Here is a 57,671-nt window from a genome sequence, read left to right as displayed (position 1 = left end):
CGCCTGTGGATCCGACGACAAGAGCGGCGGGGGTTCCGGGGAGGTCACCATCACGCACTCGATGGGCCAGACCGCGGTGAGCGGCACCCCGAAACGCATTGTCACGCTGGGTAACCAGTGGCTCGACGCCACGCTCGCCCTCGGCGTGACACCGGTCGCCTATGCCGACAACGTCTCGCAGGGCGGAAAGTCTCAGGTGCCGTGGGTGCCGGACTCGCTGAGCGAGGCCAAGGTGCTGAAGATGGGATCCGACGTGGTGGAGCAGATCGCCGCGCTGGAGCCCGATCTGATCCTGGTGCCCGGCTTCATGGTGGACAAGGCCATGTACGACAAGCTGTCCAAGCTGGCGCCGACGATCGGCCCGGTGACCCCGAACGCGCAGATCGACCAGTGGTCGGATCAGCTCGCGACGCTCGGCAAGGTGCTGCACAAGGAAGCCGACGCGGACAAGGTGGTCGCGACCGTCAACGGGCGCATCGACGAGGTGGCGCACCGCTATCCGGGCCTGCGCGGCAAGACCTTCCTCACCTGCATGCTGACCGGTCCGGCGCAGTTGATGGTGCTGGCCGATCCGAAGGACGGCTCGGCCGCGCTGTTCAACCGGCTCGGCATGTCCATCCCGGAGCGGATCGCGAAGGAGGCTCCGACCGGTGGCCGGCTGGCGCTGTCCCCGGAACGGTTGGGCGACTTGACCTCCGACATGCTGGTCTGCGGCGCGCTGCCCGCCTTCGCGGAGAAGTTCAAGCGCCTGCCCGGCTACGACGAGTTGCCGTCGGTGAAGAACAACGGCATCGCCTTCGTCGACGTGACGACGATCAGTGCCATCAATACGCCGACGCCGCTGTCGGTGCCCTATGTCCTGGACAAGCTCGATCCGACCTTGGCCGCTGTGAGCAAGTAGGCACATCTGGTCCGTTGGTCCGATCTGTTTTAGGATAGGCTAACTTTAATTCGGGGGTGGGTAGCTACGTGCTACCCACCCCCGACTGTTTGATCAGTACCCAGTGGCCGCAGCGGTTTTCCCGGTGTTGCTGCGGTGCTCGGAAGGATCGAAGATGTCGGATTCGTTGGTGCGACGTGCGCCCAGGGCCACCACCGCTGGGGATCGCGGCACGCCGCTGTCCCTCGCGCAGCAGGCCGTGCTGCTGCCGGAACGACTGCGGCGCACCGCGGCCGCGAATCTGTTCGTCGCGCTGGAGGTCGCCGGCGACCTCGACGACGAGGCGTTCGAGCAGGCGGCCATCGCGGTGCTGATCGAGCACGAGATTCTGCGGACCGTCTTCCCCGACGATCGCCGCGTCCCGTACCAGCGGGTCGTACCGGCGCCGGACAGCCTGGTCGAGACCGTCCGGATCGACGCTGCCGCACTGGAGCCCGCGCTGCGTTCCGACGCCGTGCACCGCTTCGACCTGGTGCGCGACCTCCCGATCCGGATTCGGCGCTATGCCCTCCCGGACCGCGCCGTCGTCTCGATCACGGTGCATCCGGTCGCGGCCGACGACCGTAGCCTCGATCTGCTGGCCACCGGACTGTTCGCGGCCTACGAGCACGGCCAGGCCGAGCCCGCCGCGGCGCAGTACCGCAGTCTGGTCGTCGCCCAGCTGAAGGAGCTGGGCGCCGGCGACGACCCGGGCCTGGAGTACTGGACAGCGCGGCTGGCGGACCTGCCCGAACGCGCGGTCCCGGTCGTCGAGGACGAGCTCGGCGCGGAGGGACCCCGCCGGGCCTTCCGCCTCGATCGCGGCACCTTCGACACGCTGCTCGATGGCCGCGACGCGGATGCCACCTTCGCCGCGCTCATTGCGCGGGTACTGAGCGAGGCCGGAATCGGCGAGGACGTTGCGGTGGGCCTGGTCGAGCCGGCGCGGGCCGAATCGGGCGCCCTCCTCGGCAATGTCGCCAATCAGCTTGTCCTGCGGCTGGATTCGGTGCGTGCGGGCGCACCGCGCGACCTCATCGACGCCACCGTGGCCTGCGTGATCGAGGCTCGCGCGCACGCGCAGCCCCGGATCGAACGGCTCACCCATCAGCTGAAGGGCACCGCCGCGGTGGTGACCGGCGCGCTGTTCCAGGTGCTGGTCGGCGTGCGCGACGGTGGACCGCTCGCGCTCCGCACGCCCGAATACACCGTGCGCGAGCTGAACCGGCGGACCGCCCGCCCGCACGGGGTCGACCTGGTGGTCGATGTCGCGATCGATGCCGACGGCGCGATCGTCACCCTCGACTTCCCGGCGTTGTCCGGTCGGCGGGCCTTGGACGAACTCGCCACGCACCTCGAAAGCCGTTGCGCGGCCTGGGCCGCCGGGACGGACGAGCCCATCGCCGCGACGCTGTTCACCCAGGCCGGCTCGGCCGACGGCCTGCTGGGCGGCCCCGGACTCGGCGGCGAGCCGCAGACCGACGCGGAACGCGTTGTCGCCGCGGCGATCCGGAAGGTGCTCGAACTCGACGAGGACGACGAGGTCGGCCGCGCGGACACCTTCTTCTCCCTCGGCGGCGACTCGATCGCCGCGCTGCGCCTGGTCACCGACCTCGCCGAACAGGGGCACGTGCTGGACGTGCAGACGGTGTTCGCCTTCCCCACGATCCACGAACTCGCCACCCAGTTGAGTGAAGGCGACCCCGCCGCCGAGGTGCCCGCGCCGGCCGCCGCGGCGCCGATGAGCGCCTCGGGCCTGGATCCGGCGGCGCTGGCCGCGCTCGGCCAGAAGTTCGGCGTGCGGTGACCGTCGAGATCCTCGACGTCGTCGCGCTGTCGCCGTTGCAGCGCGGGCTCTACTCGGTCAGCACCATGTCCGGCGACGTCGACCCCTACCTGGTCACGTTCGCCGCGCGGATCGACAACCTGGTCGACCTCCCCGGCCTGCGCGCGGCGTTCGACGAAGTGCTGCACCGGTATCCGCACCTGGGCGCGGCGGTATCGACCGATGGCCTGCCGCATCCGGTGCTGGTCATCACCTCGGCCGGCCGGATCGGTTGGCGCGAGGTCGATCTGCGCGCGGCCGACGACCCGGAGGCCGCGGCCCAGCAGCTCTATTGGGACGAGGGTCGCCGGCGCATCGACCTGGACAACGGCCCGCTGTTCCGGGTGACGGCGGCGCGGGTCGGCGAGCACGCCTACGAATTGATCTGCACCGCACATCACATCGTGGTCGACGGCTGGTCCATCCCGCTGATCTTCGCCGACCTGATCGCGCTGCACGGCGGCGCGGGCTCGGCGCTGCCCCCGGCGCCGCCGCTGCGCGAGCACGCGGCCTGGCTGGCCACCCGCGACACCGCCGCCTCGATCGCCGCCTGGACCGCGGCGCTGGCCGTCCTGACGCCGATGCCGATGCTCGCGCCACCCGCGCCGGGCGATCTCCCGGTGCTCGGTACGGCCGAATTCGACCGTGCGGAAACCGAACTCGTCTCGAACTGGGCCCGTTCCCGCGGCATCACCTTGAACACCGTCTGCCAAATGGCCTGGGCCCGGGTACTTTCCGGGCTGACCGGCCGCGACGACGTGGTCTTCGGACAGACCACATCCGGGCGCGACGCTTCGTTGCCGCACGCCGATCGGCTGGTCGGCGCGCTGGTCACGACCATCCCGGTCCGGGTGCGGATGGACGAGCGCTCGCCCGCGGTGATCGGCGCCGAGCTGCAACGCGCCGTGGCGCAACTGCGGGCCCACGAATACCTGGGCATCGCCGAGATCACCAAGCACGCGGACGCCGGACAGCTCTTCGACACCCTGCTGGTCTTCGAGAACACCCCGCTCGGGGAGATCACCGCGTCAATGCCGCTGGCCGGCGGAGCCACCATGACGCCGCGCCGGATCGACTCGCCGAGCCACTATCCGATCGCGGTGGTGCCGGTGGTGGAGGACCAGCGGCTCATCACCCGGGTGGAGATCCGCCCGGATCTGGTGGACCGATTCGATCCGGATCGGTTGGCGCGCAGGGTACTCGAGGTCATGCGCCGGATGATCGACGCGCAGCGTGGGTGCGATATCGACCTGCTGCTCGAGGACGAACCCGCCGCGCTGACCGTCGAGACGCGGCCGCCGGTTGCTTACGCGTCAGTACCCGAGGCATTGCTTGCCGCAGCTGAGCGGGCCGCCGAGCGGGTCGCTGTCGTCGACCCGGTGGGAGAGCAGTCCTTCGCCGAGTTCGGCACGGCCGTAACGGCATTGGCCGCGAATTTGCGCACCGCGGGTGTCGGCCACGGCGATGCGGTGGCGGTCGTGCTGCCCCGCGATCGCCGAGTGCTGCACGCGCCGTTCGCGATCGGCCTGGCGGGCGCGCTGTGCGTGCATGTGGATCCGGCGACGCCCGCCGATCGGCTGGCCTACATGTTCGAGGTCGCGAACGTCGGTGTCGTGCTCGGCGACGAGTCGCTCGCCGACGCCTTGAGCCTGGTCCGCGAACAGGGCCGCGAGGTCGTGCACGCGGTGCCGGACCACGACGGCGGGTTACGCGTGCTCGGTGAGCCCGGCTCGCCGGCCGCGAATGGCCCGGTCTCGCAACCGAATCGGCAGACGCCGTGCTACGTCGTGTTCACCTCCGGCACCACGGGCCGCCCGAAGGGCGTCGTGGTGCCGCACGGCGCGTTGCTGAATCACTGGTCGAACCACGAGCGCCGGATCTTCGCGCCGCTCAGCGCGCAGACCGGGCGGCAACTGCGGATCGGCCACGGCTGGTCGACCGGATTCGACGCCGCCTGGCAGCCGACGATCGCCCTGCTCAGCGGACACGCCGTCGTCCTGCTCGGGGACAACGTGCGCACCGATGCCGAGCAGATCGTCGCGGCGATCGAGCAGCAGCGGATCGATATCTTCGATACCTCGCCGTCCATGCTGAGCCGGTTGATCGCCGCCGGACTGTTCGCCGAATCCGTCCAGCACGCAGGGGAATACTGCCCGTTGCTGGTGCTCGCGCTCGGTGGCGAGGCGATCAGCCAGGACACCTGGACGCGCCTGCGGCGATTGCCGACCACCCGGGTGATCAACTTCTACGGACCGACCGAAACCACAGTCGAGGCGCTGATGGCCGACGTGCACGAGCACGCGGCGCCCACGATCGGGCGCACCTTCGACGGGCTGGCCGCCGAGGTGCTCGATCACCGGCTGCGTCCGGTGCCGCCGGGCGGCCACGGCGAGCTGTACCTGTCCGGCGCGCAACTCGCGCTCGGCTATCTCGGCCGGGCGGGCGCCACCGCGGCCGCGTTCGTCGCGGGGGGCGGCGGAAGGCGTTACCGCACCGGCGATCTGGTCCGCCGGACCACCGCGGGCACGGTGGTCTACGAGGGCCGCATCGACAGCCAGGTCAAGATCAACGGCTATCGGGTCGAGCCGGACGAGGCGACGGTAGTGCTGCGTGAACTGGATGGCGTAACGCACGCCGCCGCACTGGCTTTCGTGGAGAACGGCCGAACCAGGCTGGGCGCCTTGGTCGTCACCGAGCGCTCGGTCGCCGATATCCGGGCGGCGCTGGCGCTGCGGCTGCCGCGGTTCCTGGTGCCGACCAGGATCGCGCACGTCGAGCAGATTCCGTTGAACCGCAACGACAAGCTCGATGTGCACGCCGCGACCGCGCTGTTGCACGCACCGGTCACCGACGCGGTCGCGGCCGAGCCGGCCACGGAGACCGAGCGGGCCCTGCTCGGGCTGATCGCCGCGATGGGCGAGGGCCGCACCGCCGCGGTGGGCGTGCTGGACAGCCTGGTCGATCTGGGCATCGACAGCATCGGCATCATCGATCTGGTGTCCCGGCTGCGCGGCGCCGGCTACCGGGTGACCGCGAAAGACGTTGTCGCCGCGGCGGATCTGCGTGAGCTCGCGGGCAGACTCGACGCCGCGGACGCGGCGGATCCGGTCGAGGCGGCGCACACGGCCGCGGGCACCGTCCTCCCGCTCACCCCGCTCGCGCACGAGATCATCGCCAACGGCGACTACCGCTATCTGGCGCAGAGCCAGGTGATCACGCTCCCGGACGACGCGTCGGCCGAGCAGATCGCCGAGCGGCTCGACGCCTTGGCGGCCGCCCACCCGACGCTGCGTTCCCGGCTCGACCTCGACTCACCCGGCACAGCCGTGCTGGTCGTCGAGGAATCCGCCCACGCGGCAGCATGTTTGACCGTGGTCGCCGACTCGTCCGACGCCGCCGCCCGGCTGTCCGAAACCGTCGACCGGCTGAATCCGGCGGCAGGGCAGATGATCGCCGCGACACTGCTCGACGGCGGACCTGGTCGGCGCCGGCTGCTCCTGTCGATCCACCACCTCGCCGTCGACGTCGTCTCCTGGTTGATCCTCGTCGACGACCTGCGCAGGCTCGACCAGGGCCAACTCCCGTTGAACGAGGCCGCCCGGCACACCACCGCGGACCCGGCGCCGGCCACGCGGTCACCGATCCTCGGCGTCCCGCTCGGCGGCAGGCTCACCGACCCCGCCACCGACCGAGCGGCCAAGGTGATCCAGCGCGTGCTCGAACTCGGCCCCGAACGCACCGAGCGGCTGCTCGCCCGATGCGCGGAGACCGGAATCTCGGTGGAGGACATACTGATTCTCGCCGGGGCGCGCACGTTCGCTGACAGTGCCGACGCCACCGGCCGGGTCGCGCTGACCAGGGAATCGCACGGCCGGCCCGCCGACGACGACACCCGGCAGGTCGGCTGGTTCACCGTGGAGGAGACCGTGCTGGTTCCGCTCGCGGAGATCGACGGCTGGACACCGGGTTCGGGTCCGCCGCCACTCGGCGACCGCACACTCGCGGCGCGCGGTCAGCTCAGGCTCAATCATCTCGGCCGGTTCGACGTGTTGAGCTTCGGCGCCGGCGCGTGGTCGCCGGCCCCGCTGGCGGAATTCACCGCCGAGTTCGGTGTCGCGGGTCATCCCGATCTGCCGGTGCGGTTCACCGTCGATGTGACGACGGCGGTCGTTCCCCAGGACGACGGGGCGTCGCTGGTCGCCCAATTCGACGTCAACTCGGCGGTTCTGGGCGAGGCGGACACCGACGTCCGGGTCGACCGCTGGGCGGCGATCCTGACCGAATTCGCCGAACGGTGAGCCGGTAACCGGCGGTACGCCGATGACGAGTCATCAAAAATGGGTTAGGCAAACCACACTCTGTCTCTGACCCCACTTCTTGGGTTACGATGCCTTGAGATTAGGCAAGGCTTGCCTATGTAGCCCGATGGGCTGCTTCTCGGCTGGTGAGGAGTCCGATGCTCGGCAAGGCTGAACTGCGCGACCTGGTGGCGGCGGATCTCGGCGTAGCACCCGAAACGGTGGGTTACGACGACGATCTGGTGAGTCTGGGCATGCATTCGATGAAGCTCATGCATCTGGCCGCCAAGTGGCGCAAGCAGGGCTATGACGTGCGCAGTTCCACGCTCGCACTGTCCCCGACGATCGCCGCGTGGGCAGAGTTGCTGGGTATAAGCCACATCGCCGAAGAGCCCGCGCCGACGCCGGTCGTCGAGACCGGCGCCGCCACCGACGAATTCGCGCTGGCGACGATGCAGCACGCCTACTGGGTCGGCCGCAGGCAGGATCAGCGACTCGGCGGCGTGGCGGCCCACCTCTACGTCGAATTCGACGGCCGCGGCCTGCGGGCGGATCGCATGCTCCGCGCGGCCGACCGGCTGGTGCGCCACCACGCGATGCTGCGCGCCCAATTCCTGGACAGCGGTACGCAACGCATCCTGCCGGAGCCGCTGGTTCCGGTATGCCGCACGCTCGACCTGAGCGCACGGCCCGAGGCCGACGTCGAGGCCGAGCTGAGCCGGATCCGGCAGGACAAGAGCCATCAGCGCATGGATGTGGCCGCCGGACAGGTGGTGGACATCGCCGTCACGGTGCTGCCCGACGGCGCGCACCGCCTGCATCTCGACGTCGACATGGCCGCCGCCGACGCGCAGAGTTACCGCCGCATCCTTGATGACCTGGCCACACTGTACGAAGCCGACGACGACATCCTCCCGCCGCTCGGCTTCACCTTCCGCGACTACCTCGCCGCCAAAGCACTTACCGCGCCGGACAATTCGGCCGACGAGCAGTGGTGGGCGCAGAAGGCGCCGACCCTGCCCGACATCCCGTCGCTGCCGGTCGTTCCGGAGAACGAGCGACCGGATCCGGCGCGCAGCATCCGGTTGCACCACTGGTTCGACCCCGCCGACAAGGCCCGATTGCAGCAGTACGCGCACGGCAACGGCGTAACCCCGGCCGTAGCGCTGGCCACCGTGTTCAGCGAGGCCATCGCGCGCTGGTCGGCGCAGCAGCGTTTCCTGCTGAACCTGCCGCTGTTCGCCCGTGAGCCGCTGCACGACGACATCGACCGGGTGGTCGGCGATTTCACCAATTCCGTGCTGGTCGATGTGGACGCGCGCACGACGGAGTCGATGGTGGACAGAGCGAAGCGGTTGCAGCGAGAGCTGCACACCGCGGCCGCGCACTCCGGCTACGAGGGCCTGGACGTGCTGCGCGAGCTCGGCAGACTGCGCGGCGCGCCGGTCACGCCGTCGGTGGTCTTCACCTCGGGGCTCGATCTGGGGGAGTTGTTCTCCGAGCGGGTCACTCGGGTCTTCGGCGAGCCGGTCTGGATCCTCTCGCAGGGACCGCAGGTCGACCTGGACGCGCAGGTCGTGGAGCTGGCCGGTGGATTGCTGGTGAACTGGGACATCCGCCGCGACGCGCTGCCCGCGGGCGTCACCGAGGCGATGTTCGCCGAATTCCGGGCTGTCCTGGCCGCACTCGTGCGCCCGGACGCGGACTGGTCCGCGGAACTGGCCATCGCGCTGCCGGAACCGCAGCGCGCGGTCCGTGATTCGGCCAACGACAGCGCCGTCGACCTGGGCGAGCGCACCCTGCACGACGTGTTCTTCGCACTGGCCCGGCAACATCCGGAGCGCGTGGCGTTGCGCTGGCGGGACGGCGGGTCGTCTGGTTACGGCGAGCTCTCCGCGCAGGCACTGGCGGTCGCCCGCGCGCTGGTCGATGCGGGTGTCGAGCCCGGCGACACCGTCGCGGTCGTGATCCCCAAGGGGCACCGGCAGATTCCCGCCGTGCTCGGCGTGCTCGCCGCGGGCGCGGCCTACCTGCCGATCGGCACCGACCAGCCGAACGCGCGGCGGGATCGGATCCTCGCGCGCGGTGGCGTGCGGGTCGCGCTGGTCGACGACGCGGACGCGCTACCCGACGCGGTGACCGGTGTCGTCCTCCGAACCGCTTTGGCTGCAACACCTTTGGACAACCCGGTGGCCACGAAGCCGGATGCCCTGGCCTACGTGCTCTTCACCTCGGGATCCACCGGCGAGCCCAAGGGCGTGGAGGTCAGTCACCGCGCCGCCGCCAACACCATCGACGCGATCGGTACCCGCTTCGGCCTCGGTGCAGACGACCGCCTGATCGGCTTGTCCGCGTTGGGATTCGACCTGTCGGTCTACGACATCTTCGCGCCGCTGTCGCTCGGCGGCGCGCTCGCCTGCGTCGACGCGGAATCCGAGCGGGACGCCGCCGCGTGGGCCGCGCTCATCGCCGACGCCGGTGTCACCGTGCTCAACTGCGCGCCCGGCCTGATCGGCATGCTGCTCGATCTCGCCGCACCCGAGCAACTGCGCTCGCTGCGGCTCGTGCTCACCGGTGGCGACAAGGTGAAAACCCAACTCGCGCAACGCACCCGCGCGCTGGTGCCCGGCCTGCGCTTCGTCGGCCTCGGCGGCACCACCGAGACCGCGATCCACTCCACCGTCTGCGAGGTCACCGACGACTTCCCCGCCGAATGGGCCGACGTGCCCTATGGCACGCCGCTGGCGAACGTGCGGCTGCGCGTGGTCAACGAGCGCGGCGAGGACTGCCCCGACTGGGTGCTGGGTGAACTCTGGATCGGCGGCGCGAGCGTCGCCGACGGCTACCGCGGCGACGCCGAACGAACGGCGGACCGGTTCGTCCTGGTCGACGGCGTGCGCTGGTACCGGACCGGTGATCTGGCGCGCTATCTGCCGGACGGCACCGTCGATTTTCTCGGGCGGGCCGACCATCAGGTGAAGATTCGTGGCTACCGGGTCGAGCTCGGCGAGATCGAGTCGGCGCTGACCACGCTCGCGCCGGTGCGCTCGGCCGTCGTGGTGATCACCGCGGCGGGCCGGCTCGCCGCCGCGGTCACCGCGGACGGCCCGGCCGAGGTCGACGGCGTCGTCGAGCAGCTGCGGGAGCTGTTGCCCGCCTACATGATTCCCGAAGTCGTCGAGGTGCTCGACGCGCTTCCGCTCACCGCCAACGGCAAGCTCGACCGGGCCGCGATCGGCGCGTTGTTCGCCGAGGACGCCGAGACCCGCTCCGGCTACGTGCCCCCGGCGAACGAGGTGGAGGCCGCGGTGGAATACATCACCGCCCAGGTGCTCGGGCTCGACCGGCTCGGCGTCGACACAGACTTCTTCGACGTCGGCGGCAACTCGATCCTGGCGACCACGCTGACCGGGCAGATCCGCGGTCTGCTCGCGGTGGACGGCTTCGGCGTGACCGGTGTGCTCGAGGGCCGCACCGTGCGCCGGATCAGCGCGGGCCTGCTGGCCGCCGAGCCGTCGCCGGACCGGCTCGTGCACGTCGCCCGGATCCTGCTCGAGCTGGCCGAGCTCAGCCTGCCCCCGTCGGCGGCCCTGGTGTAGCGCGGAATGCGTTGCCGCACCGGATAGTTCGAGAAAGATTGGTTTGACGTAATGCGATCGCTGGAAGACCTACAGGAAGCGATGCGGGCCAGGCTCGCCGCGGCCGGGCTGGCAGGCACGCCCACCGTGCCGCAACGCCGGGATCCGACCCGGGCCGCCATGTCGTTCGGGCAACGCTATGTGTGGGCGCACCAGCAGATCTCGCCGGACAGCACCGCGTACAACCTGTGCCTGGCGCTGACCTTCGACGGCGAGGTCGTCGACGACGCGCTGCGGCAAGCCTTTCTGGCGCTGGTGCGGCGACACGAGGTGCTGCGCACCACCTATCACAACGACGAGCACGGAAATCCGTACCAGCACATCCATCCGGAGCTGGCGCCCCGGGTGCGCGAGCTCGATCTGACCGGATTCGCGGCGGGCGAGGCGGAGCGCAGGCTGACCGCGCAGGTGGCGGCGGCCGCGCACGAAACCTTCGACCTGTCGAACGAATCGTCCCTGCGGCTCGATTTCGTCCGGATCGACCCGCGCCGCCTGGTCGTCATCGTCGTGATCCAGCACATCGCCTGGGACGGTATGACTTTGCCCGCGCTGTCGAAGGACGTCGAGCGGTACTACCGCCAGGCGCTGACCGGTTCGATCACCGTCGAGCCGTTGCGCCGCCAGGTCGCCGACTTCGCGGAGTGGGAGCAGGATCGCTTCGCGACCGCCGATCACGCTGCGGACAGCGACTTCTGGGCCGGTCGATTCGACGGCGAGGTGCCGGAACTGCCGCTGCCGTACAACCGGCGGCCCCTGCTCGTCACCGAAACCGGCAGCCGGCTGGACCGACTGCTCGGCACGACCGCGGACGCCAACCTACGCAGCCTCAGCGTGGCACTGCGCACCACCCCGTTCTCGGTGTTCCTGGCCGCCTATTACGTTGCGCTGCGCCAGATCACGGGGCAGGCCGACGTGGTGATCGGCACCACGGTCGCCAACCGCGAAGAGTCCGGGATGGAGCTGCTGATCGGCAATTTCAGCAACATGCTCCCGTTGCGGTTGAACCCGTCGGCCGATCGCGCGGGCGGCGGCACCTTCGCCGAGCTGGTCGAGTACGTGCGCACGGTGACGACAGAGGCGTTCCGGCACAAGAACTTCCCGCAGGAGGGCGTGGTGCGCGCGGTCAACCGCGCCACCGGCAACGTCGGCTCCGCCCTGTTCGACACCATGGTGCTGTTCCTGGACCAGAAGATCGACGGACCGCAGCTGCCCGGCGCGGTCACCAGCTGGCGGCTCGCCGACCACGGCGCCTCGCTGCTGCCGATCGCAGTCGAGGCGTTCCTGCACAGCGACCGGGTCGACGTGCAGATCACCTATCGGACAGACCTTTTCGACGAGTCGACGATCGAACGGCTGCACGACTACATCGACCAGACGCTGGCCGCCGCCGCGGCGGACCGTTCGGTGGAGGCGTTGCTCGTGCTCTCGCCCGCGGATCGCGCGGCAGTGCAGACCTGGTCGCGCGGCGACCGGGTGCCGATCGAGCCGGCCACCGTCGACGCGATGATCCGTGATTCGGCGCGTGAGCACCCCGATCACATCGCCGTGGTCTTCGGTGAAACCGAGTTGGCCTACGCCGAATTCGACGCGCGGGTCAACCGGCTCGCCCGTCGTTTCCTCGAGCGTGGCGTGCGGGCCGGCGACCGGGTCGGTGTGTTCGCCGAGCGCAGCGAATGGCTGCCGGTGGTGTTCGCGGCCGTACTGCGCGCGGGTGCCGTGTATGTGCCGATCGACCCGAGCTACCCCGCCGACCGCATCGAATTCATGCTCCGCGATGCGCAACCCACCTTGCTGGTGCGTTCGGCCGGGCCCGACCGCGTGCTCGATCCGGAACACAGTGCGGGCGTGCCGATTCTGGATCTCGCCGACCACGCCGAGCAGGCGGCATCGGCGCGGCTCGACGCCACCCCGATCCGGCCCGGCGAACTCACCCGCCCCATCCACCCGCTCGATGCCGCCTACCTGCTCTACACCTCGGGCACCACGGGCAGGCCGAAGGGTGTGGTGATCAACCATCGCGCGGTCGCCAGTCACGTCCAGTGGATGCGTGACTACCTGGGTTTCGGCGCCGAGCGGATCCTGCAGAAAGCGCCGATCGGCTTCGACGTCTCGGTCTTCGAACTGGTCAACGCGCTGTGCACCGGTTCGACAACCGTTCTGCCGCCGCCGGATTGGTGGCAGGCCGATGTCGAAGCCTTGGCCGACATCATCGATCGGCACCAGATCACCCAGTTGTCCCTGGTGCCGAGCGTGACTCGGGCGTTCCTCGACGCAGATCCCGATCCCGCCCGCCTGCGCTCGATGCGGTTCGTCTACCTCGGCGGCGAGGCGGTGCCGCCGCCGCTGGTCGAGGAGGCCGGCCGAGTATTCGGCGGCACGGTGCTCGGTCTCTATGGGCCGACCGAGGCGGCGATGGACCTCATGCACGAGAACTTCGCGGGCGCGCTGGCCGCACCGGACGATTTCCGCGCCGCGCTGATCGGCCTGCCCGAATCGAATTCGGACGTCTATGTGCTCGATGATCGATTGCGGCCGGCGCCGCCCGGGGTGACCGGTGAATTGTATTTGGGCGGAATCCAACTCGCGCAGGGCTACCATCATCGGTCCGGCCCGAGCTCGGCGACCTTCGTCGCCTGCCCCTTCACCGACGAACCCGGCGCACGGATGTATCGCACCGGCGATGTCGTGCGCTGGCATCCCGGCGGCAGCATGGAATACCTCGGCCGGATCGACGATCAGGTCAAGGTTCGCGGTCACCGGATCGAACTCGGCGAGGTCGGCTCGGTGCTGCGCCAGGTCCCCGGCATCGCGTCCGCCGCGGCGATCGCGATCAATCGGGAGACCGACGCGGCCCTGGTCGCGTACTACGTGCCCGAGCCCGGTTCGGCGTACGAGTCCGGCACCGAGGCCGAGAACTCCGGCGCCATCCGGGCTCACCTCGCCGACCGGCTGCCCGACTACATGATCCCGTCGGCGCTGGTGAAATTGGCCGAACTGCCGCTCACCGCGAACGGAAAGCTGGACCGCAAGGCCCTGCCGGTGCCGGATCTCGGCGGCGGCACCGGGCGCGGTCGTGCCCTGCGCGACCCGGCCGAGCAGGCGGTCGCCGCGGTGATCCGGCAGGTGCTCGGGCTCGCCGAGCAGGTCGAACTGGCCGCCGACGACGACTTCCTCGCGCTCGGCGGCGATTCCATCAGCGCGATCCGGATGGCGTCGGCGCTGAAGAAGCGCGGCCTGCTGATCACCACCAGCGCGCTGTTCGCGGCGCGCACCATCGCACTGATCGCCGCGGCCACCGCACCGATCGACCTGTCGACCGCCCCCGCGCTGGTCGAATCCGGTGACGGCACCGGATGGATCCCGCTCAACCCGATCGCCACCCTGCTGACCGAGCAGAGCGCCGACTACGCCGCCTACAGCCAGGCCACCGCCGTGGTGACCCCGGCGGACAGCTCGCGCGACCGGCTGACGACCGTCCTGCACGGTCTGGTCGACCGGCATCCGCTGCTGCGGGCCCGGCTCGCGACCGGACCGGACGGCCGCCCCGCCTATTACGTGCCGCGGGCCGAGGAGTCGTTCGCTCACCCCGAACTCATCGACGTCGAGATCGACTGCGCCGCATGGGCATCGACCGCGACCGAGGCGCTGAACGAGCAGTTGCGCGTCATCGCCGAATCGCTCGATCCGGCGGCAGGCCGGATGGTCGGCGCGGCCTGGGTGCACACCGACGACCGGTCCGCCGGACGGCTGCTGCTGGTGCTGCACCACCTGGTGGTCGATGGCGTGTCCTGGCGCGTCATCCACGAGGATCTGCGCAGGCTCTGGGCACACGAAGAGCTTTCGGCGGCCGACCTCGGCACGTCGGTGCAGGCGTGGAACACCAACCTGGTCCGGCTCGCGCAGGCCGAGTCGGTGACCGAGACCCTGCCGTCCTGGCAGGAGATCGCGGACAGGGCCGACCCGCTGCTCGGCCAGCGCGCGTTCGATGCCGCCGTCGATACGGTCGCGACGGTGCGCGAGGTCACCGCCGAGCTGGATATCGCCGACACCCGGTACCTGATGACCACCGCCGCGCAGGCCTTCGGTTGCGACTTCCTCGACATCCAGGTGGCGGCGCTCGCCGTGGCGACTCGGCGGTTCCGGCAGGCCCGCGACCGCGACGCCGACCCGGTCGCACTGACCATGGAGCGGCACGGCCGCGTCGAAAGCCTGTTCGCCGGAGTGGATCTCGCCAACGCGGTCGGCTGGTTCACCACCGCCTACCCGGTCGCGCTGGACATCGCGGCCGACGCCGAGATGGTCGGCGCGGTCAAGGCGGTCAAGGAGCAGCTGCGCGCGGTGCCCGATTCCGGCATCGGCTGGGGTCTGCTCCGGCAGCTCAATCCCGACACCGCGCCTCGGCTCGCCGGTAGCGCGCCGCCGCAGCTCAGCTTCAACTACATGGGCCGCTTCGCCGTCGCCGACACGGCGAAAGATTGGGACGCCGCACCGGAATTCGGCTATCTCGGCGGCCATGCGAACGCGGCCATGCCCGCGCCCGCGCTGCTCGACATCAACACGGTCGCGGTGCTGGACAACGATTCTCCGCGGCTCCGAGCGTCCTTCCGGTTCCCGTCCGGCCCGATCGCCGAGGCCGAGGTCCGCGAATTCGCCGACCTGTGGACCGGTGCGCTGCGCGAACTGGCGAAGACCGTGCGCGAGGATCCGGTCCGGCGGTTGACGCCGAGCGACGTGCTGGCCCGCGACGTGACCCAGCTCGATCTCGATCGCTGGCAGTCGCTCTACGGCCGCTGCGTCGATGTGTATCCGCTCGCGCCGCTACAGGCGGGGCTGTACTTCACCGCGATCAGCAACGCCGGGCGCGACGCCTACACCGTGCAGACCACGATCACCGTGCGCGGCGCGCTGGACGTGCCGCGGCTGACCCACTCGCTGAACAACGTGCTGAATCGGTATCCGAATCTGCGCGTTGCCATTTCGGTGTCGCACGCGGGACAGCCGCACGCGATCGTCGCCGACCGGATGGACTTCCCGGTCGAGGAGGTCGACCTCTCGACCGAGCCGGACGCGCAAGCGCGACTGCTGGAATTCCTCGACACCGATCAGGCGGGCGTGTTCGACCTGTCCCGCGGACCGCTGATGCGCGCGACCGTGGTGCACCTGCCGGATTCGGCGCACATGCTGGTGCTCGCCTCGCATCACATCCTGACCGACGGCTGGTCCGGACAGCTGCTGCCGCGCGAGATCTTCGCCGACTATGCCAGCGGCGGCACCGCCGAACCGCTCGGCAACCCGGGGACCTTCGCGGAGTTCCTGCGGCTCACCGAGGATCGCGAGCAAGCGACCGAGGACGTGTGGAACGAGTACCTCGCCGGGGTCCAGCCGTGTGTGGTCGCGCCGAATCGGGTGCCCGGTGGCTCGGGCGTCCCGGTGGCGCACCGGTTCCCGGTCGACGCCGCGGTCGCGGACGCGTTGACCGAGCTGGCCGCCGCGGCCGGCACCACGTTCAGCGCGGTCTGCCAGCTGGCCTGGGCCAACGTGCTGCGTTATGTAACCGGCGGGGACGCAGCGGTTTTCGGCGAGGTAGTGTCCGGCCGCCCGGCCGACCTCGACGAGGTGGACAACGCCATCGGCTGCTTCGTGAACACCGTCCCGGTCGCCATCGAGCTGTCCGCCGAGCAGACCTGGCGCGGCCGGCTCACCGACGTCCAGCGCCGGCGCGCCGACCTCATGGAATTCCAGCAGTACCCGCTGACCTCGGCGAACCGAGTCGCGGGCGCGCGCAGGCTGTTCGACAGCATGTTCGTCTTCCAGTCCTACCCGTCGGGCCGTGACGAACTGGTGCGGCTGCTCGGCGAAGAGCAACTGGACCTGGTGTCGTTCGAGGGCCGCGGCGCCACCGACAACGCGCTGCTGATCATGATCTTCCCCGCGGACCTGCTGTTCCCCGGTGAACCCCTACAGGTCGTCGTCTTCTACGCCGAGGACTCCTTCGACGACAACGACATTCAGATCATCGAGTCCGCGTTCACCAACACCCTGCGGGCCATCGCCGAGGACGCCGATCGCCGCATCGGCGACACCGCGGTCCTCGACGACGCGGACCTGGGGATGTTGGTCATGCGACGGATGTGGCAGTGAAGCACCGCGATCGCGGTGCCAGGCAGGAGATCAGGTAATGGCAAGCACACCGGGCTGGATCCGAAAGTTTCACAAACCGCGGTCCGCGGACAACCCACCATTGGTGATCTGTCCGCACGCGGGCGGCGGCGCCTCGACGTACCGGCCATTCTCCAAGGCGCTTAGCGCGCACTTCGACGTGATCCTGCTGCAATACCCGGGCCGGCAGGATCGGGCGCGGGAACCGGTGCGCGACACCATCGAGGAGACCGCCGCCGACGCGTTCGACGAGTTCGCCAGGTCGCCGTTCAATCGGGGCGTGCCGATCACCCTCTTCGGCCACAGCATGGGCACCATGGTGGCGTTCGAGTTCGCCAGGCTGGCCGATGCGGCGGGCGTGCCGGTGCGGCTGCTGGGGGTCTCCGGGGCCTGCGCGCCATGGCAGGTGGCCGATATGCCGCCGCACCCGACCGAGGACGACGAACTACTCGATCATGTCGGCGGGTTGCAGGGCACCGGCGCCGATCTGCTGGCGAACCGGGAACTGATGCGAATGGCATTGCCCGCGTTGAAGGGCGACTACCGCGCGTTCGATGCCTACAGCTGCCCCGGGGACGTCACCATCGGCACCCGGATCGAGGTGATGGGCGGTAGCGAGGACGAGTACGTCGGCATCGGCGATCTGTTCGCCTGGCAGCAGCACACCGAGCAGGAGCTGGCGGTGACGATGTTCGACGGCGGGCACTTCTATCTCGACGATCAGGTCGAGGGCATCACGGAAATCCTGTCCGCCGAGCTGGTTTCGCAGGAGGCGGCGCGATGACCGAGCATCCGATCGACGACGATCCCATCGTGATCGCCGGCCTCGCCGTCGAGGTACCCGGTGGCATCGACACCCTGGCCGGATTCTGGTCCGCCCTCGCCGAATCGCGTGATCTGATCGGCCCGTTTCCGCGCGACCGGGAGTGGCCGATCGACCGGCTGCTGACCCAGTCCGAGGCCGACGGCTGGAGCCGGGTGCGCGACGCAGGCGGCTTCCTCGACGGCGCGGCCGAATTCGACCCGATGTTCTTCGGTATCACGCCGCGTGAGGCGGTGGCGATGGATCCGCAGCAGCGGGTCGCGCTGCGGGTGGCCTGGCGTGCATTGGAGAACGCGGGCATCAACCCGATGACCCTGGCCGGTGACGAAGTCGGATGCTTCATCGGCGCTTCGTACACCGAATACGGCCCGCGCGGTGACGAGGCGAACGACCTGACCGGATATCGGGCGACCGGCTCCGCGATGGCGGCGGTCGCTGGTCGGATCTCGAATTGCCTAGGGCTGTCCGGTCCCTCGATGAGTGTTGATGCGGCCTGTGCCTCTTCGTTGTACGCCGTGCATCTTGCGGCGTCCGCGATTCGCGCCGGCGAATGCGACTGGGCGCTGGCGGGCGGTGTCTGTGTCATGGGCTCACTCGGTGGCTTCTTCGAGTTCTCGAAGGTCAACGCGCTGTCCACGGATGGTCAGTGCAAGCCGTACTCCGCGGACGCACGCGGCACCCTCTGGGGTGAGGGCGCCGGAGTCGTTGTGCTGGAACGAGAATCGCGCGCCAAGGCATTCGGTCATCGGGTGTACGGACGGGTGCTCGCGACTCGGGTGAACCACAACGGCTCGGGTGCGCCGATCGCGGTGCCGAGCGCCGCGGCGCAGGCGCAACTGATCGCGAAAACACTTGAGGCAGCCAGTATTTCAGCAGATCTGATCGGCATGATCGAGGGCCACGGGACCGGCACCGCGGTCGGTGATCCCCTCGAATTGACCGCACTGGCCCGGGTTTACGGGGCAGCCGCGCAGCCGGACAACGGTCCGCGGCTCGGTTCGGTCAAGTCGAACCTCGGCCACGCACAAGCGGCAGCGGGGATTCTCGGCCTGATCAAAGTGCTGCTCAGCGGCCTGCACGGCCAGATACCCCCGACCAGGCACGCGGAAAACCCGACAGCGCAGCTGGATTGGTCGCGATCGGGTCTGCGGCTGGCCGATCGGCTGGAGGACTGGGCGCCCCGCGACGGGGTGCGGTACGGCGCAGTCTCGTCGTTCGGGGTAGCGGGCACGAACGCGCACGCGCTTATCGCGATGCCGGTGCTGGAGGAGGAGATCCATGTCTGACTACCGACTTCCGGACGGCAGCATTCCGGTGCTGCTGTCCTCGGACACGGCGGATTCGCTGCGTCGCGAAGCCGCGGCCATCCGGTCCTACCTCGGCGATCATCCCGAGGTCGGTCCGGATCGGGTTGCCGACATGTTGTTCCGGACCCGGGTCGCGCGCCGGTTTCGCGCACTGGCCATGGTCACCGAGCGGGCCGAGCTCATCGAGGCGCTGAGTGCCGTCGCGAACGGTGAGCCGCATGCATCGGTCGTGGCCGGCGGCAGCGCCGCCAAGGCGCGCAAGATCGGTTACATCTTCCCCGGCCAGGGCAGCCAGTATCCCGGAATGGGCCGGATGCTCTACGCGCATTCGCCTGCGTTCAAGGCCGCGGTGGACGCGGCCGAGGCGGTCTTCCAGGACCTGTTCGAGCTCTCGCCGCGGTCTTACCTGCTCGCGGAATCCGACCCGGGACACAACCTGTTGCGCATCGTGCAGCCCGCGTTGTTCATGCAGATGAACGGCCTCGCCGCGATGTGGCGGGCCGCCGGTGTCACCCCGGGTGTCACCATCGGGCACAGTCAGGGCGAGCTGGCCGCGGGCGTGGTGTCCGGGGTGATCACGCTGGCCGATGCTGTGCGCGTGGTGACCATGCGCGGTGGACTCGTGGACACCCTGGCCAAGCAGGAGGGCCGGGAAGACCAGTACTCGATGGCCGTGGTCGGCGTGGACCGCGAGGAGTGCGAGGCCATCCTGGCTCGGCAGTCCGGTTGGGCGGAGCTGTCGGTGATCAATTCCCCGCACGTGCTCGCCATCGGCGGGGAGCACGCGACGGTCACCCGCGTGGTGGCCGAGCTGACCGAACAGGGCAAGTTCGCCAAGGAGATTCGCGTCGGATACCCGGCGCACACCTCCGTCGTGACCGAGTTCCGGGACAGCTTCCTGGACAACTCGCTGGCGGCCAAACTCGATCGTCCGGAGTTCGCGGCGACCGAGATCGAGTGCATCGGATCGACCCTCGGCACCGCGATCACCCCCGATCTGCCGGTGGGGGACTATTGGTATTGGAACTTGCGCAACCGAGTTCGTTTCGACCTGGCGATCGCGCGCGCGGCCGAGCGCGGGGTCGACACTTTCCTCGAGATCGCCGATCATCCCGCACTGTTCCTCGCGGTCCAGGAGAACCTGAGCGCCGTCACCCCGCAGCGCGACTTCCAGACGATCGGCACCTCCCGCCGATCGGCCACCGATCTGCGCGAGTTCACCCGCAACCTGGGCCTCGTCGCGGTCAGCGATCTCGGCTACGACTGGTCCGCGTTGCGCACGGATCCGACTGCCGTACCGCAACTTCCGCTGCTCGACTTCCCGAACACCCAGATGAACCCCAAGCACCTGTGGGCGGCCTATGATCACGTCGCGGCTCCGGCCGCGACCAGCGCCGCGCCGGTAACCGCCGCTGCGGTCGAGCCGAATACTGTGCCCGCACAGCGCATTGTGGAGCGATGGGTGCGGCTGAGCAGCCGTGCGCTGGTGCCGCCGCGCACCATGGCGGTGCTGGATCACGGTGGCCGCAGCGCCGAGCTGGTGGCCGCGCTTCAGGACGCCGCCACACTGCACGGTGTGTCGATCGTCGATCCGCATAGTGCGGGAACGGTTTTCGACACCGCAGTCATTCTGCTGCCGGACCTGGGTGATCTCGAGGTCGATGCGGCGGTAGCGGAACTCGCCGAATTTCTCGGCGAGCGCGGGTGGTTGCCCCGGCTCGACGGTGTCCGCGACGTGTGGCTGGTCACGGTCGGCGGCGAGCAGGTGCTCGACGCGGACGTGCCGAGTCTCTTCCACGCCGCGGCGCAGGCCGGATTCCGTTGTCTCGCCGCCGAACACCTCGGTGTCTCGTTCCGGCATGTGGATATCGCGCCCGGTCGGCCCGCCGCGGACTCGGCCAAGGCACTGTTGGTCGCCCTGCACACGGCACGGGAACCCGAGCTCGCGCTGCGCGATGGCGGTGTCTACGCGAAACGGCTGGTCGCCGAGGATGTCTCGACGGTCCAGCCGTTCGGCTCCGCCGGCCTGCGGGAGGTCGTGATCGTCGGCGGCACCGGCAAGCTCGGGCTGGACTTCTGCGAGCGTTTCGCCCGGGACGGTGCCGGACGGATCACCTTGCTGAGCCGCTCCGGTGGCGTCGCGGAGTCGCTCGTCCGGATCGAGCAGATCAAGCGGCTCGGCGCCACCGAGGTGATCGTCCGGCGCTGTGATGTCACCGACGAGGCCGCGGTGCGCGCCCTGGCCGACGAATACCGCAGCACGCCTGCGGATCTGATCGTGCACGCCGCGGTCGACTACGTCGCGGCCGCGGAGCTCACCCCGGAGTCGGTGCGTGCCGCGGCGGCGCCGAAGGTCGTCGCGCTGGAGCACCTGGTCCGGCACTTCCCGCGGACGCCGGACGGCCGGATCGTGCTGTGCTCGTCGCTCTCGGCCACCATCGGCGGGCGCGGGCACATGGTGTACGCCGCGGTGAACCGGATGCTCGACGCGGCGGCGGCGCGATACCGCAGCCGTGGCATCGCGAGTACCTCTGTGCAGTGGGGACTTTGGCGTGCGGTCGGCGCGGATCAGGCCGACGCACTGGCCAAGATCAGCGGAACCGGCCTGCGGCCGATGGAACCCCTCAGCGCGATCGCCGCGGGTATCACCGCGCAGGCGGAGAACGTCATCGTTGCGACCGCGGACTGGGACCGGCTGGCAACCCTGTTCTCCGCCTTCGGTTTCGACCCGCTGTTCAGCAGTTTGGAACTCGGAGACCTACCCGAGGAGTTCGCCGAGGTAGCGCAGGATTCCGTCGTCATTTCCGCCCCGGCGGCCGCGGTACCGGAACCGGCCGCTAGCCGGTCCGTCGCGCCGAACACCGCCGAGCAGGTGCAGTTCGCCCTGCGCGCGGTGATGGGCATGGACACCACGGAGACCATCGATGGCTCGGTTCCGCTGGTCGCCCTCGGCTTGGATTCGTTGCAGGCGTTGGACTTACGCAAGCGCATCGAACTCGAATTGAAGCGAGAGCTGCCGGTCACCGCCATCTTGGGCGGCGCGTCCCTCGACGAGGTGGTGACCTTGCTGGGCTAGCCGCCCCGATCGGGATTCACCGGGACCGAGCACGATTCGCAGGCAGCAAGGACGGAGACAGCACGGTGGGTTCGAGCAGGGTAACGGGGGCGCCCGCGGCTTCGGCCGAGCACGCGATCGTTGTAGACTGCGTGGAAAAGTCCTTCGGCGAGGTGAAGGCGTTGCGCGGCATCAGCTTCCAGGTGCCCAAGGGCAGTGTGCTCGGGGTGCTCGGCCCGAACGGGGCGGGCAAGACCACCACCGTGTCCGTGCTGTCGACGCTCACCAAGCCGGACTCCGGGCGGGCGCTGGTGGCCGGGTACGACGTCGTCCGGCAAGCCGCGGAGGTCCGCGCGTCCATCATGCTCACCGGCCAGTACGCGGCGCTGGACGAGATGCTGAGCGGCCGGGAGAACCTGGTGCTGTTCGGTCGCCTGATGGGGTTGCGCCGCAAGGAGGCCCGGGCCCGTGCCGACGAACTGCTCGGCCAGTTCGAATTGACCGAGTCTGCCGATCGGCGGGTCGGCCAGTACTCCGGCGGCATGCGGCGGCGCATCGACATCGCGTGCGGTCTGGTGCGGCCGCCGGCGGTGGTCTTTCTCGACGAGCCGACCACCGGCCTCGACCCGGTGAGCAGGCAGAGCCTGTGGGGACTGGTGCGCTCGCTCAAGCAGCAGGGCGTCACCATCCTGCTCACCACGCAGTACCTCGAGGAAGCGGATGTGCTGAGCGACAACATCATTGTCGTGGACCAAGGCACCGTGATCGCCGAGGGCACTGCCGACCAGCTCAAGGCGCGCACCGGCGCGAGCTACTGCGAGGTGGTCCCGGCCGACCCCGGCGACCTGCCCGCCGTGGTCACCGCGCTGACCGGGATCGGCGAGATCACCGTCGCCGAGTCCGCCGACCGGGTGTCGCTGCCCGCGCCGGATGGTGCCACCACGCTTGGTGAGGCACTACGCCGGATCACCGACGCCGATGTCGAACTCATCGACATCGCGTTGCGCAGGCCCTCGCTCGACGAGGTGTTCATCGAACTGACCAAGCCCGCCGCCGAGGCCGCCGAATGACCACCGAAACGATCCTGCGGGTACCGCACGGGATGCAGTGGACCGCGTTGAGCGGGCGCGGTATTCGTGCCGCGGTGCGCGAGGGCGACCTGGTGCTCGCGTTCGCGGCGCCGCTGACCTTCTTCGTCTGTGTCTATGTGCCGCTGCGTCGTTCGATGGAGGCGACCGGGATCGACTACGCGCAGTATCTGCTGCCCCTGATCGCCATTCAGGCCATGTTCTTCACCGCCATGTTCGCCGGCGATCGGGCGGCGCGAGAGGTGGCGGGCGGCATGGGCACTCGGCTGCGTGCCATGCCGGTGCCGCCGTGGATACCCCCCGCCGCCCGGATCTCGGCGAACGCGGTGCGCGCGCTCGCCGCGCTCGCCGGTGCGCTGACCATCGGCTCGGTGTTCGGCTTCCGCTTCCACGGGCTCGGCTCGACCGTGGCCTTCCTGGTGCTGGTGCTCGGCTTCGGTGCGGCCGTGGTGATCGCCGCCGACGCGCTGGGTACCGCGACGGCCAATCCGGAACTCGGCGCGACGGTGCTGTTCGCGCCGCAGCTGCTGTTGCTCATGATGTCGACGGGTTTCGTTCCCGCGCAAGGATTCCCGGGCTGGATCCAGCCCTTCGTGCGCAATCAGCCGGTGTCGCAGGTGACGGCCGCGTTGCGGGAGCTGTCCGCAGGCCGGTACACGACGACCTGCGCCGTTGCCGCGGTCTGGGTGGCCGGGCTGCTGGCCGGCGCCATGATCGTGTCGGTGCGAGTGGAAGGACGGCGGCGATGAACGCGCTCGTCGATCAGAGCCTGGTGGAAACCGGCAGGCTGCTGCGCCGCTGGAGCAGGCAGCAGGAGGTGGTGACCACGACCCTGGTGCTGCCGATCCTGCTGCTGCTCATGTTCGATCTCGTGCTCAGCAAGTCGCTCGACCTCGGCGGCGGCACCGACGCCATCTACGGTTTCGTGCCGATGATCGCCGTGGCCGGCGCCATGTACGGGGCGACCGGCACCGGCCTTTCGCTCTACGGCGAGCGGGAGAGCGGTCTGCTGCGCCGCTTCTGGGTACTGCCGATCAATCGCTCGGCCGGGCTGATCGGCAGGCTGCTCGCCGAATGCCTGCGGGCAGTGGCGGCGACGGTGGTCGTGGTGGTGGTCGGCGTCGTGCTCGGCCTGCGTTTCCAGCAGGGCCTGGCCGGTGTGCTCGGCGTGCTGATCGTCCCGGTGATCGTCATCTCGGGATTCACGCCGATGGTGATCGTGGTGGGGGTCAGCCGGATCGGCGACAAGGTGGTGCAGATCTTCGCCGCCGTGGTGCTGCTCGCGATGTTCTTCAACTCGGGTTTCGTGCCGATCGAGAACTACCCCGGTTGGCTACAGCCGATCGTGCGCGGCCAGCCGATCAGCTGTGCGGTGGAGGCGATGCGCGGGTTCACCGTCGGTGGGCCGGTCTCGGTTCCGTTGTTGCAGACCGTCGCCTGGTCGGTCGGGTTGGTCGCGGTCTTCGGGGCACTGGCCGTTCGCGGCTACCGTCGGGCGGCCGAGAGCTGACCGGCTCGACCCAGGCCATGGTCGGGAGAGTTACCGCGGGTTAGTGTCACCGACGATGAATTCTGTACCTGCTTGGCTCGTGCTGTCGATCGGTGTGTTCGCCGCGATCGTCACGGTCGGGCGATGGTTCTTCGCGAACAGCACGAGTATGGATCGGCTGATCAACCGCCTGTTCAGCTGGGAGCTGGGCGGATTCCTGCTGCACGGCGTCGTCACCGGAGCCGGGGCCCCGGACCTGGCGCAGCGGGTGTTCATGGGCTGCGGGCTGATGGCGGGCGCGCAGGCCTACGGGTTCGCCAGACTGTTGTTCGATGGGACGGCTCGCTACGAAGCCCGCCGCGGGCAGCGCACCTACGACGCGATCGCGGCCGTCGCGGCGGGTTCGGTGCTGCTGGCCGAACCCCTCCTCGATTTCCTGTTGCCGTTCGGTTGGTCCACCGCGGTGTGGACGGCCTCGCAGGTCTTCGCCGCCGTCTCGGGCTTGCTGATCCTGCGGGTCTGCGTTCGGGAGCTGCGCAAAGATGACCTGGAAATCAGGGAGATGTTGCTCTACTCCGCCTTGCTCCTGCTCGCGGGCTACTGGTTCCTCGGGTCGTTGATCGGCGGTGTGCGAACGGTTTCCGGAGCGCCGCCGTCCGAACCGGGCGAGGCATGGGTGGTCGTCATTCTCACCAACTTCTTCCTGCTCACCTTGCTGATCTCGGTCCGGCTGGTCGACGTGCTGCTCGCGCGCACCGGGTGGGATCGCGCGAGCAGGCACTGTCGCCGCCTCGGCCCGATGTGGCAGGACCTCACCACCGCGGTGCCGGAAGTGGTGCTGCCACCCGACGATTCGGCGAGCCAGGACTCCGCGTACCGGCGCTATCGCATGACGGTCGAGATCTGGGACGCGTTGCTACAACTGCGGCCGTACCTACCCGACCTCGCCGAGGACGCCGCGGTTCGCCCCATGGTCGAGGACGACCGCAAGGGCTACGCGTTGTTGATGGCCGGCGCGGCGCGCGCCAAGGCACAAGGTGCGGTCGCGTCCGCGCGGCGCCCGATCGATGCCGCGCCGCGGCCACCCGACCGCGCCTCCGAGCTCCAGATGCTGCTCGGCCTGGCCCGCGAGTGGCCGTCCGCCCGATGAATTCCGCACCGCCCGTATTCACCACCATCGTCATCGCCTTCGTCTTGGCGATCGTGTGCGGCCGATGGTGGCTGGTCAACGAAACGCTCACCGATCGCCTGATCAATCGCGCGTTGACCTGGGATATCGGTGCGGTTTTCGCCTACGCGGTGGTGGCGGGCATCGGCTACCCCGATGTGGGCCAACGCGTGTTCATGGCCGTCGGGTTCCTGACGTTGTCCAACTCCTGTGGATTCATCGCCTTGCTCGGCGGCGCGGACCAGCGGACGACCTGGCAGCGCCAGCGCGCCTACGATGCGGTGGCCGCGTCGGCCGGACTGCTTGTGCTGCTCTGCGCGGTGGCCGGCGAGGCGGGCCTGTTCCCGGCGGCGATGCGGGTGGTGGATTGGGACGGGTTGCTGTGGGCGGCCGCCGATATCTTCCTCATCGCGATCGCGGTGTCGCTCGGGCGAGCGTGCGTTCGCGAACTCCGCGCCGCCGCCGCGACGACCGGGGAAACGCTGACCTACTGGGCCTTGCTCGCCGTTGCCTGCTACACCATGTGCGCGTCGACGTATCGAACGCTGCACACGTTGTCCAGGGCGTCGCCGCAGGACTTGGGTACTGCCTGGGTGGTGGGATCGTTCGCCACGCTGGCCATCCTGGCCACGCTGATATCGATGCCGTTGGTCAGCGCCTTGCTCGTGCGGGCAGGTCTCGATCGGGAAAGCAGATGGTGCCGCCGGCTGCGCCCGCTGTGGCACGACCTCACGGCGGCCGTGCCCGAGGTGGTGTTGCCGTTCGACCACGAGGATCGCCGTGGCTCGAGCGCCCGCCTCTACCGCATGACGGTCGAAATCCGGGACGCCCTCTTGCATCTGAAGCAGTACGTGCCCGATCCGAGCGCCGCCGAGACCACCGATCTGCGCGCCTACGCCAGGGATATCGCGGCGGCCGCTCGCTTGAAGCGGGACGGGACGCCGCCGGCCTATCCGGGTCGAGCTGTGCAGTTCCCGGCGGGCGACCGAACCACCGAGCTCAGCACTCTGCTCGCGCTGTCCCGCGAGTGGGCGGCCGATCGATCCCGCTGACCTCCTGGACGAGGCCTGCCCGGTCGCAGATCACACCGGCCGGTCTTGATCGTTACATCCGCTAACTATATAGTTTGCGGAGATAACAATCTGTGAGGGGCTGTGCTGTGACGTCTCCATCCACCGATCTCGACCTCGGCGAGGTTTCGACCATCCGCCGCAGGCAGCGCTACGACCGGGACCACCCGCACTACAAGTGGATCGTGCTGACCAACACCACACTCGGGGTGCTGCTCACCGCGATCAACTCGTCGATCGTGCTGATCTCGCTGCCCGCGATCTTCCGCGGCATCGGGCTGAACCCGCTCGACGCGGGCAACGTCGGTTACCTGCTGTGGATGTTGATGGGGTACCTGCTCGCGACCGCCGTGCTGGTGGTCATGTTCGGCAGGCTCGGCGATCTCTTCGGCCGAGTTCGCGTGTACAACATGGGTTTCGCGGTGTTCGCGTTCTGTGCGCTCGCGCTGTCCTTCGATCCGTTCCACGGTGGCGCGGGCGCCATGTGGATCATCGTCTGGCGTGTGGTTCAAGGCGTGGGCGGCGCGATGCTGACCGCGAACGCCACCGCGATCCTCACCGACGCCTTCCCGGCCAAGCAGCGCGGGACCGCGCTCGGCATCAACATGGTGGCGGCGGTCGCGGGCTCGTTCCTCGGCCTGCTCATCGGTGGCGTGCTGTCGGAATGGGATTGGCGCGCGGTGTTCTGGGTGAGCGTCCCGATCGGCATCCTCGGTGCGTTCTGGTCGTACCGCTCGTTGCACGAGGTCGGCATCCGGTCGAAGGGCAAGGTCGACTGGGCGGGCACGATCACCTTCGGGCTCGGGCTCACCGCGCTGCTCACCGGCATCACCTACGGCATCCAGCCCTACGGCGGGCACGCCACCGGCTGGTCGAGTCCGTGGGTGCTCGGGTCGGTGATCGGCGGTATCGTGCTGCTCGGGGTGTTCTGTGTGGTGGAGAGCAAGGTCGCCGATCCGATGTTCCACCTCGCGCTGTTCCGCAACCGGGCCTTCGGACTCGGCAACTTCAGCAACCTGATGGTCTCCATCGGGCGCGGCGGCATGCAGTTCATGTTGATCATCTGGTTGCAGGGCATCTGGCTTCCGTTGCACGGCTTCAGCTTCGAGTCGACCCCGCTGTGGGCCGGCATCTATCTGCTGCCGCTGACCGTGGGATTCCTTGCGGCCGGACCGGTCTCGGGCTGGCTGTCGGACCGCTACGGTTCGCGCCCCTTCACCACCGGCGGCGCGCTGATCGCGGGAGTCACCTTCCTGCTGCTGCTGGTCGTCCCCGTCGACTTCAACTACTGGGTGTTCGCCGCGATCATCCTGCTCAACGGCATCGGCAGTGGGCTGTTCTTCTCGCCCAACACCGCCGCCATCATGTCCAGCGTGCCCGCCGCCCAGCGCGGCGCGGCCTCCGGTATGCGCGGCACCCTGTTCAACGGCGGCAACGCGCTGTCCATGGGAATCTTCTTCTCGCTCATGGTCGTCGGCCTTGCCGCCAGCCTGCCCTCGGCACTCGACGCCGGCCTGCGCGCTCAGGGCGTCTCCGCCGGAGCCGCCGCCGACGTCGCCGGCCTGCCCCCGGTGGCCAGCATGTTCGCCGCGTTCCTCGGCTACAACCCGATCCAGGAATTGCTCGGTCCCACCGGCGAATTGGCCAAACCGGGCGTCAATGCCGACACCCTCACCGGCCAGGAATTCTTCCCCCACCTGCTCACCGGCCCATTCCACACCGGCCTGGTCGTCGTCTTCGTCGCCGCCGCGATCATGATGTTCCTGGCCGCCGCCGCCTCCTTCTTCGCCGGCAACAAGTACGTCCACGATGAACAAGCCGAACTCGCCGAAGCCGAGGAACTCACCCCGGTACCCGCACGCTGACCGGCTACAACGCACACGCCGCCGCGATCGCCGCCGTGTCCCAATAGAACGGGTGCACTTCGGCGATCCGGCCGTGGGCGATCGTAATCGTTTGCAGGATAGGAAAAGTGAGTTCGCGGCCGGTGGCGCGGGCGCGGGCGTGGACCCGGGTGTGGACGACCGCGGTTTCGCCGGTGGCCAGGAACGACTGGTCCAACAGGTCGAAGGATGCCCAGGTGCGGGCCATGGCGCGGAAGAACTGTTCCATGCCGTCGTGGCCGCGCCAGGTTCCGCCGTAGGGCAGGCCGTCGGCTTGATGCAGCACCACGTCGGTGGCGAAGAACGGGGCGAGCGGATCGAACGACGAGCCGTCGGGCCCACCCGCCGCGAAGTACTCGGCCTCCGCCGCGTACATCCCGGTCAGCACGGCCATCGGGTCGGTGAGGGAGTGCGTCATGCGCTCAGTCTGCCCAGATCGCGCCGCCCGGACCGGCGCTAATCGGACGCCGCATTAGGCGCACACCTGCTGATTTCCCGCACACCGAATCGCCGGCGAGACGGTGTGCGGGAAATCGAGGGGTGTGCGGGAATCAGAAGGTGACGCGCTGGTCCGCGGGCATGAAGAGCTTGTCGCCTTCCTTGACGCCGAAGGTGTTGTAGAACTCGGTCAGGTTGCGCACGACCTGGTTGCAGCGGAATTCGGCGGGGGAGTGGGTGTCGGAGGCGAGGTAGCGGATCGTCAGTTCCTTGGTCTGCTTTTCCCGCCAGCTGCGCGCCCAGGACAGGAAAAACGTTTGGTAGTCCGGGTTTTCGATGCCGCGGCGCTTCTCCGAGATGCGGAAGGCGGCCAGCGTGATCTGCAAGCCGCGCAGGTCGGCGAGGTTCTCGCCGACGGTCAGCTCGCCGTTGATGTGCTGGCTAGGGTCGAGGCCCTCGGGCACCAGAACGTTGAACTGATCGACCAGCTGCTTGGTCTTGGCTTCGAACGCGGCCTTGTCCTCGGGGGTCCACCAGTCCTTGCGGTTGCCGTCACCGTCGTACTTGGAGCCCTGGTCGTCGAAGCCGTGGCCGATCTCGTGGCCGATGGTCGCGCCGACCGCGCCGAAGTTGACGGCGGGCTGCGCGTCCTTGTCGAAGAACGGCGGCTGCAGGTAGGCCGCCGGGAACACGATCTGGTTGGAGGACGCCGAGTAGTAGGCGTTCACCGTCTGCGGCGACATGCCCCATTCGGTCTTGTCGACCGGGTTGCCGAGCCGGGCGAACGCGCGCTTGGACTCGAAAGTATTGATGGACAGCAGTGATTCGATCAGCTTGCCCTTGGTGATCTTCATCTGCGAGTAGTCGACCCACTTGTCCGGGTACCCGATCTTGGGATCGATCTTGTCCAGCTTCGCGATCGACGCCGTCCTGGTCGCCGGGGACATCCAGGTCGAGTTGGTGAAGTTGTCCCGGTACGCGGCGATGACATCGTCGAGCATTTCCTTGGCCCGCTGCTTGGCCTCGGGCGGAAAGTACTTGTCCACGTACACTTTTCCGAGCTGTTCGCCGAGCTTGTCGTCGACGATCCCGACCCCGTACTTCCACCGGTCCGGGCGCTCCTCCTGCCCGTTGAGCACCTTGCCCTTGAACTCGAAGTTCGCGTCGTTGACGGCCTTGGGCAGGTACGGCGCGAAGTCGCGGATCACGCTGATCTTGAGATAGTCGCGCCAGGTGGCGATGTCGACCTCGGTCCACAGCTGACCGGCCGCCGTGATGAAGGACGGTTGCCCGACCACCATCGTCGCGAACAGCTCACGCGGCCGGTCGGTGTTGCCGGCCATCCACGGGTCCCAGTCGAATCCCGGTGCGAGAGCGACCATGTCGGCCCAGCTGAACACGTTGTAGGTCGCGTCGGTATCGCGGGTGCGCACGTTGTCCCAGTGCGCGGGCGCAATCCGCTTCTCCAGATCGAACACGCGCTGCGCCAAGCCCTCCGGGTCGGGCAGTCCCGCGCCGGCGGCGATGCGCCCCAGGAAGATTCGATACTGCGCGAGCACCTCGGCGTATTCCGGCTTGCGGTAGTACTGCTCGCCGAGGCCGAGCCCGGACTGCCCGACCGACGGAATGTAGGCGTTCGAGTTCTTCCGGTCGGTGCCGATGCCGATGCCGATCAGCCCGGCGATCGGCAGCTCGGCCATCACCTTGGCCAGGTCCGCCTTGGTCGCCGCGCCGTCGACCTTGCCGAACAACTCGGCCAGCGGGGTCATGCCGAGCCGCTCGATCTCGTCCCAATCCACCCTGGCGTCGAACAGGTCCCGGATCTGCTGCTCCTCGGATCCCGGCTTCGGATCCTTGATGCCGTCGATGATCTCGCGCAACTGCTGCTCGGTGCGTTCGGCCGCCTCGCTGGTCGAACCGAAGGCGACCTTGTCCGGCGGCAACTGGTAGTCGCGCAACCACTTTCCGTTCACATGCCGGTACAGATCGTCCTGCGGCCGGATCGCCGGGTCCGCACCACCCATGTCCACACCGGCGAGCGGCTTGCTCGCCGGTGCGGAGTCGTTCGAGCAAGACGCCAGCGCGGCGGCGGCGGGCACCACCCCGAGTGCGATCAGGAAGGCACGACGGTCCAGGTGTCCGAGACGTGTCACGAGGATTTCCTCTCCCGATGCGGTCCCGCCGCATCCTCGTCAGGCGCGATTTGTTCGCCCGAGGCTACCCGTCGCAGGCCCTACCCGGCGGTCCAGCTCAGAGCGTGACCCGCTGGTCCGGCGCCAGGAACAGCTTGTCGCCCGCCACGACGCCGAACGTGCTGTAGTACTCGGCGATATTGCGCACCACCTGGTTGGCCCGAAACTCGTTGGGCGAGTGCACGTCCCTGGCGAGCAGCATCTCCTTGGTCTGCGTGGTCGCCTGCTGCCGCCAGATCCTGGCCCAGGACAGGAACACCGTCTTCAGGTCCGGCTGCTTGCCGTCGCGCTCGGCGGCCGCGCGGTAGGCGGCCAGGGCGATCTGCAATCCGCGCAGGTCCGCGAGGTTCTCGCCGACGGTCAGCGCGCCGTTGACGTGCTTGCTCGGATCGAGGCCCTCGGGCGTCAGCGCGTTGTACTGCTCGATGAGCTGCTTGGTCTTGGCCTCGAACGCGGCCGTGTCCTCGGGTGTCCACCAGTCGCGCCGGTTGCCGTCGCCGTCGTACTTCGCGCCCTGATCGTCGAAGCCGTGCCCGATCTCGTGGCCGATGACCGCGCCGATGCCGCCGAAGTTGACCGCGGACACCGCGTCGGCGTCGAAGAACGGCGCTTGCAGGATGGCGGCGGGGAAGGTGATCTGGTTGGCGTTCGGGTCATACATGGCGTTCACCGTCTGCGGCGGGAAGCCCCACTCGGTCTTGTCGACCGGCGTACCGAGCTTGTCGAAAGCGCGAGCGACCTCGAAAGTCCTTACCGCGCGGACGGATTCGACCAGCTTGCCCTTGGTGATCTTCACCCCGGAGTAGTCGATCCACTTGTCCGGATACCCGATCTTCGCGACGATCTTGTCCAGCTTCGCGAGGGCAGCCGTCTTGGTCGTCGACGACATCCACGCGGAGTTGGTGAAGTCCTGCCGGTAGGCGGCCATGAGATCGGCGACCAGCGCCTTGGCGCGGTCCTTGGCCGACGCCGGAAAGTGCTTGGCCACATAGAGTTTGCCGAACGGCTCGCCGAGGTTCGCGTCGACCGTGTCCAGGCCGTCCTTCCACGGTTCCTGCCGTTGGTCCCGGCCTTGCAGCGTCTTGTCGACGAACTCGAACGTGGCGTCGGCGATCGTCTTGGGCAGGTAGCGCGCGAATTCCTTCACCACACCGACGCGCAGGTACTCCTGCCACTGCTCGATCGGGACGTCGGCCCACAGCTGGCCCGCGGTCGTGACGAACGAGGGCTGTCGGACCACCAGATTGTCGAACAACTGCTTCGGCCGGTCGGTGCTGCCCGCCAGCCACGGATCCCAGTCGAATTGCGGTGCGAGCTTGACCAATTCGGCCCAGGTGACCGGGTTGTAGGTGGTGTCGGGGTCGCGATCGCGGACGCTGTCCCAGAACCCGGCGGCGATCTTCGTCTCCAGGTCGAGCACCCGCTGCGCGGTACCCGCCGGATCCGCGAGGCCCGCGCCGGCCGCGACCTGCTGCAGATACGTCCGGTAGGCCGCGATCTGCTCGGCGTACTCGGGCTTGCGGTAGTACTGCTCGTCCAGATTCGCGTCGATGCCGGACTGGCTGACCTGGGCGATGTACTTGGCCGAGTCCTTCTGATCGACAACGACCTGCAACCCGATCAGTCCCGCGATAGGCAGCGAACCCATCACCCGGGCCAGGTCCGGTTTGGTCTTCGCGCCGTCGATCGCGGCGAGCAGATCGGCGACCGGCGTCATGCCGAGCCGCTCGATCTCGTCCCGATCGAGCCTGGCGTCGTAGAGATCGCGGACCTGCTGCTCGGTCGAGCCCGCCTGCGGATTGCGGATGCCCTCGACGATGCCGCGCAACTGCTGCTCGGTGCGATCGTTCGCTTCATCGAAAGATCCGAACGACGACTTGTCCGGCGGCAGCCGATACTGCGTCAACCAGGTCCCGTTCACATGCCGGTAGAGATCGTCCTGCGGGCGGATCGCCGGGTCCGCCCCGGCCAGATCGACGCCGGTGAGCTTGACATTCGAGGCTTGCGAATCCTGCGTGCAGGAGGCCAACGTCGCCGCGGCGGGCACAGCCGCGAGGGCGAGCAGGAAGGCGCGGCGATCGAGACGAGCGGACGAGCTCAAGAGCATCCCCTTTTCGGTACGGTCGAGCCGAACGGTGCTTCTCCTTTACTGATCTTGCTCGGTCCGAGGGTATCGGCGCGGAATGACTCGCCCGGCGTGACGCGAGTCTCGACCTCGACCCCGATTTGGGTCGACCTGCGGGTTCACCTACACTGGACCAGTTGCCTGCGGGAGCTATGCCCGCAATTCGGCAGTGAACCCCCAGTGGTTGGTTCTCGAGTTGCACATTCGGATCCACGAAACCGCTGGCAGGCGCGCGTCCGGAGGGCAACTGACCATGCCCGTCGGGTCGGCAATCCGGCGTGCGTATACATCCAGGTCCAGGAGGAGCTGAAGTGATTCAGCAGGAGTCGCGACTGCGCGTCGCCGACAACACGGGCGCGAAGGAAATCCTTTGCATCCGCGTTCTCGGTGGTTCGTCGCGTCGCTATGCCGGTATCGGCGACATCATCGTCGCTACCGTGAAGGACGCTGTCCCCGGTGGCAACGTCAAGAAGGGTGAGGTCGTCAAGGCCGTCATCGTGCGCACCACCAAGGAGCGCCGTCGCCCGGACGGTTCGTACATCAAGTTCGACGAGAACGCGGCCGTGCTGATCAAGGCGGACAACGACCCGCGTGGCACGCGTATCTTCGGCCCGGTCGGCCGTGAGCTGCGCGAAAAGAAGTTCATGAAGATCGTTTCGCTGGCCCCGGAGGTGCTCTGACATGAAGGTGCACAAGGGCGACACCGTGCTCGTCATCTCGGGTAAGGACAAGGGCGCCAAGGGCAAGGTCATTCAGGCCTACCCGGCGACCGGCAAGATCCTGGTCGAGGGCGTGAACCGGATCAAGAAGCACGTTGCGAACTCCACGAACCAGCGCGGCGCCTCCTCGGGCGGCATCGTGACCCAGGAAGCCCCCATCCAGGTCTCGAACGTGATGGTCGTCGATTCCGATGGCAAGCCGACCCGTGTCGGTTACCGCACCGATGAGGAGAGCGGCAAGCGGGTCCGGGTCTCCCGTAAGAACGGGAAGGACATCTGACATGACTACCTCTGAGCAGACCCAGCCGCGCCTGAAGGCGCGCTACCGGGCCGAGATCAAGGACGCGCTGAACAGCGAGTTCGACTACGCCAACGTGATGCAGATCCCGGGCGTGGTCAAGGTTGTCGTGAACATGGGTGTCGGCGACGCCGCCCGCGACGCGAAGCTCATCAACGGTGCGGTCAAGGACCTCGAGCTGATCACCGGCCAGAAGCCGGAGATCCGCAAGGCGACCAAGTCGATCGCGCAGTTCAAGCTGCGTGAGGGCATGCCCATCGGTGCGAAGGTCACCCTGCGTGGCGATCGCATGTGGGAGTTCCTGGACCGCTTGGTCTCCATCGCGCTGCCCCGTATCCGCGACTTCCGCGGCCTGTCGCCGAAGCAGTTCGACGGCAACGGCAACTACACGTTCGGCCTCAGCGAGCAGTCGATGTTCCACGAGATCGACGTGGACTCCATCGACCGTCCGCGCGGTATGGACATCACCGTCGTGACCACCGCGACGAACAACGAAGAGGGCCGCGCCCTGCTCAAGCACCTCGGCTTCCCGTTCAAGGAGAACTGACGATGGCCAAGAAAGCACTGCGGATCAAGGCTGAGGCCAAGCCGAAGTTCGCCGTCCGCGCCTACACCCGTTGCCAGCGTTGCGGTCGCCCGCACGCGGTCTACCGCAAGTTCGGCCTCTGCCGTGTCTGCCTTCGCGAGATGGCGCACCGCGGTGAGCTGCCGGGCGTGCACAAGAGCTCCTGGTGATCCTGCCCTCCTCGTGAGTGCAGTAACTCAGGACCTTTAACTGAACAAAGGCACGGCCTCCACTGGAGGCCGTGCCTTTGTGCGTTCTCGCCGTTGGTAATTCGTCAGTTGTGCCTGCCCAGCAGTTCCAGCGAGCGCTGGTGCGCGCTGACTGCCAATGCGGTCTCCCGCGCGGCATCGGAGCCGCCTTGCCCGGCAAGATACGTATGCAGATTGGCTTTGGCCTCGTACCAGGCCGCACGCTCGATGTCGCCGGCCCCAGCAGTGGGGCGGCTCAGAGTCAGAGCGGTCATTTCGACCAGGACGTTCACCCGCGGTCCCTTCTCGCAACAGTGCAGTTGTTTCCTTCGGTACACCGTGACCGGCCTTCCGAGCGTTACGCCAGTCGCAAGTACCTACGTAGTATGTGCAGCCCAGTCGCCCGCCCAACAGAGGTCACGTGGTGTTCGCTGAGATGTCCTATCGAGGTTGCTGGGTCCCGGCGAAGCGGCTCCTAGCTCAGACAGAGCGCCCGCATACGGCCACATTGCGGCATCGTCGCATCCAATGTGCTACACGGTTGCCACCCAGCACTCTCGTAGGCATGCACTTCAGTGACATGCCGCGCTGTCTCCGCGAGATGGCTCACCACGGTGGACTCCCGGGAAGCGTTCAGCAACCCACTGGATGTGGATCGGGCTCAGAATCAGACGGAACCGGGGCGGCCGTCCAGGAACCTTCTCGACCGGCTAGGGCGGAGGGGCGGCGGTGGTTCCCGCTGGGAAGAACTTAGTGGGATGTTGCGCGACGCGGCAAAAGGAAAAGAAAACTTCGGGATCGGCAGCGATATCAGGCCAACTTCGAATGGAGGAATGTTTCTAATGGCCGGTGGCAGGGCAATGGGCATCTCAACGTCACGGATTTGCCATGAAGGCTGAACTGAAACGCATTCACAGTCCCGATGCAGATCTGGAGAAGTGGCCGTTGCCCTCCGATGCGCTCTTTGTTCAGCTGATGATCGGTCCAATGGATGGTCCTGGCGAAGAATCCTTCGATCTGATGGTGTCTACGCCGGAGGCTCGGGAGTCTATTGTAGATCCGGGAGACCCGGACTCCAGTCGATACCTAGTGGTGTTGGAGCGAATCGAGCTCACCTTGATCAGGCAATACGTCGACAACTTGTTGAGGGATATTGATCGACCGACTTGGCCGGAGTTGGCGGCGGAGATCGGTCAATTCGCCAAATGGGAATTTCACGAGTACCGGCCGTAGGGTGCAATGGGCTACGTTTTCGTAATCGATGATGAGACGATTTGGAGTCCGTCGCTGCGCGTTGGTGACCTGTATGTTCGGATGCTTCAGGATGTCGGGTCGGTACTAGCTGTGCCTACTGGGCTCAGCGCGGCAGCTTCTGATCTGTGGAACATTGATATCGATGCCTTTGAGACGCTCGTAAAGCTGATGTACGAGACATATTTCGGGACTGGGCATCAAGTGTTCAAAGTGCTGATCGAAGGTGTCCTTGCGCCGTCTGTTGTGATTCTCGAACGTGGCGGCAAGAAAATCTCTCCCGCCACCGATCAAGAGCGCGAGTTCCTCGACGGAGCGTTCGCGTTGTCGATGGCCCGATGATTGGATCATGCCGTGACGCGAGATTATGCAGAATTTGCAAGTCTTTGTGGTCTGTATCTGGCGGACAGTTATGTGCTGGATATTGTCGAGAGGGCTTCTGCCGTCAAGTTCGTCCTCGAAGCGGTATTGATGCCTGAGCATTCTAGCTATCACGAGCCTTCGGCTGGTGAACAGTATTGCTATGTTACTGGCGAACTCGTCTTCAGTGAAGTTCTCGGTGTTGAATGGCTCGACCGGCCGGTCCGAAAATATAAAGATGCTAGCGGTGCCGAGGACTTGGGTAACATTGATTCTCTGACCTGTTCAGGCGGGGTTTACTCAGTGAATGTCGACTGGAGGAACGTTCGGATTCGCAGCAATGCGGATCCGGAGTTTCTGATTTCCGAGGAATGAACTCAGCGTCTCGGGTGCTGCTTACTCGGCTCACTTGTTGTCGAGTTCCTGGTGATGGGGATATGTCCAGTTCCAGAGGGTGCGGGTGATCTGTAGGTCGGGCCATTCTTCGTCGAATTCGAGGAAGTGTGTTCCGCCGAGGAAGGTGAGGCCTGGTGGTTCGGGCGGTCGGATCGGGGTCAATGCGGTCGAGTCGGCTGGTGTGGTTTCGATCCAGCCGCCTGGGTAGTCGGTGTGCTGGGTTTCCGCGACCGGTCGGAATCCGTTGAAGTAGTCCTCCGAGAGGAAGATTGTGACCTCGGAGTTGAATAGGTCGGGTGTGTTTACCAGGCAGGCGATGCGGCTGTGGGGAGGGCGGCGTGGGGATTTTTCGACTGCTTCGGCGGCGGCGAATATAGTGGCCAGGCATGCTTTGCGGATCGCGTTCGTGGTCTGCGGCGAATCGACGAGCTTGTTGAAGACCGGAATCTTGAAGTTCCAGTAGCGCTGCTCGGCGAACGTGTCGGGGATCTGATCGACGATCCACTCCGGCCACTGCGCGAGCCGGCGCAGGTGACGTCCGGGGTTGCGCAGCTTCTTCGCCGGGTGCAGGTCGAGTCGACGCATCGGTGCGGAGTCCGATCCTTCCGAGGAGGGCGGGTGGGCAGGGTCACGCCCCCGGATTTGGCCGCCAGCTGGGCGTTGTCTACACTAGACCGGTTGCCTGGGCACCTCTGTGTCCGCAGGTCTGTGTGCATCGACTGACCAGACACCTGCGGCCCGTCCCAGGCACCGAGAACTCATTTTGAGAACTCATCCGGTCGGCAAGCGTCGACCGGACCAGCCCAATTGCTGTAGGCCCACGATCGGCATGTCTTGTACATGGCGGTGTTGCATGGGAACCGTAGCGAGAAAGGTGTCGAGGTCTAACCATGACCATGACTGATCCGATCGCGGACTTCTTGACTCGTCTGCGCAACGCCAACTCGGCGTACCACGATCAGGTGAAGGCTCCGCACTCGAAGCTCAAGGCGAACATCGCCGAGATCCTCAAGCGCGAGGGCTACATCGCCGATTACCGGACCGAGGACGCGACCGTGGGCAAGGCCCTGGTCGTCGATCTCAAGTACGGCCCCAGCCGTGAGCGCAGCCTGCAGGGCCTGCGCCGCGTCTCGAAGCCGGGTCTGCGTGTGTACGCGAAGTCCACCAACCTGCCCAAGGTCCTGGGCGGCCTCGGCGTGGCGATCATCTCCACGTCGACCGGTCTGCTCACCGATCGCCAGGCGGCCAAGCAAGGTGTAGGCGGGGAAGTCCTCGCCTACGTCTGGTAAGGGGAGGTAGGACAAATGTCGCGTATTGGCAAGAAGCCCATCGCAGTTCCGGCCGGCGTCGAAATCACCATCGACGGCCAGCAGGTGTCGGTCAAGGGTCCCAAGGGCACCCTGACGCACACCGTCGCCGAGCCGATCACCATCGCCAAGGGCGATGACGGCCAGCTCGAGGTCGTTCGCCCGAACGACGAGCGTCAGAACCGCTCGCTGCACGGCCTGACCCGCACCCTCGTCGCCAACATGGTCGAAGGCGTGACCAAGGGCTACGAGAAGAAGATGGAAATCTTCGGTGTCGGTTACCGCGTGCAGGCCAAGGGCTCGAACCTGGAGTTCGCCCTCGGCTACAGCCACCCGGTGCCGATCGAGGCCCCGGCGGGCATCACCTTCGCGGTGGAATCGCCCACCAAGTTCTCCGTGTCCGGAATCGACAAGCAGGCGGTCGGTCAGATCTCCGCTGTGATCCACGGACTGCGCAAGCCCGACCCGTACAAGGGCAAGGGCATCCGCTACGCCGGCGAGGTCGTTCGCCGCAAGGTCGGAAAGACGGGTAAGTGATCATGGCGCAAACCGAAAACCAGATCGCCAAGCGCAAGCCGCGCGGCAAGGACGCGTCCACGACGCGTCGTCTGTCGAAGACCCGCCGTCACTTCCGTCTGCGCAAGAAGGTCGAAGGCACCACCGAGCGTCCGCGCCTGGTGGTCAACCGCTCCTCGCGGCACCTGCACGCGCAGCTGATCGACGACTCGGTGGGCAAGACCATCGCCGCCGCGTCCTCGATCGAGGCGGACGTGCGTGCGCTGGACGGCGACAAGTCGGCCAAGAGCAAGAAGGTCGGCGAACTGCTGGCCGAGCGTGCCAAGGCCGCCGGCGTCGACGCCGTCGTGTTCGACCGTGGTGGTCACGACTACCACGGCCGCATCGCGGCGCTCGCCGACGCTGCTCGCGAAGGTGGGTTGAAGTTCTGATGATCAAGACCAACGGAAGGAACGTCTGATGCCGGGACGTCAACGGCGTGACGGCGGCAACGGACCCGCCGGACAGCAGAATGGTGCCGCCGGTGGCGGCGACAACCAGCGCGGCGGTGGCCGCGACCGTCGTGGCGGCAACGACCGTCGCGACCAGCAGGCCGAGAAGAACCAGCTCGAGCGCGTCGTCGCGATCAACCGCGTCTCCAAGGTCGTGAAGGGTGGTCGTCGCTTCAGCTTCACCGCCCTCGTGATCGTCGGTGACGGCAACGGTCTGGTCGGCGTCGGCTACGGCAAGGCCAAGGAAGTTCCCGCGGCCATCCAGAAGGGTGTCGAGGAGGCTCGCAAGAGCTTCTTCCGCGTCCCGATGATCGGCTCCACCATCGTCCACCCGGTTCAGGGTGAGGCGGCGGCCGGTGTGGTCATGCTGCGTCCGGCTTCGCCCGGTACCGGTGTGATCGCCGGTGGTGCGGCCCGTGCCGTGCTGGAATGCGCTGGCATCCATGACATCCTGGCGAAGTCGCTCGGTAGCGACAACGCCATCAACGTCGTGCACGCGACCGTTGCGGCGCTCAAGATGCTGCAGCGTCCGGAAGAGGTCGCGGCTCGCCGTGGCCTGCCGCTCGAGGACGTTGCCCCTGCGGGCATGCTGCGTGCGCGCGCCCAGGCTGCGGGAGGTGCCAGGTAATGGCAGATCTCAAGGTGACCCAGATCAAGAGCACGATCGGCGCCAAGAAGAACCAGCGTGACAGTTTGCGCACGCTCGGTCTGCGCAAGATCCGGCAGACCGTGGTTCGCGAGGACAACTCGCAGAACCGGGGACTCATCAATGTCGTGCGCCACCTCGTGACAGTTGAGGAGGTCTGACATGACCATCAAGTTGCATCACCTGCGTCCCGCGCCCGGTGCCAAGACCGAGAAGACTCGGGTCGGCCGTGGTGAGGGTTCCAAGGGTAAGACCGCGGGCCGTGGTACCAAGGGCACCAAGGCACGCAAGAACGTCCCCGCCGCCTTCGAGGGTGGGCAGATGCCGCTGCACATGCGGCTGCCCAAGCTCAAGGGCTTCACGAACCGGTTCCGCACGGAATACCAGGTCGTGAACGTCGGCGTCATCGCCAAGCTCTTCCCCGAGGGCGGCGAGATCGGCAAGGCCGAGCTCGTGGCGGCCGGTGCGGTTCGCAAGAACCAGCTGGTGAAGGTCCTCGGCGACGGCGAGATCGGCGTCGCGGTCCAGGTGACCGTCGACAAGGTGACCGGCGCGGCCAAGGAAAAGATCACTGCGGCCGGTGGCACTGTCACCGAGCTGGGCTGACGGTACTCTGACAACCAGTGGCACCGGACGAGTGAAAGCTCGTCCGGTGCCACTGTTAGAGTTCAAGTTGTTGTCTGCCAAGCCTCGTCATGGTTTTCAGCGTCCCCAGATGCCACATCGTCGGATCTGGAGTATTGCTTGAATCAACCATGTCCTGACCACCATGTCGTTCGCCAGGAGGATCTGTGCTTTCCGCCTTCGTATCGGCCTTCCGGACTCCGGACTTACGGCGGAAGATTCTCTTCACGCTGGGGTTGATCGCGCTGTACCGTCTGGGTGCCGCGTTGCCGTCCCCCGGCGTCGATTACAGGGCCGTCCAGGACTGCATCAAGCAGGTATCCGGCGGTGATTCCGGCGGTATCTACCAGCTGATCAACCTGTTTTCCGGTGGAGCGCTGCTGCAGCTGTCGGTGTTCGCGATCGGCATCATGCCGTACATCACGGCGAGCATCATCATCCAGCTGCTGACCGTCGTCATCCCGCGGTTCGAGGAACTGCGCAAGGAAGGCCAGTCCGGCCAGAACAAGATGACGCAGTACACCCGGTACCTGTCGATCGCGCTCGCGGTCCTGCAGGCCACCGGCCTCGTCGCCCTGGCCTCGCGCAAGCAGCTGCTGCAAGGCTGTGACAAGGACATCATCGCCGACAACGGCATCTTCGGCATGATCATCATCGTGCTGGTGATGACCGCCGGCGCGGCCCTGGTCATGTGGTTCGGCGAGCAGATCACCGAGCGCGGTGTCGGCAACGGCATGTCGCTGCTGATCTTCGCCGGTATCGCCGCGCGCATCCCGACCGAGGGCAAGCAGATCCTGGACAGCCGCGGCGGTCTGGTGTTCGGCCTGGTCTGTGTCGCCGCGTTCGCGATCATCACCGCGGTCATCTTCGTCGAGCAAGGCCAGCGGCGTATTCCGGTGCAGTACGCGAAACGCGTGGTCGGCCGGAAGATGTACGGCGGCTCCTCGACCTATCTGCCGTTGAAGGTCAACCAGGCCGGCGTCATCCCGGTGATCTTCGCGTCCTCGCTGCTGTACCTGCCCAACCTGGTCTCCCAGCTCACCTCCTCGCGGAACAACCCGGACCCGAGCTGGTGGCAGGAGATCATCGCCAAGTACCTGGTGAACCCGGGCAACCCGGTCTACATCGCGATCTACTTCGGTCTGATCGTGTTCTTCACCTACTTCTACGTCGCGATCACCTTCAACCCGGAGGAACGCGCGGACGAGATGAAGAAGTTCGGTGGCTTCATCCCGGGGTACCGCCCCGGCAAGCCCACCGCGGATTACCTCAACCATGTGCTGAGTCGCATCACCCTCCCCGGCTCGGTCTACCTCGGTCTCGTAGCTGTCCTGCCGAATCTTTTCCTCGATATCGGCGCTTCCGGTAACGGTCAGAACCTCCCGTTCGGCGGCACCGCGGTGCTGATCATGGTGAGTGTCGGCCTGGACACGGTCAAGCAGATCGAAAGCCAGCTGATGAATCGAAATTACGAAGGGTTCCTCAAGTGAGAGTTGTACTGCTCGGTCCGCCGGGTGCCGGCAAGGGCACTCAGGCCGTCCTGCTTTCGGAAACACTGGGCGTCCCGCACATCTCCACCGGGGATCTGTTCCGCGCGAACATCAGCCAGCAGACCCTGCTCGGCCGCGAAGCACAGAAGTACATGGACGCCGGCGACCTGGTGCCCAGCGATGTCACCAACCGCATGGTCGAGGCCCGGGTCAACGAGACCGACGCCGCGAACGGCTTTGTGCTGGACGGCTACCCGCGCACGGTCGACCAGGCCGACGCGCTGGAGAAGATCCTCGCCGAGATGGACAAGAAGCTCGACGCGGTGCTGAGCTTCGACGTGCCCGAGGCGACCGTGATCGAGCGGTTGGTCGAGCGTGGCCGCACCAGCGGGCGCAGCGACGACAACGCCGAGGTCATCCACAACCGGATGGTGGTCTACCGGGACGAGACCGCCCCGCTGCTCGAGCATTACGACGGCCTGGTCGTCCCGGTGGACGCGGTCGGCACCATCGACGAGGTGCATGCCCGCGTGCTGCACGCCCTGGGCCGCTGATGCACTTCACGACGGTGCGCTGATGGTCTTCGGCCGCAAGAGCAAGAAAGTGGTGCCGTTTCGCACCACCGGTGAACTCGAGGCCATGGCGGCGGCCGGCGCGATCGTCGGCCGCGCCTTGGTCGCGGTGCGCGCCGCCGCCAAGCCCGGGGTGTCCACCCTGGAGCTGGACGAGGTCGCCGAGCAGCTCATCCGCGACGCGGGTGCGGTGCCGTCCTTCAAGGGCTACCACGGTTTCCCCGGTTCGATCTGCGCGTCGGTGAACGACCGTGTGGTGCACGGGATTCCGACCGCAGGCGAGATCCTGACCGAGGGCGACCTGGTCTCCATCGACTGCGGCGCCATTCTCGACGGCTGGCACGGTGACTCGGCGTGGACGTTCGGCGTCGGCAACATCATCGACGCCGACCGGCTGCTGAGCGAGGCGACCAAGCTGTCCATGGAAGCGGGTATCGAGGCCATGGTGCCCGGCAACCGGCTCTCCGACGTCTCGCACGCCATCGAACTCGGCACCCGCGCCGCCGAGCAGTTGCACGGCCGCGCCTACGGCATCGTCGACGGCTACGGTGGTCACGCCATCGGCCGCGAGATGCACCTCGACCCGTTCCTGGCGAACGAGGGCGATCCGGGTAAGGGCCCGAAACTCGTGGTCGGATCGGTCCTCGCGATCGAACCGATGCTGACGCTCGGCACCACCCAGACCGAGGTGCTCGACGACGATTGGACCGTCGTCACCGTCGACGGCAGCCGTGCCGCACATTGGGAGCACACGGTCGCCGTCACCGAGAACGGCCCCCGCATCCTCACCCTGCGCCCGGAGTAGGCACCCCGGCACCACGTTGCGGTGCCGGGTCGTGCACGATCGGCGCCGTCGATCCCAGCCGACCCCCCACACGGAAGATCGAGCGGCGCAACATTGTTCGTGAACACTGGCGGTCGGGGACGCGGCGTGGCGAGGAGTCGATACGCACCGACGCCGGCGGGGGTGGCGGCCCCCACTGGACGATCTCGCCTCGCGGCGATACCCAGCGGCATCGCTGGATCGGTGTCGTCGTTCCTTGCGCCAGTTGCGCGCGACCGTGACATTGAGTCGGGCGGCGTTGCCCGGTGCCGGATCAGGTCGACGTTGGTGGCCTGATCGCTACGGTGTTGAACTCTGCTGTCAGCGTATGTCCGGGCGGGTGGGCACAGCCCGAGTAGGCGACTACTCGAATCCGGTTGGCGCATCACGTGGTTCGAGTGCGCGGCCACCTCGCCCGGACCGGCGCGAGCAGCGGAAATTGTGTGTGGTGTGCGAATTCCCTTGCGGCAGGTAGTCGGCGAGCGGTCAGCCGGTGCGGAGTGCGGTGCGCAGCACCAATGTCACGATGGGCAGGTCGAATTCGCCCTCGGCGGTCTCCGGCCTGCTGCGCAGATACTCGGTGACCCGGCGCAGCACCTCGGCTCGCTGCTGCGCGGGCACCACCAGGGTGTGCGAGTGCGTGCCGATGGTCGCGGTCAGCGATTCCGCCGTCCGCCGTTGGGAGTGCGGGAAATTGGCGCTTTCGAAGGCCTCGAACCGCGGGTGCTCGGGTAGCGCCGCCGGGGCCAATTCCAGCGGCGGAGTCGACGCCGCCGACCGCGCGATGCGGCCCAATTCGGCGACCCAATCAACTCGTGAATCATCGGTGTTCCACAGCGCGGCGAAAACGCCGCCTTTCTGCAAAACTCGCGCGAATTCCGGAAAAGCGCGCTGTTGATCGAACCAGTGAAACGCCTGCCCGGCCACGATCGCGTCCACCGAACGGTCCGGGAGCGGAATCGCTTCCGCGGTTCCCTCGAGCGCGCGGACGCCCGGCAGCCGGCGCATCAATTCCACGCGCATACCGTCGTCGGGCTCGACCGCGATCACCGAGGCACCGGCCGCGAGCAGGCCCTCGGTCAGCTTTCCGGTGCCCGCGCCGAGGTCGAGGACGATCGGCGCGGGGACGGTCGGCACCTGCTCCAGCGCCCAGCGGATGGCCGCTAACGGGTAGTCCGGTCGGTGATCGGCGTAGTCCATCGCGTTGGCGCCGAAGGAAGCGGCCCGCCGGGCATGCAGGGCACGGTTGCTCGCATCTCGATCAGTCGTATTCCCCATGCGCCCCACCCTAAGTCCGGGTTGCGGCGCGCGGGCGAGATTTACGACGCGCCTGGCAAACGGCGCACGCCCGCGCACACCTCGGCGGCCAGATCGTCGTAGCCGACGGCCAGTTCCGCGAGGCGCTGCCACGCGTCCCACAGGTCCCACTCGGAGGCACTCGCGAGCGCCGCATAGGCGTTGGCGGTGAACTGGGCCAGCCGGTCGATCACGGCGCCGACCGTCTCGGTGTGCACATGCGCGGCACCGTGCGCGGGCGGCAGTTGAACGGTGATCCAGCGATCGATGTCGCGCACCAAACTGGCTCGGAGCGCGTCGATTTCGTCGGTCGTCTCCTTGCCTGCGCCGAGCCTGCGCTCGTGCAGCGTGGTCAGCTCGTGCGCGCCCCGCAGGAGCGGGTTGTTCTCCGGGGGTTCGCCCCGGCACGCTTGCAGCACTTGATGTTTCGCGGGAAGCTGGCCCGTGGTCATCGAGGCCCCGTGTTCCGGCACGCGCGCACGGTATCCACGATGGCCGCACCGGAGGGCCGAAACCTGTTCTCCGGAGCAACAATCCACTCCCGGTAGCCGGCGTGTGAGTCGGCGGGGGAGGGCAGCGCGATCTCGCCGCCGATCGGCACGATCGATACGTTGAGCCGGAACAACTCCGCGAACAGGCGGACGTCGTCGGGCAGGTCGGGCCGGATCAGAAAGGTCCAGCGTTTCGAGCGCACGTGAGAGATGACGGGGCCCAATGGATTTCGATGATGTATCAAATCGTCGTGGACCTGTTGACCAAGCGCGGCGGGCATGGTGATCGCGCCGACGAAGCCGGCCCGGACGGTGATCCGGCCGATCTCCGGATGGAATCCGGCGGGTAGGTCACAGGTATGGCGGTAATAGGCGCATCGGGCGGCTGGGGTTTCCGCCAACGCCAGTTGATCCATGAGAAGAGCCTCGACTAGCATCGTTGTCTGGTGAAGCCGCCCGAGCGGGTGCGTGTGGTCACTGAGGGTGACCTACGACACCGTTCGGGCGTGATCTCAGTAGAGCACTCCATGGCAGGGTATAAACGTTCCGTTCAATTAGTTCTCGAGAAGTTCGCCTGCGGGTTTCGCCCCGTCCGCCCGGCTGACGTGCAGATCGCACGTCGTCGGTCGATTTCGGTATTCACGGCGAACGCGAGCGCGGCGAACGCGGGGTACTTTAATGCTGAATTGTTGAAGCGACCCTGAGGCCGGAAGCGCCTAGGCGATCCCGACGTCGCATCCCAGGTCATCCCCGCGGCGTATGCCGGTGCGCACATCGGCAATAGCAAATTCAGGGTTAGTCACCGATGTGGCGGGACAGGTTCGAAACCTACGCTGAGTGGCATGACAACAATTGCTCTCGCTTCCGCTCCCGCCCTGGCCAGTACCGCCGAAACGGCGGGCTCGATCGCCTTCGGGGTCTTCGCCGTCGCTGTCGCCCTCGGCGCCATCACGCTGTTCATCGCCGGCGTGGTGAGCGCGCTACGGTCCAGCAACTACGCGGCCGCCGGTAAGGCCATCTGGGTCCTGCTCATGCTCGCGTTCCCGTTCCTCGGCCCGGTCGTGTGGTTCATCTGGGGCCGCAATTCGACCATTCAGCCGGTCCAGCCGACCACGGCGGTGTGACGGTCTACGGCGTAGTACGGAAGAACAGCACGCGATCACCGTGCTCGGCGAGCGGGGTGGTCGCGCTGATCTGCCGCAACCCGCTCGACGGGAGATAGGTGAGGTTGGCGAACATCTGCGTGTTGCCGAACGCCGCGCGAAGTTTCGTCTCGTTCGCGCGGTCGGCGTTCAGATCGGCCAGCATCTTGAAGTCCAACGGCGCCAACGGTTTATCCAGCGGCGCCTGCCCCGCCGGCCGGCCGAGCGCGGCGTACTGAGTCGCCGCCCCGTGCTCGTACCAGCACAGCTCGTAGGCGACATGCTCGGTCACCGTGATCGCGGCCACCGGCCAATCCTGGGACAGCCGCCGGGCCAGCGGATGCTTGCCGACCGGCGTCAGCTCCCAGTGCAGGCTCATCACCGTCACCCAGCCGCCGTAGGGCTGATCGATCAGCACCACGTCGTCGCTGAGCTTCTCCGCGGTGTTCACCTCGGCGTCGGTGATCTTCCAATGCTCTTCGCGCTCACCGAGATAGCTCTCCCGATCCAGCGGGTAGGCGTCGTCGGTCGCGTACGCGCCGATGATCGCCGCGCGGATCTGCGCGATCGCGTCCGGCACCGGGCAGTACACGCTGAGCGCGCCGAAACTGGTGCCGATCTGCACCGGCATGGACGGCGGGTCCGGCTCCGCGCCGGGCAGCAGCGGCCGCAGGCCGACCAGGGCCAGCTTCCAGTTGATCTCCTCGACGGTCGACAGATCGCCCGAGGACTTGAACAGGATCTGCTGCTGGGTCAGCCGACCGGCCTGCTCCAGCGTGCGGCAATTGAGTTCGGCCAGCGCCTTGTACGACTTCGGGGTCAGGTCGAGATCTTGAACCCCGCACGCGCGCAACCGGATCGACATGCTGGTCGAGGTGAACGCGGAGTACCGCTCGCGATACATCGACAGCGCCTGCTTGCGTGACCGGCCGACCATCAGGGTGCGCAGCAGCGTGCTCAGGCTGGCCAGGTACTTGCCCGAGAGTTCCGGGTTCGCCGCGGCCAGCGCGCTGCGGATCCGCGCCGCCTCCTCGGTCGCCGCGACGGCGGCGTCCTGATCGAGGCGGCCGAGCCACACGCCGCATTTCGAGAGTCCGTCGGCGCAGAGTCCCGCGACCTCCGGATGGATGCGCGCCACCTGCCGATAGGCGTCGCACGCGCGCCGGATGGTGGTCGTGGCGAGTTCCCGGCGACCGCTGTGCCTGGCCGCGAGTTCGACCGAGCGGAGCGCCTCGTTCAGCTCGCCCGCGAGCCGGGCGTTCAGCACCTGCCCGGTGGAGAGCAGGCGCAGCCGAATGGCGACCGCCTCCTCGGCGGGCGCCAGTGCGTCCCTGGTCCGGTCGCGTACCGACCCGTTGGTCTTGGTGGCGATGAAGCCTTTCGCCAGATCGGCGAGCGAGGTGGCCAGTCGCAGATCCGCCTCGATCGAACGATCAAGCGCCGCATACCGATCCGCGGCGACCCGACGCTCCAGCGCGTCCAGATCCATCGCGTCCCTCGTTTCCAGCATGATCCTCCGCTAACCGGCGGCATCGAGCCACCCGCACCTTCTAACGCACGAGTCTGTCACGGTTATCGGCTCGGCGCACCAGGATCCTGCGCGGGCGATGTGGGCAGGGTGTGCTTCGAATCGGCGGCGCGGGCCGCCTTCCCGGGATCACCCCTCCAGCAACAGCGTGACCGGGCCGTCGTTGACCAGCTCGACCTGCATGTGCGCGCCGAATTGCCCGGTCGCGACGGTGGCGCCGAGCTCGCGCAGTGCCGCGGCGAACGCGTCCACGAGGGGCTCGGCGACGGCGCCGGGCGCGGCCGCGTTCCAAGACGGGCGCCGCCCCTTGGCAGTGTCGGCGTAGAGGGTGAACTGACTGACCACCAGGATCGGCGCGGCGAGGTCGGCGGCGGAGCGTTCGCCGTCCAGGATGCGCAGCCGCCACACCTTGTCGGCGAGCGCCTTCGCGGTTGCCTCGGTGTCGCTGTGGGTGGCGCCGACCAATGCGAGGAGTCCGTGGGGCACGCCGGCCGCGGCCGGGTCGATCCGGCCGACGATCTCGTCGTCGACGCTGACCTGGGCCGAGCTCACTCGTTGCAGCAGGATTCGCACAGTCATTGATCATGCCGTGCGGGATCGCGGTGGGCGCCGCGGGTTCGTCCCGGCTGCTCACGATGATCATTCGCTGACTCGGGTGCGACGGATATTGAGCCCGAATTCCGTTGGGCGACACCACGAGTTCATCCGTGTGCGGTGTCGTGGAGGCCAGTCGACGGGCGAGCGGGTGGAGCATCGATGACCGACGAGCGGGCCGAGAACGACAGGGCGACGATCGTCGCCGGCGCGGGCCGGTGAGCGGGGATGGGACTGTATCTGCCCGAGGAACTGCGCTGGCTGGGCTGGATCGCCGGTGCGACCTGGCCCGACGGCGACGAGAGCGGCATGTGGGAGATCTCCGCCGCCTGGAAGGCCGCGAGCGCTGACCTGACCGCGCTGCTGTCCGAGATCGACGCGGCCAAGAGCGCGACGATGCGGGCGTATCTGCAAGGCGACGGGGCCACCGCGATGGGCGCCACGTTCGACCATTTGCGCACCGGCGACGAATCTCTGGAATCCCTGGCGCAATTGCTCCAGACCGTGTCCGACTCCAGCTTCGACGCGGGCACCGAACTCGAGGCGACGAAGATCAACATCATCGTCTCGCTCGTCTGGCTGGCGCTGGAAATCATTTGGGCTTGGCTGTTTCCGCCGACCGCGCCCGCGGCGGAGGCGGCGGCCATCACCACCACGCGGTCGATCCTGCGGGTGCTCGAGGACAAGCTGGCCGCGCAGATCGGCCGACTGGCCGCGAAGCTGGGTGCGGCCACCGAGAAGCGTTTCTTCCTGAAGACTTTGGCGTCGGGACGTCTGGTCGCGCCGACCGCCAAGGGGTGGGGCGTGTACTCGGTGAAGCTGCTGGAGACCGGCGTCACCTCGGCCGGCTTGGACGCCGCCGTGCAACTCGGGCAGATGGCCGCGGGACACCGCCGGAAGTTCGACGGCACCCAGTTCGGGGTCTCGATCTTCGCCTCGGCGGCAGGCACGTTGCCGTCGCGAGAGTTCGCGCGCTACTTGGGTTTCGGGTTGGACAAGGTGATCGGCGGGCGGAACATCGGGGCGTGGGGCGCTACCGGGCGTGGTGCGTTCATCGGTGCGGCCTCCGGGATCGTCGGTTCGGCGGCCGGGAACCTGGCGGTCGGGGTGGCGACCGGGTCGTGGACGTCGTTCTCGTCGCCCAGCGGATGGGTCGGTGCCGCGGCCAGGGGTGCGATGGTCGGTGGTGCGCGCGGTGGGTTCACGTTGAAGTCGGTGTCGCCGAACGACATCCGCCGGTTTGCCTGGGCGAACAAGCCGACGCCTGCGCCGGCACCGGTTACGAACGGCGGTCGGGCGGGGTCTACCCGGAGTGGTGACGGGTCGGTCTCGGTGGCTAATAGTTCAGGGGGGCACTCGAATTCGGGAGGGTCGCGGTCGGTGTCGACGGCCTCGGCGTCGAATGGCGGTGGTTCGCAGCATGGATCGCAGTCGGGTGGTTCCAGGGGTGGGTCGCAGCACGATTCGCAGTCGATCGTGTCCGGGGGTGGTTCACAGTCGGGCGGTTCCGGGCGTGGGTCGCAGCATGGTGCAGAGTCGGTCGCCTCGGATGGTGGGTCGCAGAACGGTTCGCATTCTGTGGCGTCTGGCGGTGGGTCGCAGAACGGTTCGCACTCCGTGGTGCCTAGTGGTGGATCGCAGCATGGTTCGCAGTCGGGTGGCGGGGCACAGAACAGTTCGCACTCTGTGGCATCCGGGGGCGGTTCGCAGCATGGTTCGCAGTCAGGTGGCGGGTCGCAAAATAGTTCGCATTCTGTGGGGTCCGGGGGCGGTTCGCAGCATGGAGGTGGTGGGTCGCAGAACAGTTCGCACTCTGTGACGTCCACTGGAGGTTCGCAGCACGGTGGGGGTTCGCAGAACGGTTCGCATTCTGTGGCGCCCGGGGGCGGTTCGCAGAACGGTTCGCACTCGGCTGCGTCCGGGGGTGGTTCGCAGAACGGATCACAGTCGGGTGCGTCCGGGGGCGGGTCTCGGGCACAGAGTGTGCATTCGATCGGTGGCGGCGATGGGCAGCCGGTTACGTCCAACCGGTCATCGACGCACGGTGACGGATCGTCGGTGCGGTCTGGCGGTGGATCGTCGAGTAGCGGTTCGGGTCGGACGGATTCCTTTGTGACGGCTCGCGAGTCAGCGGGCGGGTCGTCGATCCGGGACTCGACCGGTGGTTCGTCGATCCGTGAATCGGCAGGCGGTTCCTCGGTGCGGGATTCGGCCGGTGGGTCCTCGGGCCGCGCGTCGGTGAGTGGTTTTTCGGGCCGCGAGTCGGTGGGTGGCACGTCCGGTCGTGAGTCGGCAGGTGGCACGTCGGGACGGGAGTCGACAGGTGGAGTATCGGGACGCGATTCCGCCGACGGGTCCTCGGGCTCCTCGCGGAACTCCGGCTCGTTCGTCACCGCGGTGGAATCGGGTGGCGCAGAAGGAAGTCCGCCGCCGTCCGTACGCAATAGCACCGCCAGCGGCGAGCCACCGACCTCCTACCAGTCGTCGGTGGACGGCGGATGGACGCCACCCGGGGGCAGCGTGCACGGTTCGCCGCCCGGTGGCAGTGTCCATGGTTCGTCGCCAGGTGGCAGTGCGCACGGGTCATCGGACGGTGGCAGTGCCCATGGTTCCTCGCCTGGCGGCAGTACCCATGGATCGTCGCCTGGCGGCAGTGTGCACGGTTCGTCACCGGGAGGCAGTGCGCACGGGTCATCGGACGGTGGCAGTGTCCATGGATCGTCGCCTGCCGGCAGCGTGCATGGTTCGTCGCCTGGTGGCAGTGCCCACGGGTCGTCTACCGGCGCACCGAGCGTCGCGAGCAATCCGCCGGGTTCCTCGTCATCGGTGCACAGCGGCTCGGGCTCGTCGGCCTCGAACCAGAGTGGCTCTGGCGCAACCGGTTCCGCTGGCGCAACCGGCTCACGACCGTCCTCGCCGGCATCCGGCGGCGGACCAGAGCCGGATCGACCGGCCCCTCGCCCGGATCCGAATGCCTATCTCGGCCCGGGCAAGGACATGAAGGCGAAGACCCGGCCGAAGCAGATCATCGACTGGGGCCCGATGCCTCCGCCGTTCAACGTGCCCACCGCACCCACGGCCGAGCACTGGATTCCGCCCGAAGCGGAACCGCAAGCGGCGTCGGAGGTCGATGTGCCGTTCACCCTGACCGATGAGGAGAAGAAGAAGTAATGCCGAAATTCGAGGTCGATACCCATCAGCTGCGCACGGCGGCGAACCACGCCGCGGGCATTCACGACCGAATCGACGGCGTGCTCGCCACGCTGGAGTCCAAGCTGGGTGCGACCGGCACCCCGTGGGGCAAGGACAGTTTCGGGAAGAAGTTCGCGGACGGGGAGAAGGGCTATCTCGCCGCACGCAACAACCTGCTCCAGGGAATCGGCGGAATCTCGGGGACGTTCGGCGCGATCGCCGACGGTCAACGCGATGCGGCCGGCTTGATCGATGGGCAGGAATCCAACAACACCAACTCGTTCGGCAAGCGCGTCAAACCCTGACCGAATCGCAGTGGCGGACGAACCTCGTTTCCTACCAGAGGGAACGGGGCCGAATATCGTTGGCCAGATCGATCAGCGCATAGCGGTGCAACCGATTCTGCGTCGTCCGCGCGACTGCTCGCAGTACCGATTCCAGCCCGCCGCGCAGGCCGTCCTCGGTATAGCGGAAACCGAGGATCGTGGTGCGCCCCTCCGGTTTTCCCCCTCGGTTCAGCCAGGTCAGCGCGGCACTCAAAACAATGGCCTGCAACTGCATCAGTCGTGGCTCGTCCGGCAGTGCGTAGAGGTGCGCGGCCGCGGCGTCGAGATCCGTTTGGGTCAGCTCGGTCACGGGTCTGGTGACCAGCAGCAGGCACGCGGTCATACGCGCGGCATTGTGATGCCGCGACGAATCCGGCACCTGCTGCAATGTGGAAACGGCGGTGGATACATCGCCGTCGACGGCAAGCCTGCGCGCGAGACCGAAGGCCGCGCTCGCCACACCACGGGTGTTCCGCCAGACCGACCGGTAATACTCCGTCGCCGCCTGCCGCCACTGATTCGGCTCGGCCGGATTAGCGTCCGTCTGCAACAGGAGTTCGGCGGTCGCGGCCAGCGCCAGCAGCGGCGCGATCTCACCCGGCACCATCGAGTGCACGCGATCGAAATGCTCGTAGGCCTGCGCGTATTCGGCGCAGGACAATTCCGCGATGCCGGTGTACCAATCGATGCGCCAGTCCGCGCGGTACGCGGGTAGCAAGCGCGCGAGGCTTTCCCGTGCCTGCTCCACCTCGCCCAGGTCCAGATGTGCGCGGACCGCGGCCAATGTGCCTTCCAGATCGAAGGTTTCGGGTGTCCCGATGGCTCCCGCGCTCATATCGGCGGTGCTCTGCCGCAGCGTGTCGAGCGTCTGCTGCGGATCGCCATGTAGCAAGGGGGACAACAACTCCGCGCTCGGATCCTCGCTGTCGATCAGCGGGACCGGCAGTGCGGCAACGACACTCGGCGGATCGAGCGTCGGCACCTGATGCACACCCTCGATCACCCCCTCGGTCTGTCGAATCAACGTATCGATGCCGAAGTCGCCGCGCGGCGAACCGAATACCGCCGAGGTCTGCGGATACTCCCGGTTCGTGTCCTCGGCGAGCACCGCGCGGAGCACGCCGGCCAGCTGGCGGTACATCGCGTAGGCAGACGGAAATCGTTGTGCCGGATCGGGATCGGTAGCCCGCAACAGCAGCCGCTCGAACACCGGATAGCGGCGCAGCACCGGTTCCTCGTCGGCCGGCGGAATCCCTGGGAGCTTTGGGCCGCCCCTCTCGGTCGGCATATTCAGCGTCAACGCGGCCAATGTCCGTCCGACCGTGTGGATATCGGAGGCGACGGTCGGACCGGTGCTGGTGAACTCGGGCGCTTGATATCCCAGGGTGCCGTAGAGGCTGCCGCCGGATTCACGGGCCGCCACCGCACCGAGGTCGATGAGTTTCACCTCGTCCTCGGTGACCATGATGTTGTCCGGTTTCAGATCGTTGTAGGCCAGGCCGAACGAGTGCAGATAATCCAGCGCGGGCAGCACCTCCATCACATAGGCGATGGCCTCGGCCACCGGGATGTGTTCCGGGGCGCGCAGATCGAGCATTTCCTTCAGCGATTGCCCGCCCACGTACTCCATCACGATGTATCCGCACGGAATTCCCTCCGCCGACCGATGTTTGACGAAGTTGAAGATCTTCACGATCCCCGGGTGCGCCATTTCCGAGAGGAACTGCCGTTCCGCCAGCGCCACCACGTGGGCCTCGAAATCGAGCGGATTCTGCAACCCCTTCAGGACCACCCAGCGGTCGCTGACATTGCGGTCGCGGGCGAGGAATATCCAGCCCATGCCGCCGTAGGCGAGGCAGCCCTGCACCTCGTACTGGTCGGCGATCAGGTCGCCGGGGGCGAGCAACGGCCGGAAGTTGAACGGCGACCCGCAATTCGGACATTTCCCCGCGGACGGGGCGGATCCTTCACCGGCCGAGCGGCCGACCGGCTTCTGGCATTTCCAGCAGAACCGTTTGTCCTCGGGCACCTCGGGATTACGCAGTATCGCGGTCGCGGGGTCGACCTGTGAAACTCGGGGCAGGTCGACCAGTCCCGCGCTGAGCCGGCGAACACTGGGCCGGGACCGGACGCTGCGTTCGGAACCGGGTTCGGCTTCCAGTGATAGCGAATCGTCCTGATCCCGCAACCACGGACTGGTTTCGGTCGGTGATACCCGTCGAGTAGCCCACTGATACTGGGCTCGATATGCCAATTCTCCGAGATCCTCGGTCAGTGTGGTCGACTGAGCGGCCGGGCGAATGTCATCGGAGCCACTGAAGTGTTCCGGCATTCGACCCTCTCAGCACCAACGCGTTCAACATCGGGCCGAACCCGCACCGCTCCGCGACACCGGTGGACAACCGTTGTCGCGGAGCGGGCGGAACAGGTCGGCCTTATCGCGATTCTGCCTCATTGTTCGTTGCGGTGTTGTTGCTTGCACCGGATATATCGGCGATGCGCGGGTCGCGGTGCTCCAGCGGTCGCTCGGCGAGGACCGGGAACGCCCCGGTATAGCCTTCGCGCACCGACGCGAGGTGCATGACCCGGCCGCGGGCGAAGAACCAGCCGACGACCATGGCCGGAACCATGATCACCACCATCGCGATGACCGCGCCGCGCTGCACGTCGCTGTTGCTGAACAGCATCAGCAGCACCACCACGACCAGGAAGACCAGCGTCGCGATGCTCGTGTACGGCGCACCGATCAGCCGGAACGAGGGGCGCTCCATGCGTCCCTCCTTCGACCAGCGCCACAGCTTGAGCTGGCAGATCACGATCGCCGCCCAGGCCGTGATGGTGCCGAGCGCCGACATGTTCAGCACGATCTCGAACGCCTTTTCCGGCACGAGGGCGTTGAGGCCGACACCGATCAGCGCGATCGCGCCGGTGGCGAGGATGCCCACGTAAGGCACGCCCCGCTTGGACATCAGCCCCGCCATGGCCGGGGCGCTGCCGTTCATCGACATCGAACGCAGGATGCGACCGGTCGAATACAGCCCGGCATTGAGACTGGAGAACGCCGCGGTCAGCACGACCAGGTTCATGATCGTGCCCGCGCCGCCGACGCCGATCTTGGAGAAGAAGGTGACGAACGGGCTCTCGCCGGACTTGAACGCGGTGTAGGGCAGCAGCAGCGAGAGCAGGACCAGCGAACCGACGTAGAACAGCGCGATGCGGGCGATGACCGAGTTGATCGCGCGCGGCATGATCTTTTCCGGGTTCTCCGCCTCGCCGGCGGCGGTACCGATCAATTCCACTGCGGCATAGGCGAAGATGACGCCGGTAGTGCACAGCACGAGCGGAATCATGCCGTTCGGGAGCAGGCCGCCGTGCTCGCTGATCACGCTGATCCCGGTGCTGTTGCCTTCGACCGGGAACCGGCCGGCCAGGAAGATGGTGCCGACGATCAGGAAGCCGGTCAGCGCGACCACCTTGATCAGTGCCGCCCAGAACTCCATCTCACCGAACCAGCGCACCGACACCATGTTGATGGCGACCACCAGGGCCAGCGCGACCAGCGCGATGGTCCACTGCGGAATCACCCGCAGGCTGCCCCAATAGTGCACGTAGGTGGCGATTGCGGTGATGTCGACGATGCCGGTCATACACCAGTGGAAGAAGTACATCCAGCCGACGCCGAAGGCCAGCTTCTCGCCGTAGAACTCGCGAGCGTAGGAGACGAACGAGCCCGAGGACGGGCGATGCAGGATCAGCTCGCCGAGCGCCCGCAGGATGAAGAACACGAAGATGCCGCACACGGCGTACGCCAGGAAGAGCCCTGCCCCAGCGTCTTTCAGTCTGCCGCCGGCGCCTAGGAACAGCCCGGTGCCGATCGCGCCGCCGATGGCGATCATCTGCAATTGACGGGGGCGCAGCGCCTTGTGATAGCCCGCGTCCTCGGCGTGCAGTGCCCGCGAAGCCGGCTCCTGCGTCTGTGCGGGAGGTCGAACGATGGTCATGCCTGGGCCTTTCATGTGACGGCAGTCATATCGCTCAGTAACGTACCGCTGTTTAACGGCACGTTCAATAGATGTACATGAATGTCATCTCATGAAACTTGATCGTCATCCGGCCGAGCCGGCGGGCTATCGAGTGGCAATCATTCGGTCAACGCAGGTTTCGGTGTGGTTTCCTTGAGATATGGCAGCAGGTACGGAATTTACGATCGACGAGCTGGCGCGCGAGGCCGGCACGACCGTGCGAAGCCTGCGCGTCTATCACGAGCGCGGCGTGCTGCCGCCGCCGCAGGTGAAGGGGCGCACCGGGTTCTACGGGTCCGACCATCTCAACCGGGTGCGCACCATCGGCCGGTTGCTGGATCGGGGCATCAAGCTCAACGGGATCAGGGAACTGCTCGAGGCCTGGGACCGCGGCGACGACCTCGGCGACATCCTCGGCGTCCCCGAACCGGAGGCGCTCGACCATCCCGGCGTTGCGGCCGAGTTCGATGCGCCGAGCGATCCGGGCGCGAGGCCTGCCGTCAGTGAAATGGTCGTTGCCGCAACCGAACTCGCCGATCGGTACCGCGATGTGCCGCATGGTCTCGCGCGGGTTGTCGCCACCGGAATGTATGAGCCGCTCGACGCCGCCACCTACGTCGTGGCCGACCAGCAGCTCGTTCGGATCGCCGAGCAATTGGCGGCGTCGGGGGCGGCGCCGGCCCAGATCTTGGACGAGGTCGAGCGGTTGCGGGGGGATTGCGATCGCATCGCGCGTCGCTTCGTCGATGTCTTCGAGCGGACCGCCTGGCAGTCGTTCCGCCAGTCGGGGCGCACGCAGGCGGATCGGGCCGAGCTGGCCGAGCGCGTGGTCGCCGCCCGGGTTGTGCCCGGTCAAGCGGCGGCCGAGCTGGTCAACCGTTTCGTCGCGCACTACCTGGAGCGCGATATCGCGGAGCTGGCCGAGGAGCTGCCTGGTCTGTAGGTGGGGACGGCTGGCGTCCCCGCCGCGAACCTTGCCGCTAGACAGCGGCACGTTTCTTGATGTAACGTTTAAGACGGGATCCGGGGGCATGCACAAAGCGACGCCAATTCTGCGCATGCCCTCGGAACCTGGCCCGCGCGAGCGGCCTCCGCTGACTCCCCGTGACGTATCGGCCGAAGTAGCTGATGTGGTGCGCGGTCGAGCCTCCCGCAGCGCCTCCGTCGGCCGAACACCAACGCGTATAGCACATTTCGCGAGGTGAACGGCCAGGTGTACCCGCATGTTGTCTGTAACTGTCGCGGCACTTTCCGTTCATGTCCGAGCAACAGGCGAGTTGCTATGGACTGTCATCGTCGAATGCGTACAGCTGATGTGGGTGCGGGGCGACCGCACATACGCGGAGGGAACGCGGTG

The 57,671-nt window shown here is 67.4% G+C and carries 48 protein-coding genes (1 of these 48 running past the window's edge); 34 read left to right on the top strand and 14 right to left on the bottom strand.

Going from position 1 to position 57,671, the window contains the following annotated elements; translation table 11 throughout:
• The 14 genes from AB0M22_RS35210 to AB0M22_RS35145 form a co-directional block, all read left to right on the top strand.
• A protein-coding gene (locus AB0M22_RS35210; protein WP_364736246.1) for an ABC transporter substrate-binding protein crosses the window boundary here: on the top strand, positions 1-901 show its 3' portion. Its footprint begins 89 nt before the window's first position; 901 of the gene's 990 nt are visible here — the last part of the coding sequence; its start codon lies beyond the left edge, outside the window; the stop codon is at positions 899-901.
• A 154-nt stretch (positions 902-1,055) separates the two neighbouring features.
• On the top strand, positions 1,056-2,726 hold the full coding sequence (locus tag AB0M22_RS35205) for a condensation domain-containing protein (protein WP_364736244.1): 1,671 nt from the start codon (positions 1,056-1,058) through the stop codon (positions 2,724-2,726).
• Positions 2,723-7,042, top strand: coding sequence for an AMP-binding protein (locus tag AB0M22_RS35200; protein WP_364736242.1), 4,320 nt, complete (start codon positions 2,723-2,725; stop codon positions 7,040-7,042). Before AB0M22_RS35205 ends, AB0M22_RS35200 begins: the two co-directional genes overlap by 4 nt.
• Positions 7,043-7,200: 158 nt before the next feature.
• Positions 7,201-10,641 carry an amino acid adenylation domain-containing protein gene (locus AB0M22_RS35195; RefSeq protein ID WP_364736240.1) on the top strand — a complete coding sequence of 1,147 codons (3,441 nt, stop codon included), beginning with the start codon at positions 7,201-7,203 and terminating at the stop codon, positions 10,639-10,641.
• Between the two features lie 51 nt (positions 10,642-10,692).
• On the top strand, positions 10,693-16,821 hold the full coding sequence (locus AB0M22_RS35190; RefSeq protein ID WP_364736238.1) for an amino acid adenylation domain-containing protein: 6,129 nt from the start codon (positions 10,693-10,695) through the stop codon (positions 16,819-16,821).
• Positions 16,822-16,858: 37 nt separating this feature from the next.
• Complete coding sequence (locus AB0M22_RS35185) at positions 16,859-17,623, top strand: alpha/beta fold hydrolase (RefSeq protein WP_364736236.1); 765 nt, start codon at positions 16,859-16,861, stop codon at positions 17,621-17,623.
• The gene (locus AB0M22_RS35180; RefSeq protein WP_364736235.1) at positions 17,620-18,948 is read left to right on the top strand and encodes a polyketide synthase; all 1,329 of its coding nucleotides are present in this window, start codon (positions 17,620-17,622) and stop codon (positions 18,946-18,948) included. The genes AB0M22_RS35185 and AB0M22_RS35180 overlap by 4 nt, the downstream gene beginning before the upstream one ends.
• Positions 18,941-22,045, top strand: a complete 3,105-nt coding sequence (gene nbtC, locus AB0M22_RS35175; RefSeq protein WP_364736233.1) for a nocobactin polyketide synthase NbtC — start codon at positions 18,941-18,943, stop codon at positions 22,043-22,045. Before AB0M22_RS35180 ends, nbtC begins: the two co-directional genes overlap by 8 nt.
• A gap of 65 nt (positions 22,046-22,110) precedes the next feature.
• Entirely contained in the window at positions 22,111-23,094 is a 984-nt protein-coding gene (locus AB0M22_RS35170) for an ATP-binding cassette domain-containing protein (protein WP_364736231.1), read from the top strand.
• Entirely contained in the window at positions 23,091-23,861 is a 771-nt protein-coding gene (locus AB0M22_RS35165; protein WP_364736229.1) for an ABC transporter permease, read from the top strand. The genes AB0M22_RS35170 and AB0M22_RS35165 overlap by 4 nt, the downstream gene beginning before the upstream one ends.
• On the top strand, positions 23,858-24,622 hold the full coding sequence (locus AB0M22_RS35160; RefSeq protein WP_364736227.1) for an ABC transporter permease: 765 nt from the start codon (positions 23,858-23,860) through the stop codon (positions 24,620-24,622). Before AB0M22_RS35165 ends, AB0M22_RS35160 begins: the two co-directional genes overlap by 4 nt.
• Positions 24,623-24,677: 55 nt before the next feature.
• On the top strand, positions 24,678-25,751 hold the full coding sequence (locus AB0M22_RS35155; protein ID WP_364736224.1) for an MAB_1171c family putative transporter: 1,074 nt from the start codon (positions 24,678-24,680) through the stop codon (positions 25,749-25,751).
• Complete coding sequence (locus tag AB0M22_RS35150) at positions 25,748-26,821, top strand: MAB_1171c family putative transporter (protein WP_364736222.1); 1,074 nt, start codon at positions 25,748-25,750, stop codon at positions 26,819-26,821. Before AB0M22_RS35155 ends, AB0M22_RS35150 begins: the two co-directional genes overlap by 4 nt.
• A gap of 107 nt (positions 26,822-26,928) precedes the next feature.
• On the top strand, positions 26,929-28,704 hold the full coding sequence (locus tag AB0M22_RS35145) for an MFS transporter (protein ID WP_364736220.1): 1,776 nt from the start codon (positions 26,929-26,931) through the stop codon (positions 28,702-28,704).
• A 4-nt stretch (positions 28,705-28,708) separates the two neighbouring features.
• Here AB0M22_RS35145 and AB0M22_RS35140 read toward each other — a convergent pair whose 3' ends face one another.
• The 3 genes from AB0M22_RS35140 to AB0M22_RS35130 all read right to left on the bottom strand — a co-directional run bounded on the left by AB0M22_RS35140 (position 28,709) and on the right by AB0M22_RS35130 (position 33,459).
• Positions 28,709-29,140 carry a nuclear transport factor 2 family protein gene (locus AB0M22_RS35140; protein ID WP_364736217.1) on the bottom strand — a complete coding sequence of 144 codons (432 nt, stop codon included), beginning with the start codon at positions 29,138-29,140 and terminating at the stop codon, positions 28,709-28,711.
• 133 nt (positions 29,141-29,273) lie between these two features.
• Positions 29,274-31,313 carry a M13 family metallopeptidase gene (locus tag AB0M22_RS35135; RefSeq protein WP_364736215.1) on the bottom strand — a complete coding sequence of 680 codons (2,040 nt, stop codon included), beginning with the start codon at positions 31,311-31,313 and terminating at the stop codon, positions 29,274-29,276.
• A gap of 97 nt (positions 31,314-31,410) precedes the next feature.
• Positions 31,411-33,459 (bottom strand): M13 family metallopeptidase, encoded by a 2,049-nt coding sequence (locus AB0M22_RS35130; RefSeq protein WP_364736213.1) that lies wholly within the window; start codon positions 33,457-33,459, stop codon positions 31,411-31,413.
• Positions 33,460-33,788: 329 nt separating this feature from the next.
• On the opposite strand from AB0M22_RS35130, the gene rplN reads away from it, so the two are divergent.
• The 4 genes from rplN to AB0M22_RS35110 are packed head-to-tail and all read left to right on the top strand — an operon-like array spanning position 33,789 to position 35,229.
• Entirely contained in the window at positions 33,789-34,157 is a 369-nt protein-coding gene (rplN, locus tag AB0M22_RS35125) for a 50S ribosomal protein L14 (RefSeq protein ID WP_107654146.1), read from the top strand.
• Position 34,158: 1 nt separating this feature from the next.
• The gene (gene rplX, locus AB0M22_RS35120) at positions 34,159-34,476 is read left to right on the top strand and encodes a 50S ribosomal protein L24 (RefSeq protein ID WP_364736211.1); all 318 of its coding nucleotides are present in this window, start codon (positions 34,159-34,161) and stop codon (positions 34,474-34,476) included.
• Between the two features lies 1 nt (position 34,477).
• The gene (gene rplE, locus AB0M22_RS35115) at positions 34,478-35,041 is read left to right on the top strand and encodes a 50S ribosomal protein L5 (RefSeq protein ID WP_150404096.1); all 564 of its coding nucleotides are present in this window, start codon (positions 34,478-34,480) and stop codon (positions 35,039-35,041) included.
• Between the two features lie 2 nt (positions 35,042-35,043).
• Positions 35,044-35,229, top strand: a complete 186-nt coding sequence (locus AB0M22_RS35110; protein WP_040731429.1) for a type Z 30S ribosomal protein S14 — start codon at positions 35,044-35,046, stop codon at positions 35,227-35,229.
• Positions 35,230-35,333: 104 nt separating this feature from the next.
• Here AB0M22_RS35110 and AB0M22_RS35105 read toward each other — a convergent pair whose 3' ends face one another.
• Positions 35,334-35,522, bottom strand: a complete 189-nt coding sequence (locus AB0M22_RS35105) for a hypothetical protein (RefSeq protein ID WP_364736208.1) — start codon at positions 35,520-35,522, stop codon at positions 35,334-35,336.
• A gap of 613 nt (positions 35,523-36,135) precedes the next feature.
• On the opposite strand from AB0M22_RS35105, the gene AB0M22_RS35100 reads away from it, so the two are divergent.
• The 3 genes from AB0M22_RS35100 to AB0M22_RS35090 are packed head-to-tail and all read left to right on the top strand — an operon-like array spanning position 36,136 to position 37,233.
• Positions 36,136-36,480 carry an Imm8 family immunity protein gene (locus tag AB0M22_RS35100; RefSeq protein WP_364736207.1) on the top strand — a complete coding sequence of 115 codons (345 nt, stop codon included), beginning with the start codon at positions 36,136-36,138 and terminating at the stop codon, positions 36,478-36,480.
• Between the two features lie 6 nt (positions 36,481-36,486).
• Complete coding sequence (locus tag AB0M22_RS35095; protein WP_364736205.1) at positions 36,487-36,840, top strand: DUF6086 family protein; 354 nt, start codon at positions 36,487-36,489, stop codon at positions 36,838-36,840.
• Positions 36,841-36,852: 12 nt separating this feature from the next.
• Positions 36,853-37,233 carry a hypothetical protein gene (locus tag AB0M22_RS35090; RefSeq protein ID WP_364736203.1) on the top strand — a complete coding sequence of 127 codons (381 nt, stop codon included), beginning with the start codon at positions 36,853-36,855 and terminating at the stop codon, positions 37,231-37,233.
• A gap of 30 nt (positions 37,234-37,263) precedes the next feature.
• On the opposite strand, the gene AB0M22_RS35085 is transcribed toward AB0M22_RS35090, so the two are convergent.
• Positions 37,264-37,839 (bottom strand): DUF3916 domain-containing protein, encoded by a 576-nt coding sequence (locus AB0M22_RS35085; RefSeq protein WP_364736201.1) that lies wholly within the window; start codon positions 37,837-37,839, stop codon positions 37,264-37,266.
• A gap of 305 nt (positions 37,840-38,144) precedes the next feature.
• On the opposite strand from AB0M22_RS35085, the gene rpsH reads away from it, so the two are divergent.
• The 9 genes from rpsH (at position 38,145) to map (ending at position 43,705) form a co-directional block, all read left to right on the top strand.
• On the top strand, positions 38,145-38,543 hold the full coding sequence (gene rpsH / locus AB0M22_RS35080) for a 30S ribosomal protein S8 (protein ID WP_069161946.1): 399 nt from the start codon (positions 38,145-38,147) through the stop codon (positions 38,541-38,543).
• A gap of 15 nt (positions 38,544-38,558) precedes the next feature.
• Positions 38,559-39,098: a 50S ribosomal protein L6 gene (gene rplF, locus AB0M22_RS35075; RefSeq protein ID WP_364736199.1), complete on the top strand. Its 540-nt coding sequence runs from the start codon at positions 38,559-38,561 to the stop codon at positions 39,096-39,098.
• Between the two features lie 2 nt (positions 39,099-39,100).
• Entirely contained in the window at positions 39,101-39,508 is a 408-nt protein-coding gene (gene rplR / locus AB0M22_RS35070; RefSeq protein ID WP_364736197.1) for a 50S ribosomal protein L18, read from the top strand.
• Positions 39,509-39,536: 28 nt separating this feature from the next.
• Positions 39,537-40,196: a 30S ribosomal protein S5 gene (rpsE, locus tag AB0M22_RS35065; RefSeq protein ID WP_107654159.1), complete on the top strand. Its 660-nt coding sequence runs from the start codon at positions 39,537-39,539 to the stop codon at positions 40,194-40,196.
• Positions 40,196-40,375 carry a 50S ribosomal protein L30 gene (rpmD, locus tag AB0M22_RS35060; protein ID WP_150404110.1) on the top strand — a complete coding sequence of 60 codons (180 nt, stop codon included), beginning with the start codon at positions 40,196-40,198 and terminating at the stop codon, positions 40,373-40,375. The genes rpsE and rpmD overlap by 1 nt, the downstream gene beginning before the upstream one ends.
• 1 nt (position 40,376) lies before the next feature.
• Positions 40,377-40,820, top strand: a complete 444-nt coding sequence (gene rplO / locus AB0M22_RS35055) for a 50S ribosomal protein L15 (RefSeq protein ID WP_150404111.1) — start codon at positions 40,377-40,379, stop codon at positions 40,818-40,820.
• A gap of 185 nt (positions 40,821-41,005) precedes the next feature.
• Positions 41,006-42,328, top strand: coding sequence for a preprotein translocase subunit SecY (gene secY, locus AB0M22_RS35050; protein WP_150404112.1), 1,323 nt, complete (start codon positions 41,006-41,008; stop codon positions 42,326-42,328).
• Entirely contained in the window at positions 42,325-42,882 is a 558-nt protein-coding gene (locus AB0M22_RS35045) for an adenylate kinase (RefSeq protein ID WP_150404113.1), read from the top strand. Before secY ends, AB0M22_RS35045 begins: the two co-directional genes overlap by 4 nt.
• 22 nt (positions 42,883-42,904) lie before the next feature.
• On the top strand, positions 42,905-43,705 hold the full coding sequence (gene map, locus AB0M22_RS35040) for a type I methionyl aminopeptidase (RefSeq protein WP_364736190.1): 801 nt from the start codon (positions 42,905-42,907) through the stop codon (positions 43,703-43,705).
• 504 nt (positions 43,706-44,209) lie between these two features.
• Here map and AB0M22_RS35035 read toward each other — a convergent pair.
• Genes AB0M22_RS35035 through AB0M22_RS35025 form a run of 3 tightly spaced genes read right to left on the bottom strand, consistent with a single transcriptional unit; the run spans position 44,210 to position 45,926 of the window.
• Positions 44,210-45,001, bottom strand: coding sequence for a class I SAM-dependent methyltransferase (locus AB0M22_RS35035; protein WP_364736186.1), 792 nt, complete (start codon positions 44,999-45,001; stop codon positions 44,210-44,212).
• Between the two features lie 41 nt (positions 45,002-45,042).
• Positions 45,043-45,492: a DUF4254 domain-containing protein gene (locus tag AB0M22_RS35030; protein ID WP_364736183.1), complete on the bottom strand. Its 450-nt coding sequence runs from the start codon at positions 45,490-45,492 to the stop codon at positions 45,043-45,045.
• Positions 45,468-45,926, bottom strand: a complete 459-nt coding sequence (locus AB0M22_RS35025) for a DNA-directed RNA polymerase subunit beta (protein ID WP_364736180.1) — start codon at positions 45,924-45,926, stop codon at positions 45,468-45,470. The genes AB0M22_RS35030 and AB0M22_RS35025 overlap by 25 nt, the downstream gene beginning before the upstream one ends.
• 426 nt (positions 45,927-46,352) lie before the next feature.
• Between AB0M22_RS35025 and AB0M22_RS35020 the strand changes: the two genes are divergently transcribed.
• The gene (locus AB0M22_RS35020) at positions 46,353-46,634 is read left to right on the top strand and encodes a PLD nuclease N-terminal domain-containing protein (protein ID WP_364736177.1); all 282 of its coding nucleotides are present in this window, start codon (positions 46,353-46,355) and stop codon (positions 46,632-46,634) included.
• A 4-nt stretch (positions 46,635-46,638) separates the two neighbouring features.
• Here the strand turns inward: AB0M22_RS35020 and AB0M22_RS35015 are convergent, their stop codons facing one another.
• The 4 genes from AB0M22_RS35015 to AB0M22_RS35000 all read right to left on the bottom strand — a co-directional run bounded on the left by AB0M22_RS35015 (position 46,639) and on the right by AB0M22_RS35000 (position 50,030).
• Positions 46,639-48,162 (bottom strand): hypothetical protein, encoded by a 1,524-nt coding sequence (locus AB0M22_RS35015; protein ID WP_364736174.1) that lies wholly within the window; start codon positions 48,160-48,162, stop codon positions 46,639-46,641.
• Between the two features lie 147 nt (positions 48,163-48,309).
• Positions 48,310-48,753, bottom strand: a complete 444-nt coding sequence (gene dtd, locus AB0M22_RS35010) for a D-aminoacyl-tRNA deacylase (RefSeq protein WP_364736618.1) — start codon at positions 48,751-48,753, stop codon at positions 48,310-48,312.
• 128 nt (positions 48,754-48,881) lie between these two features.
• Positions 48,882-49,613, bottom strand: coding sequence for a hypothetical protein (locus AB0M22_RS35005; RefSeq protein ID WP_364736171.1), 732 nt, complete (start codon positions 49,611-49,613; stop codon positions 48,882-48,884).
• A gap of 135 nt (positions 49,614-49,748) precedes the next feature.
• Positions 49,749-50,030: a hypothetical protein gene (locus tag AB0M22_RS35000; protein WP_364736168.1), complete on the bottom strand. Its 282-nt coding sequence runs from the start codon at positions 50,028-50,030 to the stop codon at positions 49,749-49,751.
• Positions 50,031-51,771: 1,741 nt separating this feature from the next.
• Here AB0M22_RS35000 and AB0M22_RS34995 point away from each other — a divergent pair.
• Together AB0M22_RS34995 and AB0M22_RS34990 are read left to right on the top strand one after the other, a co-directional pair.
• Complete coding sequence (locus AB0M22_RS34995) at positions 51,772-51,945, top strand: hypothetical protein (protein ID WP_364736165.1); 174 nt, start codon at positions 51,772-51,774, stop codon at positions 51,943-51,945.
• Entirely contained in the window at positions 51,945-52,271 is a 327-nt protein-coding gene (locus tag AB0M22_RS34990; RefSeq protein ID WP_364736162.1) for a WXG100 family type VII secretion target, read from the top strand. The genes AB0M22_RS34995 and AB0M22_RS34990 overlap by 1 nt, the downstream gene beginning before the upstream one ends.
• 31 nt (positions 52,272-52,302) lie before the next feature.
• Here AB0M22_RS34990 and AB0M22_RS34985 read toward each other — a convergent pair whose 3' ends face one another.
• Together AB0M22_RS34985 and AB0M22_RS34980 are read right to left on the bottom strand one after the other, a co-directional pair.
• Positions 52,303-54,546 carry a tetratricopeptide repeat protein gene (locus AB0M22_RS34985; RefSeq protein ID WP_364736159.1) on the bottom strand — a complete coding sequence of 748 codons (2,244 nt, stop codon included), beginning with the start codon at positions 54,544-54,546 and terminating at the stop codon, positions 52,303-52,305.
• 181 nt (positions 54,547-54,727) lie between these two features.
• Entirely contained in the window at positions 54,728-56,293 is a 1,566-nt protein-coding gene (locus AB0M22_RS34980; RefSeq protein ID WP_364736156.1) for an amino acid permease, read from the bottom strand.
• 181 nt (positions 56,294-56,474) lie between these two features.
• On the opposite strand from AB0M22_RS34980, the gene AB0M22_RS34975 reads away from it, so the two are divergent.
• On the top strand, positions 56,475-57,257 hold the full coding sequence (locus AB0M22_RS34975; RefSeq protein WP_364736152.1) for a MerR family transcriptional regulator: 783 nt from the start codon (positions 56,475-56,477) through the stop codon (positions 57,255-57,257).
• The last annotated feature ends 414 nt before the right edge of the window (positions 57,258-57,671 follow it).

Source organism: Nocardia sp. NPDC051756 (assembly GCF_040681495.1).
Lineage (GTDB): Bacteria > Actinomycetota > Actinomycetes > Mycobacteriales > Mycobacteriaceae > Nocardia.
Note: the sequence above shows the minus strand (reverse complement) of the source record. Positions and strands in the feature narration are given on the sequence as shown.

Coding starts and splice junctions, on each gene's coding strand:
- AB0M22_RS35205 (WP_364736244.1), top strand. CDS start 1,056: ATGTCGGATTCGTTGGTGCGACGTGCGCCCAGGGCCACCACCGCTGGG.
- AB0M22_RS35195 (WP_364736240.1), top strand. CDS start 7,201: ATGCTCGGCAAGGCTGAACTGCGCGACCTGGTGGCGGCGGATCTCGGC.
- AB0M22_RS35190 (WP_364736238.1), top strand. CDS start 10,693: ATGCGATCGCTGGAAGACCTACAGGAAGCGATGCGGGCCAGGCTCGCC.
- AB0M22_RS35185 (WP_364736236.1), top strand. CDS start 16,859: ATGGCAAGCACACCGGGCTGGATCCGAAAGTTTCACAAACCGCGGTCC.
- AB0M22_RS35180 (WP_364736235.1), top strand. CDS start 17,620: ATGACCGAGCATCCGATCGACGACGATCCCATCGTGATCGCCGGCCTC.
- nbtC (WP_364736233.1), top strand. CDS start 18,941: ATGTCTGACTACCGACTTCCGGACGGCAGCATTCCGGTGCTGCTGTCC.
- AB0M22_RS35165 (WP_364736229.1), top strand. CDS start 23,091: ATGACCACCGAAACGATCCTGCGGGTACCGCACGGGATGCAGTGGACC.
- AB0M22_RS35160 (WP_364736227.1), top strand. CDS start 23,858: ATGAACGCGCTCGTCGATCAGAGCCTGGTGGAAACCGGCAGGCTGCTG.
- AB0M22_RS35155 (WP_364736224.1), top strand. CDS start 24,678: ATGAATTCTGTACCTGCTTGGCTCGTGCTGTCGATCGGTGTGTTCGCC.
- AB0M22_RS35150 (WP_364736222.1), top strand. CDS start 25,748: ATGAATTCCGCACCGCCCGTATTCACCACCATCGTCATCGCCTTCGTC.
- AB0M22_RS35140 (WP_364736217.1), bottom strand. CDS start 29,140: ATGACGCACTCCCTCACCGACCCGATGGCCGTGCTGACCGGGATGTAC.
- AB0M22_RS35130 (WP_364736213.1), bottom strand. CDS start 33,459: ATGCTCTTGAGCTCGTCCGCTCGTCTCGATCGCCGCGCCTTCCTGCTC.
- rplX (WP_364736211.1), top strand. CDS start 34,159: ATGAAGGTGCACAAGGGCGACACCGTGCTCGTCATCTCGGGTAAGGAC.
- rplE (WP_150404096.1), top strand. CDS start 34,478: ATGACTACCTCTGAGCAGACCCAGCCGCGCCTGAAGGCGCGCTACCGG.
- AB0M22_RS35110 (WP_040731429.1), top strand. CDS start 35,044: ATGGCCAAGAAAGCACTGCGGATCAAGGCTGAGGCCAAGCCGAAGTTC.
- AB0M22_RS35105 (WP_364736208.1), bottom strand. CDS start 35,522: ATGACCGCTCTGACTCTGAGCCGCCCCACTGCTGGGGCCGGCGACATC.
- AB0M22_RS35100 (WP_364736207.1), top strand. CDS start 36,136: ATGAAGGCTGAACTGAAACGCATTCACAGTCCCGATGCAGATCTGGAG.
- AB0M22_RS35095 (WP_364736205.1), top strand. CDS start 36,487: ATGGGCTACGTTTTCGTAATCGATGATGAGACGATTTGGAGTCCGTCG.
- AB0M22_RS35085 (WP_364736201.1), bottom strand. CDS start 37,839: ATGCGTCGACTCGACCTGCACCCGGCGAAGAAGCTGCGCAACCCCGGA.
- rpsH (WP_069161946.1), top strand. CDS start 38,145: ATGACCATGACTGATCCGATCGCGGACTTCTTGACTCGTCTGCGCAAC.
- rplF (WP_364736199.1), top strand. CDS start 38,559: ATGTCGCGTATTGGCAAGAAGCCCATCGCAGTTCCGGCCGGCGTCGAA.
- rplR (WP_364736197.1), top strand. CDS start 39,101: ATGGCGCAAACCGAAAACCAGATCGCCAAGCGCAAGCCGCGCGGCAAG.
- rpsE (WP_107654159.1), top strand. CDS start 39,537: ATGCCGGGACGTCAACGGCGTGACGGCGGCAACGGACCCGCCGGACAG.
- rpmD (WP_150404110.1), top strand. CDS start 40,196: ATGGCAGATCTCAAGGTGACCCAGATCAAGAGCACGATCGGCGCCAAG.
- rplO (WP_150404111.1), top strand. CDS start 40,377: ATGACCATCAAGTTGCATCACCTGCGTCCCGCGCCCGGTGCCAAGACC.
- map (WP_364736190.1), top strand. CDS start 42,905: ATGGTCTTCGGCCGCAAGAGCAAGAAAGTGGTGCCGTTTCGCACCACC.
- AB0M22_RS35035 (WP_364736186.1), bottom strand. CDS start 45,001: ATGGGGAATACGACTGATCGAGATGCGAGCAACCGTGCCCTGCATGCC.
- AB0M22_RS35025 (WP_364736180.1), bottom strand. CDS start 45,926: ATGGATCAACTGGCGTTGGCGGAAACCCCAGCCGCCCGATGCGCCTAT.
- AB0M22_RS35020 (WP_364736177.1), top strand. CDS start 46,353: ATGACAACAATTGCTCTCGCTTCCGCTCCCGCCCTGGCCAGTACCGCC.
- AB0M22_RS35015 (WP_364736174.1), bottom strand. CDS start 48,162: ATGCTGGAAACGAGGGACGCGATGGATCTGGACGCGCTGGAGCGTCGG.
- AB0M22_RS34995 (WP_364736165.1), top strand. CDS start 51,772: ATGAAGGCGAAGACCCGGCCGAAGCAGATCATCGACTGGGGCCCGATG.
- AB0M22_RS34990 (WP_364736162.1), top strand. CDS start 51,945: ATGCCGAAATTCGAGGTCGATACCCATCAGCTGCGCACGGCGGCGAAC.
- AB0M22_RS34980 (WP_364736156.1), bottom strand. CDS start 56,293: ATGACCATCGTTCGACCTCCCGCACAGACGCAGGAGCCGGCTTCGCGG.
- AB0M22_RS34975 (WP_364736152.1), top strand. CDS start 56,475: ATGGCAGCAGGTACGGAATTTACGATCGACGAGCTGGCGCGCGAGGCC.